This is a genomic window from Lysinibacillus sp. NPDC086135, assembly GCF_044746345.1.
In the GTDB taxonomy this organism is placed as follows: domain Bacteria; phylum Bacillota; class Bacilli; order Bacillales_A; family Planococcaceae; genus Lysinibacillus.
In genome coordinates this window covers 1-57,671 of the sequence record NZ_JBIVCA010000027.1, presented here as the reverse complement: position 1 = coordinate 57,671, position 57,671 = coordinate 1, and the positions used below count along the sequence as shown (strand labels likewise).

General features: G+C 35.4%; 57 protein-coding genes, 1 pseudogene and 2 riboswitches. Of the genes and pseudogenes, 14 read left to right on the top strand and 44 right to left on the bottom strand.

Annotated elements, in window-relative coordinates; translation table 11 throughout:
* Positions 1-22: 22 nt before the first annotated feature.
* The 4 genes from ACIPKN_RS24525 to ACIPKN_RS24510 form a co-directional block, all read right to left on the bottom strand.
* On the bottom strand, positions 23-193 hold the full coding sequence (locus ACIPKN_RS24525) for a hypothetical protein (RefSeq protein ID WP_400941258.1): 171 nt from the start codon (positions 191-193) through the stop codon (positions 23-25).
* Positions 194-499: 306 nt separating this feature from the next.
* A complete protein-coding gene (locus ACIPKN_RS24520; RefSeq protein WP_400941256.1) occupies positions 500-952 on the bottom strand; it encodes an SMI1/KNR4 family protein in 453 nt (150 codons plus the stop codon).
* A gap of 370 nt (positions 953-1,322) precedes the next feature.
* The gene (locus ACIPKN_RS24515; RefSeq protein WP_400941254.1) at positions 1,323-1,541 is read right to left on the bottom strand and encodes a helix-turn-helix domain-containing protein; all 219 of its coding nucleotides are present in this window, start codon (positions 1,539-1,541) and stop codon (positions 1,323-1,325) included.
* Between the two features lie 10 nt (positions 1,542-1,551).
* Positions 1,552-2,037, bottom strand: a complete 486-nt coding sequence (locus ACIPKN_RS24510) for a DUF2975 domain-containing protein (RefSeq protein ID WP_400941251.1) — start codon at positions 2,035-2,037, stop codon at positions 1,552-1,554.
* Positions 2,038-3,032: 995 nt separating this feature from the next.
* Here ACIPKN_RS24510 and ACIPKN_RS24505 point away from each other — a divergent pair.
* Positions 3,033-3,926 carry a DMT family transporter gene (locus ACIPKN_RS24505; protein WP_400941249.1) on the top strand — a complete coding sequence of 298 codons (894 nt, stop codon included), beginning with the start codon at positions 3,033-3,035 and terminating at the stop codon, positions 3,924-3,926.
* Positions 3,927-4,168: 242 nt separating this feature from the next.
* Here the strand turns inward: ACIPKN_RS24505 and ACIPKN_RS24500 are convergent, their stop codons facing one another.
* From ACIPKN_RS24500 to ACIPKN_RS24465, 8 genes are all read right to left on the bottom strand, one after another.
* Positions 4,169-4,621 (bottom strand): SMI1/KNR4 family protein, encoded by a 453-nt coding sequence (locus ACIPKN_RS24500; RefSeq protein ID WP_400941246.1) that lies wholly within the window; start codon positions 4,619-4,621, stop codon positions 4,169-4,171.
* A gap of 624 nt (positions 4,622-5,245) precedes the next feature.
* Positions 5,246-5,623, bottom strand: coding sequence for an SET domain-containing protein (locus tag ACIPKN_RS24495; RefSeq protein WP_400941244.1), 378 nt, complete (start codon positions 5,621-5,623; stop codon positions 5,246-5,248).
* Positions 5,624-5,726: 103 nt separating this feature from the next.
* Positions 5,727-5,936, bottom strand: coding sequence for a hypothetical protein (locus ACIPKN_RS24490; protein WP_400941242.1), 210 nt, complete (start codon positions 5,934-5,936; stop codon positions 5,727-5,729).
* Positions 5,937-6,230: 294 nt separating this feature from the next.
* On the bottom strand, positions 6,231-6,545 hold the full coding sequence (locus ACIPKN_RS24485) for a thioredoxin family protein (protein WP_400941239.1): 315 nt from the start codon (positions 6,543-6,545) through the stop codon (positions 6,231-6,233).
* Positions 6,546-6,989: 444 nt separating this feature from the next.
* Positions 6,990-7,823 (bottom strand): CPBP family intramembrane glutamic endopeptidase, encoded by an 834-nt coding sequence (locus ACIPKN_RS24480; protein ID WP_400941236.1) that lies wholly within the window; start codon positions 7,821-7,823, stop codon positions 6,990-6,992.
* A 160-nt stretch (positions 7,824-7,983) separates the two neighbouring features.
* Positions 7,984-8,616: an NDxxF motif lipoprotein gene (locus ACIPKN_RS24475; protein WP_400941233.1), complete on the bottom strand. Its 633-nt coding sequence runs from the start codon at positions 8,614-8,616 to the stop codon at positions 7,984-7,986.
* Positions 8,617-8,885: 269 nt separating this feature from the next.
* Complete coding sequence (locus tag ACIPKN_RS24470; RefSeq protein WP_400941230.1) at positions 8,886-9,680, bottom strand: MerR family transcriptional regulator; 795 nt, start codon at positions 9,678-9,680, stop codon at positions 8,886-8,888.
* Between the two features lie 201 nt (positions 9,681-9,881).
* Positions 9,882-10,757, bottom strand: a complete 876-nt coding sequence (locus ACIPKN_RS24465; RefSeq protein WP_400941227.1) for a helix-turn-helix transcriptional regulator — start codon at positions 10,755-10,757, stop codon at positions 9,882-9,884.
* A gap of 353 nt (positions 10,758-11,110) precedes the next feature.
* Here ACIPKN_RS24465 and ACIPKN_RS24460 point away from each other — a divergent pair, with 353 nt between their 5' ends.
* Positions 11,111-12,313 carry a macrolide family glycosyltransferase gene (locus ACIPKN_RS24460; RefSeq protein WP_400941225.1) on the top strand — a complete coding sequence of 401 codons (1,203 nt, stop codon included), beginning with the start codon at positions 11,111-11,113 and terminating at the stop codon, positions 12,311-12,313.
* A 112-nt stretch (positions 12,314-12,425) separates the two neighbouring features.
* Here ACIPKN_RS24460 and ACIPKN_RS24455 read toward each other — a convergent pair whose 3' ends face one another.
* The gene (locus ACIPKN_RS24455; RefSeq protein WP_400941222.1) at positions 12,426-12,875 is read right to left on the bottom strand and encodes a VOC family protein; all 450 of its coding nucleotides are present in this window, start codon (positions 12,873-12,875) and stop codon (positions 12,426-12,428) included.
* 299 nt (positions 12,876-13,174) lie between these two features.
* Here ACIPKN_RS24455 and ACIPKN_RS24450 point away from each other — a divergent pair, with 299 nt between their 5' ends.
* Together ACIPKN_RS24450 and ACIPKN_RS24445 are read left to right on the top strand one after the other, a co-directional pair.
* The gene (locus ACIPKN_RS24450) at positions 13,175-14,113 is read left to right on the top strand and encodes a helix-turn-helix transcriptional regulator (RefSeq protein ID WP_400941219.1); all 939 of its coding nucleotides are present in this window, start codon (positions 13,175-13,177) and stop codon (positions 14,111-14,113) included.
* A 247-nt stretch (positions 14,114-14,360) separates the two neighbouring features.
* Positions 14,361-14,804: pseudogene (locus tag ACIPKN_RS24445) on the top strand (CatA-like O-acetyltransferase); the annotation flags it as partial.
* Positions 14,805-14,905: 101 nt separating this feature from the next.
* On the opposite strand, the gene ACIPKN_RS24440 reads toward ACIPKN_RS24445, so the two are convergent.
* Positions 14,906-16,000, bottom strand: a complete 1,095-nt coding sequence (locus ACIPKN_RS24440; RefSeq protein ID WP_400941217.1) for a DUF418 domain-containing protein — start codon at positions 15,998-16,000, stop codon at positions 14,906-14,908.
* Between the two features lie 296 nt (positions 16,001-16,296).
* On the opposite strand from ACIPKN_RS24440, the gene ACIPKN_RS24435 reads away from it, so the two are divergent.
* Complete coding sequence (locus ACIPKN_RS24435; RefSeq protein ID WP_400941214.1) at positions 16,297-17,025, top strand: helix-turn-helix domain-containing protein; 729 nt, start codon at positions 16,297-16,299, stop codon at positions 17,023-17,025.
* 279 nt (positions 17,026-17,304) lie between these two features.
* Here the strand turns inward: ACIPKN_RS24435 and ACIPKN_RS24430 are convergent, their stop codons facing one another.
* From ACIPKN_RS24430 to ACIPKN_RS24420, 3 genes are all read right to left on the bottom strand, one after another.
* Positions 17,305-18,027 carry an SDR family NAD(P)-dependent oxidoreductase gene (locus ACIPKN_RS24430; protein ID WP_400941212.1) on the bottom strand — a complete coding sequence of 241 codons (723 nt, stop codon included), beginning with the start codon at positions 18,025-18,027 and terminating at the stop codon, positions 17,305-17,307.
* Between the two features lie 115 nt (positions 18,028-18,142).
* Positions 18,143-18,367 carry a DUF2087 domain-containing protein gene (locus tag ACIPKN_RS24425; protein WP_400941210.1) on the bottom strand — a complete coding sequence of 75 codons (225 nt, stop codon included), beginning with the start codon at positions 18,365-18,367 and terminating at the stop codon, positions 18,143-18,145.
* Positions 18,354-18,791: a helix-turn-helix transcriptional regulator gene (locus ACIPKN_RS24420; RefSeq protein WP_400941208.1), complete on the bottom strand. Its 438-nt coding sequence runs from the start codon at positions 18,789-18,791 to the stop codon at positions 18,354-18,356. Before ACIPKN_RS24420 ends, ACIPKN_RS24425 begins: the two co-directional genes overlap by 14 nt.
* Before the next feature lie 318 nt (positions 18,792-19,109).
* Between ACIPKN_RS24420 and ACIPKN_RS24415 the strand changes: the two genes are divergently transcribed.
* Positions 19,110-20,443, top strand: a protein-coding gene (locus ACIPKN_RS24415; protein WP_400941205.1) for an IS3 family transposase whose coding sequence is annotated in 2 segments (ribosomal slippage) — positions 19,110-19,491 and positions 19,491-20,443 — 1,335 coding nt in all. Because the reading frame shifts where the segments join, the coding sequence is not laid out codon by codon here.
* Positions 20,444-20,552: 109 nt separating this feature from the next.
* Here the strand turns inward: ACIPKN_RS24415 and ACIPKN_RS24410 are convergent.
* The 8 genes from ACIPKN_RS24410 to ACIPKN_RS24375 all read right to left on the bottom strand — a co-directional run bounded on the left by ACIPKN_RS24410 (position 20,553) and on the right by ACIPKN_RS24375 (position 28,810).
* Positions 20,553-21,110, bottom strand: coding sequence for a VOC family protein (locus tag ACIPKN_RS24410; RefSeq protein ID WP_400941203.1), 558 nt, complete (start codon positions 21,108-21,110; stop codon positions 20,553-20,555).
* A 95-nt stretch (positions 21,111-21,205) separates the two neighbouring features.
* A complete protein-coding gene (locus ACIPKN_RS24405; RefSeq protein ID WP_400941201.1) occupies positions 21,206-21,403 on the bottom strand; it encodes a hypothetical protein in 198 nt (65 codons plus the stop codon).
* A 193-nt stretch (positions 21,404-21,596) separates the two neighbouring features.
* On the bottom strand, positions 21,597-22,067 hold the full coding sequence (gene yiaA / locus ACIPKN_RS24400; RefSeq protein WP_400941198.1) for an inner membrane protein YiaA: 471 nt from the start codon (positions 22,065-22,067) through the stop codon (positions 21,597-21,599).
* A gap of 980 nt (positions 22,068-23,047) precedes the next feature.
* A complete protein-coding gene (locus ACIPKN_RS24395; protein ID WP_400941196.1) occupies positions 23,048-23,455 on the bottom strand; it encodes a GNAT family N-acetyltransferase in 408 nt (135 codons plus the stop codon).
* A 171-nt stretch (positions 23,456-23,626) separates the two neighbouring features.
* Positions 23,627-24,502, bottom strand: a complete 876-nt coding sequence (locus ACIPKN_RS24390; protein WP_400941193.1) for a phosphotransferase family protein — start codon at positions 24,500-24,502, stop codon at positions 23,627-23,629.
* A gap of 219 nt (positions 24,503-24,721) precedes the next feature.
* Positions 24,722-26,551, bottom strand: coding sequence for an ABC transporter ATP-binding protein (locus ACIPKN_RS24385; RefSeq protein ID WP_400941191.1), 1,830 nt, complete (start codon positions 26,549-26,551; stop codon positions 24,722-24,724).
* Positions 26,544-28,307, bottom strand: coding sequence for an ABC transporter ATP-binding protein (locus ACIPKN_RS24380; protein WP_400941189.1), 1,764 nt, complete (start codon positions 28,305-28,307; stop codon positions 26,544-26,546). The genes ACIPKN_RS24385 and ACIPKN_RS24380 overlap by 8 nt, the downstream gene beginning before the upstream one ends.
* A 71-nt stretch (positions 28,308-28,378) precedes the next feature.
* Complete coding sequence (locus ACIPKN_RS24375) at positions 28,379-28,810, bottom strand: MarR family winged helix-turn-helix transcriptional regulator (protein ID WP_142507667.1); 432 nt, start codon at positions 28,808-28,810, stop codon at positions 28,379-28,381.
* A gap of 456 nt (positions 28,811-29,266) precedes the next feature.
* On the opposite strand from ACIPKN_RS24375, the gene ACIPKN_RS24370 reads away from it, so the two are divergent.
* Positions 29,267-29,779 (top strand): peroxiredoxin family protein, encoded by a 513-nt coding sequence (locus tag ACIPKN_RS24370; RefSeq protein WP_400941185.1) that lies wholly within the window; start codon positions 29,267-29,269, stop codon positions 29,777-29,779.
* 234 nt (positions 29,780-30,013) lie between these two features.
* On the opposite strand, the gene ACIPKN_RS24365 is transcribed toward ACIPKN_RS24370, so the two are convergent.
* The 6 genes from ACIPKN_RS24365 to ACIPKN_RS24340 form a co-directional block, all read right to left on the bottom strand.
* Positions 30,014-30,856: a nucleotidyltransferase gene (locus ACIPKN_RS24365; RefSeq protein ID WP_400941184.1), complete on the bottom strand. Its 843-nt coding sequence runs from the start codon at positions 30,854-30,856 to the stop codon at positions 30,014-30,016.
* Positions 30,857-31,628: 772 nt separating this feature from the next.
* Positions 31,629-32,324: a precorrin-3B methylase gene (locus ACIPKN_RS24360; protein ID WP_400941181.1), complete on the bottom strand. Its 696-nt coding sequence runs from the start codon at positions 32,322-32,324 to the stop codon at positions 31,629-31,631.
* A 47-nt stretch (positions 32,325-32,371) separates the two neighbouring features.
* Positions 32,372-33,370, bottom strand: coding sequence for an ABC transporter substrate-binding protein (locus ACIPKN_RS24355; RefSeq protein WP_400941178.1), 999 nt, complete (start codon positions 33,368-33,370; stop codon positions 32,372-32,374).
* A 58-nt stretch (positions 33,371-33,428) separates the two neighbouring features.
* The gene (locus tag ACIPKN_RS24350) at positions 33,429-34,202 is read right to left on the bottom strand and encodes an ABC transporter ATP-binding protein (protein ID WP_400941176.1); all 774 of its coding nucleotides are present in this window, start codon (positions 34,200-34,202) and stop codon (positions 33,429-33,431) included.
* Positions 34,203-35,192: a FecCD family ABC transporter permease gene (locus ACIPKN_RS24345; RefSeq protein ID WP_400941270.1), complete on the bottom strand. Its 990-nt coding sequence runs from the start codon at positions 35,190-35,192 to the stop codon at positions 34,203-34,205.
* A gap of 189 nt (positions 35,193-35,381) precedes the next feature.
* Positions 35,382-35,565, bottom strand: a riboswitch (cobalamin riboswitch).
* 448 nt (positions 35,566-36,013) lie between these two features.
* Positions 36,014-36,298, bottom strand: coding sequence for a DNA topoisomerase (locus tag ACIPKN_RS24340; protein ID WP_400941267.1), 285 nt, complete (start codon positions 36,296-36,298; stop codon positions 36,014-36,016).
* A gap of 161 nt (positions 36,299-36,459) precedes the next feature.
* Between ACIPKN_RS24340 and ACIPKN_RS24335 the strand changes: the two genes are divergently transcribed.
* Positions 36,460-38,634 (top strand): DNA topoisomerase III, encoded by a 2,175-nt coding sequence (locus tag ACIPKN_RS24335; RefSeq protein WP_400941173.1) that lies wholly within the window; start codon positions 36,460-36,462, stop codon positions 38,632-38,634.
* Positions 38,635-38,965: 331 nt separating this feature from the next.
* On the opposite strand, the gene ACIPKN_RS24330 is transcribed toward ACIPKN_RS24335, so the two are convergent.
* Positions 38,966-39,262 (bottom strand): hypothetical protein, encoded by a 297-nt coding sequence (locus tag ACIPKN_RS24330; protein ID WP_400941171.1) that lies wholly within the window; start codon positions 39,260-39,262, stop codon positions 38,966-38,968.
* A 219-nt stretch (positions 39,263-39,481) separates the two neighbouring features.
* Positions 39,482-39,589: riboswitch (TPP riboswitch) on the top strand.
* On the opposite strand from ACIPKN_RS24330, the gene tenI reads away from it, so the two are divergent.
* The 5 genes from tenI to ACIPKN_RS24305 all read left to right on the top strand — a co-directional run bounded on the left by tenI (position 39,589) and on the right by ACIPKN_RS24305 (position 43,440).
* The gene (tenI, locus tag ACIPKN_RS24325) at positions 39,589-40,308 is read left to right on the top strand and encodes a thiazole tautomerase TenI (RefSeq protein ID WP_400941168.1); all 720 of its coding nucleotides are present in this window, start codon (positions 39,589-39,591) and stop codon (positions 40,306-40,308) included. (Overlaps the previous riboswitch by 1 nt.)
* Positions 40,309-41,439, top strand: coding sequence for a glycine oxidase ThiO (gene thiO, locus ACIPKN_RS24320; protein ID WP_400941166.1), 1,131 nt, complete (start codon positions 40,309-40,311; stop codon positions 41,437-41,439). It abuts the gene before it with no gap.
* Positions 41,440-41,450: 11 nt separating this feature from the next.
* Positions 41,451-41,654, top strand: a complete 204-nt coding sequence (thiS, locus tag ACIPKN_RS24315; RefSeq protein WP_400941164.1) for a sulfur carrier protein ThiS — start codon at positions 41,451-41,453, stop codon at positions 41,652-41,654.
* 2 nt (positions 41,655-41,656) lie between these two features.
* A complete protein-coding gene (locus ACIPKN_RS24310; protein ID WP_400941162.1) occupies positions 41,657-42,424 on the top strand; it encodes a thiazole synthase in 768 nt (255 codons plus the stop codon).
* The gene (locus ACIPKN_RS24305; protein WP_400941159.1) at positions 42,421-43,440 is read left to right on the top strand and encodes a thiazole biosynthesis adenylyltransferase ThiF; all 1,020 of its coding nucleotides are present in this window, start codon (positions 42,421-42,423) and stop codon (positions 43,438-43,440) included. Before ACIPKN_RS24310 ends, ACIPKN_RS24305 begins: the two co-directional genes overlap by 4 nt.
* A 265-nt stretch (positions 43,441-43,705) precedes the next feature.
* On the opposite strand, the gene ACIPKN_RS24300 is transcribed toward ACIPKN_RS24305, so the two are convergent.
* The 9 genes from ACIPKN_RS24300 to ACIPKN_RS24260 form a co-directional block, all read right to left on the bottom strand.
* Positions 43,706-44,203 carry a YfbM family protein gene (locus ACIPKN_RS24300; RefSeq protein ID WP_400941157.1) on the bottom strand — a complete coding sequence of 166 codons (498 nt, stop codon included), beginning with the start codon at positions 44,201-44,203 and terminating at the stop codon, positions 43,706-43,708.
* Positions 44,204-44,304: 101 nt separating this feature from the next.
* Positions 44,305-46,002, bottom strand: coding sequence for a hydrogenase maturation protein (locus ACIPKN_RS24295; protein WP_400941154.1), 1,698 nt, complete (start codon positions 46,000-46,002; stop codon positions 44,305-44,307).
* Between the two features lie 731 nt (positions 46,003-46,733).
* Positions 46,734-47,558 (bottom strand): sugar phosphate isomerase/epimerase family protein, encoded by an 825-nt coding sequence (locus tag ACIPKN_RS24290; protein ID WP_400941152.1) that lies wholly within the window; start codon positions 47,556-47,558, stop codon positions 46,734-46,736.
* Positions 47,555-48,529 (bottom strand): DUF6005 family protein, encoded by a 975-nt coding sequence (locus ACIPKN_RS24285; RefSeq protein ID WP_400941149.1) that lies wholly within the window; start codon positions 48,527-48,529, stop codon positions 47,555-47,557. Before ACIPKN_RS24285 ends, ACIPKN_RS24290 begins: the two co-directional genes overlap by 4 nt.
* Before the next feature lie 13 nt (positions 48,530-48,542).
* Positions 48,543-48,800: a petrobactin biosynthesis protein AsbD gene (gene asbD / locus ACIPKN_RS24280; RefSeq protein WP_400941147.1), complete on the bottom strand. Its 258-nt coding sequence runs from the start codon at positions 48,798-48,800 to the stop codon at positions 48,543-48,545.
* The gene (locus ACIPKN_RS24275) at positions 48,797-50,035 is read right to left on the bottom strand and encodes an AMP-binding protein (protein ID WP_400941145.1); all 1,239 of its coding nucleotides are present in this window, start codon (positions 50,033-50,035) and stop codon (positions 48,797-48,799) included. The genes asbD and ACIPKN_RS24275 overlap by 4 nt, the downstream gene beginning before the upstream one ends.
* Positions 50,032-51,786: an IucA/IucC family protein gene (locus tag ACIPKN_RS24270; protein ID WP_400941142.1), complete on the bottom strand. Its 1,755-nt coding sequence runs from the start codon at positions 51,784-51,786 to the stop codon at positions 50,032-50,034. Before ACIPKN_RS24270 ends, ACIPKN_RS24275 begins: the two co-directional genes overlap by 4 nt.
* A complete protein-coding gene (locus ACIPKN_RS24265; protein ID WP_400941139.1) occupies positions 51,758-53,581 on the bottom strand; it encodes an IucA/IucC family protein in 1,824 nt (607 codons plus the stop codon). The genes ACIPKN_RS24270 and ACIPKN_RS24265 overlap by 29 nt, the downstream gene beginning before the upstream one ends.
* Before the next feature lie 517 nt (positions 53,582-54,098).
* Positions 54,099-54,710, bottom strand: a complete 612-nt coding sequence (locus tag ACIPKN_RS24260) for an undecaprenyl-diphosphatase (protein ID WP_142507732.1) — start codon at positions 54,708-54,710, stop codon at positions 54,099-54,101.
* Between the two features lie 295 nt (positions 54,711-55,005).
* Here ACIPKN_RS24260 and ACIPKN_RS24255 point away from each other — a divergent pair, with 295 nt between their 5' ends.
* Positions 55,006-55,404: a glucosamine 6-phosphate synthetase gene (locus ACIPKN_RS24255; protein ID WP_400941136.1), complete on the top strand. Its 399-nt coding sequence runs from the start codon at positions 55,006-55,008 to the stop codon at positions 55,402-55,404.
* A 132-nt stretch (positions 55,405-55,536) separates the two neighbouring features.
* On the opposite strand, the gene ACIPKN_RS24250 is transcribed toward ACIPKN_RS24255, so the two are convergent.
* The 3 genes from ACIPKN_RS24250 to ACIPKN_RS24240 form a co-directional block, all read right to left on the bottom strand.
* Positions 55,537-56,313: a class I SAM-dependent methyltransferase gene (locus tag ACIPKN_RS24250; RefSeq protein ID WP_400941134.1), complete on the bottom strand. Its 777-nt coding sequence runs from the start codon at positions 56,311-56,313 to the stop codon at positions 55,537-55,539.
* Between the two features lie 248 nt (positions 56,314-56,561).
* Entirely contained in the window at positions 56,562-56,777 is a 216-nt protein-coding gene (locus ACIPKN_RS24245; protein WP_400941131.1) for a hypothetical protein, read from the bottom strand.
* Between the two features lie 189 nt (positions 56,778-56,966).
* Positions 56,967-57,497: a GNAT family N-acetyltransferase gene (locus ACIPKN_RS24240; protein WP_400941128.1), complete on the bottom strand. Its 531-nt coding sequence runs from the start codon at positions 57,495-57,497 to the stop codon at positions 56,967-56,969.
* Positions 57,498-57,671: the final 174 nt, after the last annotated feature.

Genomic DNA, 57,671 nt, shown 5'->3' with positions numbered 1-57,671 from the left:
TAGTTCAATAAAGTTAATACTCTTATTCACCAAAATCATCATAAGGATTAGCGTACAAATCTACATCAAATTCAGCTTCAATACTTGAAGCAAATTTTATGATGTCTTTATCCAGATATAAAGCAGGGGTATTTCCCTTTTCTATTTTAACACCTGTACACTTTATTGGAACTTCACCATAATCTCCACTCATATACTCACCTCGTAGTGTTTTTCTATAATCCTTAACTTTCCTTTTTTTATTAAATACAATTATTCATAATTTCAATATAGAGAACGAAAATGGGTGGTAAATGTTTCCTTAAAGTGAATGAAAACGTTCCACGAGAATATGGCCCGATTGTTGAACAACAAGTTAAACAACACTCTTCAACTAAACTGCACCGTTAGTACAATAAGAAAAAAAGAGCTGTCTAAAACAGCTCAATAATCTTCAAGTAAAGCACTCTTTAGTTTAATAGCATTACTTAAATCACGATCCTTAGTATTCTATAATCAATTAATCCTCATCATAAAAATTATCTACAGATTCTTGTAAATAATCTAATAGATAATCGCTGAAGTTTTCATAAGTAATGGCATACAGTTCCTTTGAAAAACGACTCCAAAAGACAACAGGGCACTCGCCATCTTTCATTTGATTGGTATCTAAGCATCTCACAGAACCATCGATATCTTCTAAAACAATATACTGTAATGGTAGGTCATACTTCTCCCTATACAATTTCGTATGGTAAACAACGGAAGAATCCGCGGCAGGTTCCTTACAACCATATGTATATATTCCAGCAAGTCCGCCGCTACCATACTGTTTTAAAAACCAATGATAACTCTTCGGGAATGTAATGTTTAGTATTTGTGCAGCTTCTCGAATCGTATCTTCACTTACCCCTCCCATAAAATCGCCATCTTTTTCATATGTGGAAATGATTGAAATAATCTTGTCATTCATCTTTTTATTTCCCTTCTAAATGTTCTTGCACTATCACTTTTCAATAGTTTTTCTAAAATTATTATACTGTTTTATTCCGATAAAACAATCTGGCCCGATTGTTGAACACAAGTTAAACAACGCTATTCAATTAACCTGCCCCGTTAGCCATCCATGTAGCGCAAAAACCAGCGCTACACCACAGAAAATGAAAGATGATTAAGTTCTTTCATGGGAGTTTAAGTGTAATTATTCACAAGCTAATATCTTTTAGTTGATTTTTAATTCCTAGAAAAGAAATCTATTGTTCCTCTTCATATTTTTTTAGAAAAGCAAAAATAACCTCTTAAGGGCAAGACCCAAAGAGGTTAAATAAATTTGTTGTCTGTTTTTATTGAGTGTCTTCGTCACCTTTGTACTCCAAAATATCACCTGGCTGACATTCCAAAGTCTTACATATCGCTTCTAATGTTGAAAAACGAACCGCTTTTGCTTTCCCATTTTTCAGAATAGAAAGATTCGCCATAGTAATTCCAACCCTTTCCGAAAGCTCCGTTACGCTCATTTTTCGTTTTGCTAACATCACATCAATATTAATAATAATTGTCATACCATCCACCTCAGACCGTCAAATCATTTTCTGATTTTATATTAATCGCTTCTTGTAGAAGCCGTTGGAGGATAGCAGCAAAAACGGCGATAATCAACGAAGCAAAAATGATGATGAGTCCCATTATTCCAATAGGAGGGTCAACTTTCTTTGCTATAAAATGGAAGAGTGGCAAACCTAATACATACAAACCACTGATTATAATCGCACAGCACTTTATGTTCTTTAACGCCTTTACAGATAATTCCGAGAACGCTGTGTTCTCGTCAATGTACCGTAAAAGATTAAAAGCCTGATAGAGAGCAAAGTAAAAAGACACAGCCGATCCATACATCACGATGAAAATGAGATATTTCATTGGAGAAATATTTGGATACAATTTTGATGCGAAATTCGCCATATGGGGTACTAAAAATATACATAAAGCAAGAACTGCAATTCCAGCCAGAAAAATAATTACCTTTAAGAAAGTTGTTGAACCTCGTTTAACATTCATATTAAGCACCTCACTTATTTAATAACATTATAAATTTAACACAAATTTTATCGTTTTGCGATAAATACATATTGTTTTTAATTATATTATTATTGTTATTTATATATCCTTTTAATTTTGACATTCATTAAAATATTCACAATAAAAAACTCGACCCATAACTAATGGATCGAGTTATAAATTTGTTTTTATTTATTCGACTTTCATTTATATAGTTGAATTTCAGTACAAAGGTTACAACGAATAAAATTACAATGGTTCCGATTAAAGTGATTTTACCCTTTTTCATTATAGACACTTCCTTTTTTACATTGAATATATGACTACGTAAAGGATTTAAACACTTAATCTATTCAACTATTCTGCCCCGTTAGCCATCCATGTAGCGCAAAAACCAGCGCTACACCACAGAAAATGAAAGATGATTAAGTTCTTTCATGGGAGTTGAATAACTTAATAATCAGTTGTTTGGAATAGCATACCATATTTCCAAATGTTAGAGTTGAAAGGTGTAAGCTTATAAAGCAAGGTATGTTGAGATTGTGGTAGCACATCATTAAGCTAATGTGCATTGTTAAGTACCTCAGAACAGCGCTCAGACAATTCGAATATCAGTTAGACATACACTTGGTTGCCTAGATTGCTCTCAGGTTGGTTCTCAGAGCTTTTTTCCAGCTTATGAACGTGGAATCAAGAGCAGAAGGCATAACAAAAGGACTTGGAACTCTTGCCCTAATTAGTACAATTTAAATTACTTTAGAAATATTTCTCGGCATTTATTTAGTATAATAAGTGAATAATAAAAAAAATATTGAAACTGGGGGAAATTACCATGCCATTATCAATTTCAAATCTCTACATCTGGAAGCCGTTTTCAATATCACCGCCACCACCGTTTACTCCAGCTGCCCAGTCAGCGCTGAATAAGCTTATATTAAAAACAGATTAAGAATCTGCGAAATATAAGCTGTTTCGTAGATTCGAAGGAGTAAACAATGAAATCTAAAATTCAGTTTATATTATCAATGATCATTTTCGGTACAATTGGTTTAGTTGTTCGATATATTGATCTTTCTTCGAGCGAAAGAGCTTTACTAAGCAGTTTCATAGGATGCTTATTTTTAACATTTATATTCTTGATCATGAAGAAAAAAATTTCATGGAATTCCGTGAAGTTGAATGCTTTAATTTTGTTTTTGTCTGGTATTGCATTAGGTGGGAATTGGGTTTTTCTTTACCAATCCTACGACTATACGACAATTGCTAACGCAACGCTAGGCTACTATTTTGCACCTGTGTTTGTGATGATTCTTTCTCCATTTGTCCTTAAGGAACAATTATCTATTAAAAAAATTGTATGCATTGGTGTAGCTATCATTGGTTTGGTTTTAATTGTTGGTGAAGGCGTAAGTGCATCTAATACAGATGATATTCTTGGACTTTCCTATGGATTAATCGCAGCTGCGTTTTACGCTGCATTATTGCTATTAAATAAATTTGTTAAAGATATGGGAAAGTTAGAGCTGACAATCATTCAGCTAGGAATAACTGCTTTACTGCTCATGCCATACGTTTTCCTTACTGAAGGCTTTGGTTTGTTTGAAGTATCCAGTTCCTCCATTCCGTTTATATTGATTTTAGGAATCGTTAATACAGGGATTGGATTTTGGTTATTCTTCTCTGGTATGGAAAAATTAAAAGGACAAAGTATTGCTATGCTAAGTTATGTAGATCCCTTTGTAGCGATACTGATTTCTGCAATGATACTGCATGAACAGATGACATCGGTTCAAATGCTTGGTGGTGCATTACTTTTAGCCTCTACATTTGTTAGTGAAATTAAATTACTCACATTTTCTAAACAAGAAATAAAAACACCAACTAAATAATGTAATAAACAGTGGGAAACGAACACTTCCCACTGTTTTTATTTTTTAATGGTTATTCAACTAAACTGCACCGTTAGTTCAATAAAAAAGAGCTGCATATGCAACTCAATGATCTTCAAGTAAAGCACCCAGTTAGCTTAGTAAATTTTCGTAGAGAAAAAACAATAAAATAATATTAAACTTTATGAACCTTATAAATATAATCATTACTTAAATCACAATTCTTAGTATTCTATAATCAATTAATCCTCATCATACAAATTATCTACAGATTCTTGTAAAGAATCTAATAGATAATCGCTGAAGTTTTCATAAGTAATGGCATACAGTTCCTCTGAAAAACGACTCCAAAAGACAACAGGGCACTCGCCATCGTTCATTTGATTGGTATCTAAGCATCTCACAGAGCCATCGATATCTTCTAAAACAATATATTGTACGGGTAGGTTATATTTTTCTCTATACAATTGTGTGTGGTAAACAACTGAAGAATCCGCGGCAGTTTTCTCACAACCATGTATATCGATTCCATCAAGTCCGCCGCTACCATACTGTTTTAAAAACCAATGATAACTCTTCGGGAATGTAATGTTTAGTATTTGTGCTGCTTCTCGAATCGTATCTTCACTTACCCCTCCCATAAAATCGCCATCTTTTTCATATGTGGAAATGATTGAAATAATCTTGTCATTCATCTTTTTATTTCCCTTCTAAATGTTCTTGCGCTTTCATTTTCCAATAGTTATTTCTAAAATTATTATACTGTGTTATTCCTCGATAAAATAATCTGGTCCGATTTTTGAACACAAGTTAAACAACGCTATTCAACTAACCTGCCCCGTTAACCCAATTAGAAAAAAGAGCTGCATATGCAACCAAAGGTGTTATTCAATTAAATGGCCCGATTGTTGAACAACAATTTCCAAAATAAAAATGGTGAAAGGTAGATATAAATCCTACTCTCATTCACCATTTTCTTACTACTAGATTATGTCTCAAAGATCCTTATACGTGTTAAACACTTTTCACTTAAGATAACATTGGCATCAACTCCTTTCTCTTCAAGGACTCGAAGAAAACAGGACCAATCGCCCATAAAACCTCTATCTAGTTACTCTCTCATTATACTAAATTTTTAAGAACAACTCCTTTTTCCCATAGAATTTCCGACACCCCATGGACAATAATGCCCGCACACCCTTTGAATCACAATGTCCTGTAGCAGCAAACATACATGATGGGTTAATAGATTCAATAACCTCAACAAAAAGAGCGTCAATCCTTGTTGGATTAACGCCCTGATTTATTTTAAATCCTTTTTATTCTTGATCAAACCATAGTAGCTCTTTATCATCAACATCGCCATTATAATTGATAAGAATTTCATCTCCAGCTTTTATATCTGTGTAAGCAAAGAAGTCAAATGTGCGATTTTTAAAATTAATCTCATAAGTTGCATTAGGTTCATAAGAATGGTTAAACAACATTCCATAACCAAGAAGGATAGCTGTTTGACCGATTCCATATTCAAAAGCATAATCACCGAGTAAAGTTTGCTCAATGTATTGGTGCTGTTCGTTTGGATAAGAAATAACAGGTGCTTCGTGTAAAAGCTCTCCTTTTTTGATATCACATGTTGCAAATACCCCTCTATTGAATTCTCCATCACTTAACGGAGATGTTTTTATTTCTATCATGGTTGTTCTCCTACTCACTTTTAATATTCTTTTTAGCTGTAACATTGGGCTCTTTTTTATCTGTAGTAATGCGTATAGCTAATATGTCGTATCATTTATACAATTAGCGTGACTCTTTTGGTGGTTGGCAAACATCACATTTACGTTGATTTTTATTTTTAAATTTTGTAAATGTTTTTTCAAAGTTGCTACCACATGCACATTTTAATAGTAATTTTTGAGAGAAACCGTGATATTCAGTCGTTAGTAACTTACTTTCCGAATTATTCTCAATAAATTCTTTAATTTTGTCAATCGTCCATTTTTTATTCAATCTTTTACACCTCTATATTTTATCTCATGCGGAGGCTTTCTAAGCATCCGTTCTGTTATAAGGAACTTCTTGATTACCTTAAGCTATTCATTATAACATGAACTGGTAAATAATTAAACAGATTCAAGATACCTTCAATCTAACATCTCACTACAAATATTGATACGTCATCGGTTTCTAATCCCAAAACGTTTTTATTGGCAGCCTTTCTTTGTTATAAGTTCCACCATCCCGAAATTCGGATAAACTCTAGAAAAATCTATTATGCCGATACTCCAATCAAAATTCCATACATCAAATACCAATCATCTGCTTTAGTTGTTCAAAAGGCACATAACCAATGATGGGTTCATATGATTTATTGTGAATAATCAAACGAGAATGAGGAATTCCCATTACCTTATATTCTGCTGCAATATCTGGGCTTTTTTCTACATTCACCTTTATAATTTTTATCTTACCACTGAATTCTTCACTGAGTTGATTAAGAGCCCCTGCAAGCATTTTACATGGGCCACACCACCCAGCCCAAAAATTTAATAACACAATTTTTTTAGTTTTTAATTGTTCTCTTAATTCTTTCTTTGTTGTTACATGAACAATCGACATAATTCTTTTCCTCCCTTGTGAAAATAAAAATCTTGAAGTTATAATATGCTTATAATTATGATTAGACCCTACTCTTTCCCTTTCACCACACATTAAAAACCTTTAATATCCACAATTGAGCAAAAATTTTAAAAATTATACTAAAAAACAACTGCCATTGTATATCCTTCAGCAGCAGCAATTATTAATGAAGACTGACCTAATTTAGCTGTCTCCCCCGCTGCATAAACATTTTCCTGTGATGTACGCCCTACCTCATCAACAAAATGCTATCATTTTTATGTAAATGACAACCAAGCTACTCTGCAAATCGGTTCGGACGCACAAAGTTTAATAACCATCCTCACCATGAAGATTCTGAATGGATTCAGTAATGACCGTTCTATCTTCAATGTCGAAGCGAAAGTTCATGATCATTTGTGGCGATTACTAAATTCTCTATCTCTAAACCATGTAATGCTTTCCATTAACAATATTTGTATCTTCTTTTCCATACAATACGTTTTTTGGATTGATCACGATGAGTAAAACCGCTACTACTGAATAAAGAATTGCGCTGTACATGATTAATTCCAGTAAATTACCATTTATTAAGCCAATAAAGAAATTAAATAATTGGTGGATGATGATTGGAATGATTAAATTCTGATTTAAGTTATAGAATGCTGTCATGACGATTTTAGTGGAAATGAGTGCAATCATAAAGAATAGTATATATTTTAGTAAATCCATGCCCATATACCCTGTAGTAAACCATATAGGAAGATGCCACATCCCCCACCAAAATCCAATGATAATCGAAGCTTTTAATGGCGAATGCTTCTTTTGAAGCTCCATTTGAGCGAATCCTCTCCACCCTAGTTCTTCACCTAGCGGCCCAGAAAGTAGGTTTTTAAAAAAGAAATAGATCAGCATTCCCCATGAAGAAACAGTAAAAACAGAGTCTACTTCACTGTTTTTCGATACGAGAAATACAATCATCAAAAATATAAATGTTTGAATCAACATCGCAGAAAGAATTACCGAAAACTTAAGCTTATTGTTGAATTTAACTTTAACAAATTGCATAAAACTTTGACCAGGATAGATTTTTTTAAACAATATGGCAAAAGCAAAGGTTGAGGACCAAGCTGATATACAGAGCATTACATCAAAAATCCATTTAGGAAATCCTAACACACTTGTGGCTCCTACAAGACAAAAAAGTGGCAAAAAAATGATATTGGTTAGTAAAATAAAACTTGCTACTGGTTTTTTTAGTTTCTTTTCTCTATTCATGCCTATTCCCCGTTTCAAACTAAGTTTTCGTAAAAAGTTTTAAGAATACCTTTAGCTTAAACCTAGGGGTTACTCACAGGTCAACACTCTTAACGCCTCAAAATTCGGCGAATAAAAAAAAACCCTTCATAGACTTGAAGGGTAATTACATATATTCTTTCTATTCATCGAAATATGAAGTTTTAATATTTTTCTCGTCCAGAAATTTTTCGATTTTTAATTGCTGCCTTCCGTTCGCTTTAGTAAAATGCTCTGAAGCAAAATCTGATATATCTGTAAGGTTACCATTTTCGACCATCCCAACAATTTCATCTTCAAATTGTATTAAAGTTTTTCTGATCGATGAAACAAATTCATAGATTGTCTTTGAAGGTTCTTTATAATCATCAGGGATATTATTATTACTAATAAAATCATTGAAATTCGCATCATTCTTTTCCCCTTCAGCTACTAAAGTATGTAATTTTTCCTGATCAGATTTAGAAGCATCCTCATATTTATAAACAATTATCTGCATTTCTTTGTCTAACACATGACTATAATCCATATACTTTTTTATACTGGCTTTCATTTCTTCTTCACTAATCGTTTCATTCTTTTTATTAGAAACAAAAATATCGTCAGGAATTTTTATAAGTACATTGTTACCGGGCTTTTCCATACTTTCTTTATGGTTTTCTTCGTTAGGCATTGTTTCGTGTGAACAAGCACACATCAATACAATCGTGAACGCCATGAATAGAAATAAAGTAAATCTTTTCATATCTATCTCCTTCTTAATCCATCTTGTCATTAATTGCACCCTTTCTTATAATTCGCTTTCATTCACGAATCGTCTCTACTTCCTCGTCTGCAATAATCGAACCATTTTACAATAAATGATTTGGTTTAAAACAGGCTATACACTTCGCGTCATAGTGCACTAGTTAAATAGTACACTATGACTTTTAAATTCGCAAGTATTTTATTCAAATAAAAGGAAGAACCCCTAAATAAAGGGCTCTCCCTTAATAAAATTGAACAAAGTATGCCTCTTCAGCAAAGCGAGGGAAATAATAAGTTTCACTTGATAGGTACATAAATCTCTAAAAATACCCGTTCAAGTCCATCTTCATAAGTGGTCAGTAATAGGTTTATATAAACTTGTCCCAAAAGTTCATACCCTTTTTCTACTGCTATTTTTCTTAAACTCGCTTCCACGTGTTGATCAATATTTTTTCCGCCAGTTGACCATCTTCCATCTTCAATTATTGTATAAATACATTTTGGATGGGATAGGATTTCACCGTCTATTTTTTCATCCGAGTCTTCCAATTTTCTTACAATGATAAACTTATCTTCTATAATACCTTCTTCATTAAAGTTGATGACTCTTCTTAAAGATGTGAGCGTAACTGCTTTTTTTAAAGTGTCCGCATTCTTTTTTAAAGTGTCATATTCATCATATGCAGTAAAATGTTCTATTTCCCCCTTTATTTCTAAAGGTTTCATTTCCTTAACTATGTATTGTCCTAAAAATTGTTTAATATTCTCACAATCTTCTTTTACTATTTGAAGCTTTTTTAATAGAAGTTTTTTATATTCTATTTCCCGTAAAACCTCTTGTTCTTTCTCTTCTAATAATAATTGTATCCCCTCAATACTCTTACTTTTTCTTAATTCCTGAATTTTTTTAATTTCAATATCAATTTCTCTATAGAAATTAACTGTTGTTATATCATAAATATCAAAATGATTATAAATTCTATATCCATTCTCCATATTTTGCTTTGGCTTTACTAATTCCTTTTCCTCATAAAATTTCAAGGTATCTCTAGATACACCTAAAAAATTAGCTACTTGCCCAATTGTGTACATTTTCCTCTCCTACCTTTGATGCAAAATCTTAATTGAATTACATAACCATATAATACCATTCGAGAATTAGAGATGCCAGATGATACTCTGACAAGCAATGGAGGTTTATTAGTCCATATTTACAGCTTTATTGAAGTAATTCTTTTTCTAATAATGACAAAAATAAGAGCCGTCGAAACAGCTCCAGGTTTCTAAAAAACTTTATTCTTCAAATGATAAATTTGTCGGTTCCTCTAAAAGATGGTTTTCAAAATGAATGTGGGTTGTAGGGATATCGTTATCAACTACCTCAAAACTAAGCCCATCCAGCCAAACTTCCCCTTTTCCTGTCAGTAAAATACCGAACGATATTATTGCACTATTTTCTGGTACATCCAGAACTATAGAATATCGATTCCAACTATTTGTACCAATGATTGGTCTATCACTCATATTATCAAATTGCAGGATATCCTCCGATGCATTATCTACTCGCATCCAAAGTCCCGCAAATTGTTTAACATTTTCAGTTTTAATAAACCCCGAGAGTTTAACTCTTTTATTTCTAAATTCATTTGCCTTAAATTGTTGCATCATTGTTGCAAATTCATCTGGATCCCGAACCGTTTTTGATTTTAAATATCCCGATGCTTTTCCTTGATGTACAGTTTCCTGATCTATTCCTATTTCATAATTATAAGGATGACTCCCACTCATAAACCAGCCTTTAATTTTCTCTTCCATTATTGATTCCTCCTTGTTTTTTCTCATAGCTCTCATTACTTTTCTGTATTGCCCTGGTGGCAAACCATATAGTTTTTTGAATGCTCGTGTAAAGGATTCTTGTGACTCAAATTGATAATAGATCGCGATATCAATAATTCTTTCATTCGTATGAAGAAGTATACTTGCAGCATTTGCAAGTCGCCTCATTCGAATATATTCCGTGACAGACTTGCCAACAGAGGTTTGAAAAACTCTGTGAAAATGATATCTTGAAAATCTGCTTACTGCATCAATATCATTGGCGGAAATTTGCTCATGTAAATGTGATTCAATCCAATTTATTGTTTTTTGAATTAGCCAATCATTTTTCAACGGTATTTCACCTCCTCTTCACTTATAATCATAACGAATAAAATTTAATAATTTTTGACTTTTTTTGCGATATTTTTTAAAACCAGAGATACTTTAACAAAACATCTTCAATAAAATTGATTTTTACTACACTTTAATCCAAGTGTAAAATTCGAATACGGGTATAAAAGCAAGTGACTATTTCACTCCTTTTACTATTTCGCCTTTCACGCTAAGCTGTCCACCTAAAAAAGATACATGCTTAAACTTGCTAAAAGATCTTATTCTGCTTTAACATAATTAAGCAATGATATGTGACAGTATCCATTCTCTTACACAATCTTAAAAATATCTTTACCGAAGGAGTGATAGAATTGGCACGTGTTTTATTTATTAACGGTGGATCAGAAGGACATATCAATCCAACTATTGGCGTTGTGCAGGAGTTAATTTCGCGTGGAGAAGAGGTCGTGTTCTTTACAATTGAAGCTTTTCGAGAGCGTATTGAGAAGACAGGAGCGACAGTGCGCACATTTGATGGTCAAAAATTTATCAAAGCTTTTATTTCTGGTGGAAGAAATCATTTACTTGAAAGGGTCAACGGTCTTTTACTTACTGCAGATGTCGTCATACCTAGCGTCCTTGAACAGATTAAAGGAGAACATTTTGATTACATGATCCACGATTCTATGTTTGGCTGTGGCTATTTACTTGCCAAAATCCTTAAACTTCCAGCAATCAGTTCATGTACATCTTTTGCCGAGACTAAACAATCATTTGATAAAACATTAGAACATCTTTCAAAAAATGTTCCAACCGAAGTTTTAAAAAAGTTAAATGATGATTTTCAACAACTAACAGCAAAAATTAAAGAAAAATATGGCGTTGAAATCCATTCACCTTATGAAGTTTTTTGTAATCCCGCACCACTTACAATCGTTTATACAACGAGGGAATTTCAACTTAACGGAGAAGCATTTGATCAATCCTATAAATTTGTAGGCCCATCCATTTCTTCACGATCGACACAAGAAGATTTCGACCTTACTGCAATCGAAGGAAAAAGCCCCATTTACATTTCACTCGGTACGGTCTTAAATCAAGCCATTGATTTCTATAAACTTTGTTTTAAGGCATTTGGAAAAACTGAGCATACCGTTGTTATGTCTATTGGAGGACAAACTCAACTTGATGAATTGGGAGAGATTCCTGACAACTTCATTGTAAAACCTTATGTTCCACAAACCGAATTGCTAAAATACACTAAATTATTTATCACACATGGCGGCATGAACAGTACGAATGAAGCTCTCTATAACGGGGTTCCGCTAATCGTTATCCCACTTAGTGCGGATCAGCCTTTAATCGCTCAGCAGGTAACCAATATCGGAGCAGGTATTCAATTACAAATGGAAAGTTTGACGGCAACTCAACTATATGAAGCTGCAAATCGTGTGTTTAACACCCCTTCCTTCCATATAGCTGCTGCAAATATTAAAGACTCCTTCCAAAAATCAGGTGGGTATCACAAAGCTGTCGATGAGATTTTCAAATTTACAAGTCAATATGATCTATAAATTTATTAGCTACCATCATTGGTGGCTTTTTTATGTAGCTTAAAAAAGCTAGGACAACATCCCAGCTTTTTGCACGTACTTTGAAAAAGGAGGAGCTACAAATCACCATTTTTTAATGTAATCGATCATCAAACATTAATTGTATTTGAATACCAAACGGGTCCTCAAGTATCCCATATGCTTTACTAAAAACATGACTTGATAACGGAACAATAATTCTTACTCTCTCATCTGTCGTCAAGCTCTTGTAAAAATGTTCGATTTCTTCTAAGTCTGCACTTTGTATACACAATGAGGTGTTGTTCCCTACTACATATTTTTCTGTGACATCCATTGTATTCTCTGCCATCATTATCTTTGTTTTCCCGATTGCTAAGATGGAATGAGTAATATAATGTTTATTCTCCTCAGTAATCTGCAGCGAGCTGTCACGTTTTGCCATGTCTTCATAGGTAACGAGTAACAATTCCTCCGCATTAAAATGCTTTTTGTAAAAATCAACCGCTTCTTTAGCTTTGCCATTCATGGATAAGAAAACGGCTACTTCTAGTGTTGTACTCATAGTATCAATCTCCCTCTAAATATTGATTTTAGGAAATATCTTATCAATTGATATTACCTTGACCTTATTTTAAGATATAAAGGTGTCAAAACATGATACCTTTATTCAGTAAAAGACTCCTACCTCTGAAGATTTGCGATGATTGCGGATATGATCGTTTTTCGGGTGTCCAAACATCTACTGAATGAAAATAAAGCCTCCGGCGAATGTCACGGAGGATTTTCAAGGGAATGAATTGTGCTCGCACAATTCAAAATCCAGACGCCATTACGCCAAGGCGAAATTATTAGGAGATTCACATGAAAAAATCAGAAAGATTAAATGACATGATTAGATACTTGAACAGTCATGAGTACTTTAATTTAAGTGACCTAATGGCTAAATACAATATTTCCAAAAGTACGGCTCTTCGTGATATTAGTTCATTAGAACAATTGGGTATGCCTATTTTTTCTGAGCATGGTAGGCATGGGCGTTATGGTATCTTAAAAAATAGACTGTTATCCCCTATTATTTTTACAATTGATGAAGTATATGCTCTGTACTTTGCCATGCTGACATTAGAATCTTATCAATCAACCCCATTCCATTTAAGCGTTTATAAACTTAATGAAAAGTTCGAAAACTGTCTATCTAACAATCAAATACAACAAATTCACAAAATGAAAAAAGTTCTACAATTTGAAGTAAATCAGCATACTAATATTAGCCGTTTTTTAGATAAAATTTTAAAGAGTATTCTTAATGAAAGTAGCTGTAAGATTCATTATTTGAAAAATAACGAGCAAAAAAGTTACCATGTTCAATTTTTCAAAATTTCCGCTAGGTTTGGTCAATGGTACGCTACTGGAATAGAGTTCAATACAACAAAATATAGAGTTTTCAGATGTGATAGAATCACTTTTATTGAAGAACAGGATATGAACTCTCGCTTTTCTATAGATGAACTTATTAATCGTTCATTAGAAATTTATCAATCCGAGGAGAGTATTGACTTTGAGGTAGAAATTTTAGCAGAAGCAAAGGATATTTTTTATAAAGAACATTATCCTTCCATGTCATTAGAAATTGATAATAAAACAGTCGTGAAGGGATTTTATAATCCTGGAGAAGAGGAATTTATCGCTAACTATTTTATAAGGTACGGTCAAACTGTTATTTCAGTGAAGCCTGTATCATTAAAACAAATTATGCAGGCTAAAGTAGAAAGCCTCTTAGATCACTTCAAAAAATTATAATTTCGGGGTAGCCCAGCTGAGTATAAATGATTTTAATCAGACAAAAAAAGAAGAAAAACGAAAAGCGCTTTTCTCCTCTTTTTTAAAACACAGCTATGCTTTACCATCATCTGTCTTTAACCAATTTACAATCGTTACTTTCGGGAATGTGATTAATGCTGTTAGAATTGCAACTATAGGTGCAACACTAATTCTTGATATTACATCTTTTCCACCTTATCGTTGAATTCAGTTCGGTACATTCAAAAACACAAATATTGCTTTTAGAACGTGTTTTAATAGCCAAGGAGAATTAGGTTACTGGGAAAAATTAAATCCAAGTTACACGATTTTTAATAAGGAATCAGAGACATTTTCAAGCATTTGGACAAAAACATCGGATAATTTTAAAAAGTTCTATCAGAATTACGACAGTGATTTAAAGAAATATAAAGGTAAGATAAGTTTATTGCCGAAATCCCCTGTTCCTGAAAATATTTTTCACCTATCAATGATTCCATGGAGTTCTAATGAAGGTAATTACCTTTTACCGATTATCACTGCAGGTAAATTTGCGCATAAGGAAAATGGTATTTATCTTCTTGTTTCTTTACAAATGCATCACGCTGTTTGTGATCGTTATCATGCAGGCTTATTCATGAATTACCTTCAGCGCTATGCCGCTGAATCCGATGACTGGTTATTAGATTGAATATTTTCCGCTAGAACCTGCTTCTTTTGTAGAAAGCGTTCCTGCTTATTACGGGAACGCTTTCGAATCGCCCCATATGTAACAAAAATTCACTTCCGCTACTAATTTGTCATTTTTCTCATCACCCACTCAATCGGTCCTCTTTTAAATTTTTTGCGCCATAAAACAGAAAATAAAATACTCGCTACGAAAAACAATAGTGTAAATACTAATGAAAATGCTAACGTTTGGTTTTCTAACCTATTTAACAATGCCAATATACCAACACCGATGAATACATGGCTTACATAATGGGTTAATGTTAATTGTCCTGTTTGAATAAGTGATTGTATCAACCATTGTCCAGCAAACTTTTCTACAATATAAATAGAAGCAACGATGACGATTATTGCAGAAGCAGAATTTGATAAGATATATAAAATGTTTGGTGGAATTGGCCCTGTTTGAAACAAGAATTCTGCACTGTTCACATCCAACACCGTTAGAGATAGGCGCATTAAAACTTGTGAAAGTACCTCTATAGTTATGAGAGAAAATATAGAAATAAACAACATTTTGTTTCTTATAGCTTTCTCCGATAAATTCAGTCTGCCTAGAATCATTCCAAGCAAAAAGAAACAGCTCCAAGGGAATACCGGATGATAGCCATTGTACAAAAGATTTCTTAGAAAACCTTCAATTGTCCAAAAATCAAGATACTCCATAAATGGTTGATTGGGATTCCATCCTTTAAAATAATTCATTGTCACTTGTAAGACTTGCGAGGTGAATAAAATAATACTAGATAGGATGATCATGCGCTTTATAGAAGCTACGATAAGAAAGGATGCAATCAGTATATAAATACCATAATAATGGAGGATATCTCCAGTCCATTCTGCAACATATAAAAGTAAACCTAGAATAAAAAGAAAAGCGGATCGTTTCCATAATTTCGTCCTATTTTCTTTAAAAGAAGAAAGCTCACTGCCATTTCTAGCTTTTCTTGTCATTAAGGCAACCCCGATACCTGCCAGTATAACAAAAGTGGCAGACGCTCTTCCTTCGAAAAGTCCAGTAAACCCTACAAGCCAACCCGACCCTCTCCCTGTTGCTCCCATAATAATTTTAAAGTTGACTATAAGCATCCCAAACATAGCCAAGGCTCGAGCAAAATCTAACCCTTCAATCCGTTTAGATTGTAACTGTTCGGTCATAAATGTTCCTCCTTATGTTATGCTCTGCTTAATACATCATTCAATATAAACTATAGGGTTGACCTAATGTCAAACCGACTTTTTTTGCCCGCCTCTCATTTCATTTGCCCAATTATTCATTAGTAGAATGATGCTATAACCCACACAGCGCAAATCCTTTAGCTTTATCACATGGAATTTATGCCTACAAATTCTTCCATTCCTCTTATTATCAATGATTACTGTTTTATCCTAGGTTTATTGTTTGACATTAGGCTAGCCCTAAAGTTTATATTTATCTAGAGAAGAGGGATATTATGGATGAAACAATTACAATAAATCAATTGGCTAAAATTTTTGATATTAGTCATCATCAAATACGATATTACGAAGAAAAAGGGCTCTTATTTCCATCCTTCACGGATAATAATAGATATCGAAAATATTCTCTTAAGGAAATTTATCAACTTGCTCAAATATTAATGTTGAGAAACTTAAATCTTTCAATCGCACAAATTAAAGACATTTTAACTTCGTATAAAAAAAATGATTATTTGAGTTTATTAAGAGAAAAATCAAAAGAACTTTCAGACGAAATAAATAAACTACAAAAGATTAAAAAGGCAATTGATCACCATTATGTAAATATTACAAACAAAAAAGTAAATTCAACAAAATACTTAAAAGAAAGTCACTTACAAAAAATAATCACTTTAAAAACGAATGAAACTTTATCAGCCAAGGATTTTTTAAAATTACAATTATCAACGCAATTTTTTTATAATGATATTATTTATGTTTTTGAAGAAGATGAATATCATATGTGTATAAAAACAGAACATAAAGCTGATTTCAGCATGAATGAAGGTAAATATACTTCTATATTTATTATTGGTGAAACTGATGATGAATTTGAGGAACAAATATTATCCATTATCGACAAAAAAAATGCCCCTATCTATGTAATGGAGCTGTCAAGCGGCATTTTTACTAATAGTAATATTCTTGAATTAGAAGTTCTAATTCCCGAAAAAAATGATATCTAACCGGGTTAATTTTATTAGAATATTCACCACACGCTAGAATGTTATAGTACAAACATTTCTGCTCATCTAGAATATAGACAAAGGAGTTAGAAAGCTGTTATTGCAGTAGGCAAGGAAATTTGCTCCAACTCATTTACAATCAAATGTCGTACCTATCATTCAGGACTCAATCAGAACAGAAGAACTCCGAATGAATCGAAATGGGATAATAAAATAAAATGATAACGGCTCACATGTTGAACAGAATCGTTCAAGATGTGAGCCTTTTTTTATATTGAATTATACATTCATATCTGTAATAGCAGGAATATTTATTTCCTTCACACATGAAACTGGTGATAAATTAATCACACATTGGACAATGGCTACAATATCTTGTACAGGAATACGTGTACCTTCATACAACTTAATGGCTTTTTCAACCCCTTCTTCATAAGGTACTTCAGCAGCCAGTTCTCCTGGATTAATACACGTTACAGTGATCGTATCTTCTCTCACATGCTCGCGTAAAGCATTTGTAATGCCTCGTAAGCCAAATTTAGATGTCACAAAGGAAACTTGCCTATTATTCGTATGATCTAAACCTGCTGTCGATCCTATTAAAATTATTTTTCCATTTTCCGCCTGTCTTACATTAGGTAATAGCGCCTGAATATATGTAATTGTGGAAGTTAAATTAATATTAATTAAGTTTGCAATATCCCCAATCTCATCTTTATCAAACGTATAGTCATCTTCAAAACCACGCTTTTCCCATACTCCAACATTGTAAATTAATACATCAATAGCAACGCCTTGTAAAGCTTCTTTTAAAGAAGGAATATGTTGTTGACTAGATAAATCAATAGTCAGCCATTTACGAATGACGCCATCATTTATATCTAAACTACTTGGTCGTGTTCGAGACACCACCCAGACTGTATCCCCTTTTGTTGGTAGCCCCTTTACAAATGCATCACCTAATCCTTGGCTTGCTCCAAATATAATAAAGTTCTTACTCATCCAATCACCCTTTCTATATGACTACAACGTAAGTATAGTTAAAATAAAAATTAGTAACAACTAATGTGATTTGTGGAAATATTAAGGTGATAAAAAGTATCGACGCCCATCCATTTTAAACTTCTTTCACCCAATACATTATGCAATCATCACTTCGATCTAAGAAACCATATTGAATTAAGTATCTTCTTATTGATACGTAATCACTATAAATAGGCTTTAAAAATGAAACTATTTCTTTTTCGTTATATTTACGCCCTACCTCAAACTTCGTTACAATGTATTGCCGTAAAATAATTTTTCGTTTTTCTTTACTTGGAAAACTTTCAATCGAAGCCATTTTTAAAATACGTCGCTAGTACTTTTTCTTTATCGTCTTCTGTAATCGCATAACGCTCATTCACCTGTGTTGCCCCCTTATGAATTGATTCATATACTTTTGTTGTTTCTAAAGCCTGCATAATTGCCAGAAAAACTTTTGCTTGTTTTTCTTTTTCTTTCAATTTAAATCGATGCTGTCGAATTGTTGAAATGCTATTTGCAGAAGTGCTATTAACAATTTCCTTATCTGGTGCCCCTGTTGCAAATAGCTTAAGCAATTCGGTTTGGATATCTGATAGCCCTGTATCCTCCTTATTTAATTGAAGTAACGCTTCAAATACAGAGATGTGTTCATTCTCGATATGGCGTTGTATAGCTTTTTTAGCCGTAAAAAAACGATCATCTATTTTGATCAAATATTTCTTTACAAAATATACACTCATATGCATCACCTGTGTCTACATATCCCCTCGATAATTCCACTATCGTCAAATCAGCTAAATCGATAAACAAACCCTCTCTTTGTTCATTATTTAATAAACAGTTTATTTATTTGCAAACAACAATAGCATTTGTTTATCTAAAAGAGAAGAAATCATTTGGACAATATAATCAAAACAATTCCTGATTTCACTGGATAAAAAAGCCAACGTTTTGAATAATGTTTTAAACTGTACCCTATAAGATAGACACTTTGAAAAAAGTCTATCCTATAGGGTACTTTTGTTTATAATTAGAAAAAAGATGTCGGAGCGGAATAAATGACGAAAAGATTATTTACTAAAAAAGAGCAAGAACAACTTAACTGTAATCCTAATGTCCAATCTATTAGTGATAAAGCGATTACTTATACTGAGGAATTTAAACGCCATTTTATTACAGAAAATGAAAAAGGAAAACTCCCAAGAATGATTTTTGAAGAGGCCGGTTTAGATGTTGAACTGATTGGTTTGAAGCGCATTAGTTCAGCGGGAAAGCGGTGGCGTGCAGCTTATCGTACAACTGGAGTAGCGGGTCTACAAGATACACGGAAAACGAATTCAGGTCGTCCAATAGAACGAGAATTAAGTTTAGAAGAAAAAATTGCACGATTAGAAGCGAAAAATCGATTATTACAAGCGGAGAATGAACTTTTAAAAAAGCTCGATCTACTCGAAAGGCAGATGTTAAAGAAGAAATAACAATCGCAACAGAACTAAAATTTGATTTAATCCGTAAAACGATTCAAAAATATAAACTAAAACGTTTAGTTAGCTATCTATGTGAAATCATGGGCGTATCTCGTTCAGGTTACTATAATTATTTCACAGAAAAATCAACACAAAAGCGTGCAGCCCATGAGTTAGCAGATGAAGCTATCAAAAAAATTATTTTAAAAGCGTATCATTTCCGAGGACGTAGGAAAGGTGCTCGTCAAATTAAAATGACGTTAGAAAATCAATATGGGATTACGTATAACTTAAAACGAATTCGCCGTATTATGAAGAAATTCAAGATTGTATGCCCAATTCGAAAAGCGAATCCGGCACGTAGAATGGCCAAAGCGACAAAAGAACATCGTACATGTCCAAATGAATTACAGCGTAACTTTAAACAAGGAGTGGCAGGAAAAGTATTATTAACAGATATCACGTATTTGCCGTATGGAAAAGGCAAACGTGCTTATTTATCAACGATTAAGGACGCTGAGACAAACGAAATTTTAGCGTATGAAGTATCAGCTTCGTTAAGTATGGATATCGCGCTCAATACTCTTCGTAAATTGAAGCGAAATCACCACCATTTAACGAACGATGCATTTATTCATTCAGATCAAGGATTCCATTATACGAATCCAAAATTCCAGAAACTTGTGAAGGATATGGGACTAGGGCAATCTATGTCACGTCGAGGAAACTGTTGGGATAACGCCCCTCAAGAATCTTTCTTCGGCCATTTTAAAGATGAAACCAATCTGAAAGCGTGCGAAACATTAGAAGAAGTAAAACGAGAAGTGAAAAGTTATATGATGTATTACAACCATTATCGAGGGCAATGGAACTTGAAAAAGCTGCCGCCTGCAAAATACAGACAGCAGCTTCAAAAGGTTGCCTAGCTTTTTTTCAAAATGTCCTTTACAAAGGGTACACTTTATTTCTTCAAAACGTTGGCTTTTCTTTTTTTAATTTCCCCCACATATTCGCAAGCATTTGTCACTGTAAGTGCTAAGGAAGATACTTCCTCCATTCCTCCCAGGCTTCCAAATAACCATAAAGATCGTGAGGATGAACTTTTATACACACGCCAATACGTGTATATAATTGAAAAACAACTTCATTCAACAGTCGTTCCTTCGTCAAGGATGTATTGCCGTTCCACAAGGAAAACGATGATAAAAGTGTATGTAAATCAAGACTATCTGGTGAAGAACAAAACGCATAGGTAAAATCGTAAATTTTGGGACCGATTAAAGGTGATGGGTCAATAACTCCTTTTAACTGATTACAAGAATAAACAAAATTATGAACACCAGTATCTCCGTGTAGGTAATACTTCTTCTCTTGATGATAGGTTTTTAATTTATTTACCAATAACTCTACTCTTTTATGGTCCTCACTCGGCAAGAGCTTACCTATATTCATTTTAGAAGACTCGAAACTACTCTGATTAAAGTCTGACCAGGAGCTTCGATGAATCCCATTTACTCTTCCCCAAGGAATGTCATTGTCCACCTTTTCATAATGATTAAATAACTCTTTCGTTAAAATTTTCATCCATTCCAATTTCGATCCTCGATTATAGTGTGTTTCTCCGGGTATATAAGCGTACACAATAAATTCTTTTTTATGATCCGTGTAAAGTACATCCGGCAACAAATTTACCTTTTTATAGGCAAGCAGGAATTCCTCAGTGGCAGATGGTCTATCTTTATCACAAAGGTTGGCATATTTTTATATAGGATCGTATAGATAATGCCATCCGTCGTGCCGCTTTTTAACCTCTTCACTTCTAAACAATCATTTTTGATCAAACCTTTATTCATGAGTAAATCCATGATTTCATTTATTTTTTCCATTTCTCAATCCTCTTTAGACGATTTAGTTAACTAACTTAATAAGTTCGCTTGCCTTTTTCAACAATCCTGCTTTTCAATAAGAAAAGCTGCCTATGTCTTTGGCAGCTTGATCTAAAATTGTTTATTTTAGTCGCTATTAGACCGTCAGAGAGCCACGGAAATCCCATACAGCATAGTAGGGTTTGAACTTAACTCAAGCTTTTTCTCTTGCCCTTTGTGTATCTCTTATATTCTTTTGAACCGTTATAGCTGCAAATAAACTAAGAACAAATGCCATACTAAAAAATCCTTTTTCGCTTAAAATAATACTTCCTGCATTGTATAAACCGATGGCCATTAATGCTATAGATACAATAAGTGCGAACCAACTAAGACCATAATAAATATTAGTAACTGGTATTCCCTCATCTTTATCTCTAACTGCTTTTTGTAAAGATATCGCCGAATAAAGTCCGAATACTAAAACCGCAAAGTAAAATCCTTTTTCGTTCAATTGCATAGTTGCGTTAAACAAACCTATAAGATAAGACGCAACACCTACTAATAACGCTGCCCATGAAGCCCCTTTAAAGGCTGGAGTTGGTTCCCCTTCTTTCCTTTCTTCTTTCACTTTTAAATCATTTCGTTTTTCTTTATCTACTAAAACTTCGTTATCATTGGACATTCAATTTTTCGCCTCCATCTTTTAATCTACTAAAAATGGAGCACCAGAGACATTACAGGCGCCTTCGATCTTCATTATTAAAGTATATGCTCATTAGCATGATAACTTCACAACCTTTAGCTTGTCGCTCGGCAATTATGCCTCGGTATAATTGTGTCCGGAATCTGCTTTGTGCTTAGGCCTGCATAAGGTATAAGTGTAAATCTTAAATAAGTTGTACTAGCTCTGGGTTTAATACAACTTTATGAAACCGCCAACAATCAGAGTATTCTGTACCTATTTCATGATCATGCAAGCAAACCCTGTTCATTCCATCACAGCCGTCAAGTCCACAACAACCATTTAATCTACTACTGTCTGAATGGTGGTTTGAATTGATTAAATCCTTGATGTTGATAATGATAGATCCTGTTAATATTTCATAAGCTGTTTCCTCTTGATTAAATAAAAGCCTCTAGGAATATAATCCTGACCATCGTTTTCATTAAGCAAATTCAGGTCTTTTAATTCCGATAATGGCTCAGAAATTTCTAAATTACATGCTTTACAGAGTAGTTTCAACTTATCGTTTCCTCCTTTTATATGAATATGTGATCCAGTCAATGCTAGAAATCGGTTACCCGTTAGCCATCCGTAGTGCAGAACAATATTCTTTGCTAATGAACCCATTCCTAAATAGAGTATTGTAAAGAAATGACTGAATGTTCATGTTGAATGCATTCGTTTGAAACCATAATATTTCTCATTGGAGTATTATCAACTTCAGTCATTCCTAAATAAGACGTTGCTTTAAATTCAAAATAATTACACTATCACTTTTTAGATTATGTACGCCAACTCTTTGTAAATGTTGAAGCAGTTGCTTCACGAATTTCCACCTCTTTTTATGTGTAATACTCTTCAATTTTCATCAATTTCCTTTTTCCACTTTCCTGCACTGTTAGTGAAAAATCGATTGCTCTAGTTGTGACCAATTAAATTTAACGATTTATACTTTTTGTCATTCCAATGGAAAACTTCTTAAACCCAAAAGTTTCATAGTAGGTTTCTAAACTTTCAACACACATTAATTGAGGAATTACTCGATTTCGCTTACAATGTTGAATGATTCGATTCACCATTTCTTTACCGATTCCCTCAGACTGATAGCTTGGTAGAACACATAATCCACATATTATTCCAGTAATTATACCATCTGAAATAACACGTCCCATACCCACCAATTGTTTTTCATCATAAGCATAAATTGCATACCAACTTTGACTGCACATTTGTTCCAAATCATTAGTTGTTAATTTAAGTGAATTCCATCCTAAACATTCATATAAGGTTAGTAATTGCTCAAAATCATTCGGGGGTTCTATCGTATAATGTATAGATTTTCCCATATAATCACCTCAGAATTTTTGTTTATCCCAGTTTAACATCAACACTTTCATTTATATATTTATTAACACAGATTTTTCCATCAATCTGCTCCGTTAGTTCAATAAGAAAAAATTGCCTTTGATTTCGCAGGTTAATTATAAACTCTTGCACCCTTTCGTTGAACAAGTAATCTATCTATAATCTTTTATTCCACTTTCAAAAGCCTGTCTATCGTCATTCTCAATCCCGTGCAAGGCTTCCTGTAGAGCAAATGTACTTTTATAAAATTTAACTCTATCAGCTATTTCAATACCGTTAGGATATTGGTGAATACACATATCAAAAAATTCCTCACCATAGCTAGAGAGTATTCCAGCAAAGTCATACGCTGGATCACCTATACCAGAACCACCAAAATCTATTATCCCTGAAATCATACTTGTTTCGGGATTCCACAAGATGTTAGACGCTCCGAAATCTCCGTGTATAAGTGTTATATCTAAATTTGAGAATGCTTCCCCTTTTAGGAACGTTTCAAAAGATTGTGATATTTCCTTTTGAGCGTCTTGTCTGATAAAAGGAAATAATGTATTTTGAATTTTATCGTACAGGTTATACATCTCTTCACTAGGATTACGAACCTTTAGTTTCAAATCTCGACTTGCTTTTTCTCCTGAAATAGAATGGAGTTCTACAAGAAAAGAAACAAGTTGTTTTGCCAACCCTTTCACCAATTCAACACTCTCTACCCCTGTTAAACTTTCATTCCACAAAGGAACACCATTTATTAGTTTATAGCCAGTAAAGACTTTACCTGGTTCTATCTCTTCTAAAGACTGATAAATGGGATACGGAATAGGAGTAGCAACGATCCCTTTAATATATTTCAAAATATCCGTCTCTCTCCTTAATTGAATGATGCCATTTTTATATTTTGGAAATCTAAAAACCAAAGATTTGTTGACAATTAACACATCATTATTCTGTCCAATTTCATTAGGATAAAAGTCTTCAATGGAAAGGTCAGAATAAATGGATTGAATGTTTTCAATAAAGTTATTATTCATTATAAATTCCCCCTTGTGGTCACTTTCTATTGTTTTGATCCCCATGCACAGTAGTTTACCTACAGTTCTTCACAAACTTAAAATAGATTTTAACATAAATATCCAACAAAAAAATCACCTCTAAAAAACGAGGTGATTTTCATCAATCTTTATTATAAACAATCCACCTTTTTAAGCTACAATGCCCTAGTAGCCAAAAGCGAAAATATGCATTCATTTTTACGAAGCATCTTCAAACTGACTATTGTATAGATCCGCATAGAATCCTTTTTCTGCAAGCAGTTCTTCATGATTACCACTTTCAATAATATCTCCATCTTTCATCACTAAGATCAAATCGGCGTTTTTAATAGTAGAAAGTCTATGTGCAATGACAAATGATGTTCTTCCTACCATCAATTTATCCATCGCTTCTTGAATAAGTGCTTCCGTACGCGTGTCAACGGAGCTAGTAGCTTCATCTAAGATAAGCAAAGGTGCTTTTTTAACCATTGCCCTTGCAATCGTAATAAGCTGTTTCTGTCCTACAGATAAACTTGTATGATCATTTAAAACTGTATCGTAACCTTTTGGCAGCGTTCTAATAAAGTGATGCAAACCTACTGCCTTACATGCTGCAACTACTTCTTCATCGGTTACATGATCTTTGTTATAAATGATATTTTCCTTAATGGTACCTTCGAATAACCAAGTATCTTGCAGCACCATGCAGAATAAGTCGTGAACATTTTTACGTGAAATCGACTTAGTCGGTACGTCTCCAATCATGATTTCCCCGCTATCTACTTCATAGAAACGCATGAGAAGATTAACAAGCGTTGTTTTCCCAGCCCCAGTAGGTCCGACAATGGCAACTTTTTGACCTGCTTTTATCTGGGCAGAGAAATCTTTAATAATCAGTTTCTCTTTCGTATAGCCAAATTTAACGTTTTTAAATTGCACATTGCCTGTAACATCTTCGGCATCTAAAGTGGCTTTTTTCTCACTTTCGTCTTCAAGTTCCGCTTCATTTAAGAACTCAAATACACGTTCACTTGCTGCTGCAGTTGACTGCAAGCTTGTAGCTACCTGTGCTAACTGAGACAATGGCTGTGTAAATAGGCGGATATACACCATAAACGAAACGATCACACCAAATGTAATGGAACCTTTCACTGTAAGTGCAGCCCCTACTACACAAACAACAACATATCCTAAATTTCCGATAAAGATCATGAGAGGCATCATCATGCCCGACATAAACTGTGCACGCCAAGCGCTATTAAAAAGACTTTCATTGATTTCATTAAATTCTTTCTTCGCTACTTTTTCACCGTTATACACCTTCATGACATCATGCCCTGAGTAGATTTCTTCAATATGGCCATTTATTCTACCAAGATCTTGCTGCTGGTGTATGAAGTATTTTCGAGATTTGGAAATGATAAAAGTCATTAATACAAATCCAACGAAAGTTGCACCAATGGCAGAAAGTGCCATCGTAACATTAATAGAGAACATCATAATTAATGATCCGAAGAACATAACGACCGCTGTCACTAGCGAACCAATACTTTGATTTAGAGACTGACCAATCATATCTACATCATTCGTAACACGACTTAATACATCACCATAAGTTGTAGAATCAAAGTATTTCAACGGTAATCTATCGATTTTGTTCGAAATATCTTTACGTAACCTTTTGGAAACTCTCTGCGTAATCGTAGCCATAATAAACGCCTGAATATAATTGAAGATAAAACTCAATCCATACAAAATAGCAAGGAACAAACCAATATTCCCTATAGCCGTAATATCAATCTCACCAGTAATGCCATCCATTATCGTATCAGTTATCTCACTAAGCTTATTAGGTCCAATGATCGTGAAAATGGTTCCTACAACTGCCAAGACAAGTGCCAAGATAATCGCTGGTAAATAAGGTTTACAATAGGCAATCAACTTTCCCCAAGGCTTTTTAAAATTCTTGGGCTTTTCTCCAGGAGCCTTCATATGACCTGGACCACCGGGACCTTTTCGAGGCTTATTTGTTTGTGTATTACTCATTTTCCAACTCCTCCTTCGATAGCTGCGAATAGGCGATTTCCTGATAAGTCTGACAAGTTTCCAATAATTCACTATGTTTCCCCATACCAACGATTTTACCTTCATCAAGAACAATGATTTTATCAGCATCTTTAATCGTACCAATTCGCTGCGCCACAATTAAAGTGGTAACACCTTTCGTTTCCTTTTTCAAAGTAGAACGAAGTTGACGGTCTGTTTTATAATCTAAAGCAGAGAACGAATCATCGAAAATAAAGATTTCTGGATTTCGATTCACTGCTCTGGCAATAGAAAGACGTTGTTTTTGGCCCCCTGAAAGATTTGTACCACCTTGGGCAATAGCTGCATCATATTCATCATCCATTTTCTCCACAAATTCTTCCCCTTGGGCAATTTCCACTGCTTTCTTGATCTCTTCATCTGTTGATGGAGTCTGACCGTTACCTCCGTAGGCAACATTAGATTTTACTGTACCTGAAAATAGAACGACTTTTTGAGAAACGTAACCAATTTTATTATGAAGAGTTTCTTGTGCATATTCTTTCACATTAATGCCGTCGACTAATACTTCACCCTCAGTAGCATCATAAAATCTTGGGAGTAAATTAATCAGCGTACTCTTACCACTACCCGTTGAACCGATTAAAGCGACAGTCTCGCCTTTATGTGCTGTAAAGCTAATATTTTCTAAAACATAGTCCTCTGCATTAGGATATTTAAAGCTAACATTACGCAGTTCAATTTCACCTTCGATACCCTTAGGCGACGATTGCAATTTCCCATCCATAATTGTTTGAGGTGTATCAAGTACTTCATTAATACGTACTGCAGATACAGCTGCTCTCGGTAGCAAAATAAAGGTCATTGATAACAGCATAAATGCCATAACTACCTGCATTGCATAGGAAGAAAATACAACCATATCACTGAACAAACCGATTCGATCCATACCCCCTGCATTATTAATCAAATGAGCACCGATCCAGTAGATAGATAGCGTTAATCCTGACATAATCAGACCCATACCCGGCTGCATAAGAGCCATAAGTCGGTTCACAAAAAGATTTGTATCCGTTAAATCCTTATTTACTTTTTCAAATTTCTCTTCCTGATATTGTTGTGCGTTATAAGCATGAACAACACGAATACCAGTCAAACTTTCCCTTGTTACTCGGTTTAGATTATCTGTCATTTTTTGAACGATTTTAAATTTCGGTAGCACAAAAATGATCAGGTTGCCTATCAAAATAAGTAAAACAATGACAGCTACTCCCGTTGCCACTGACCACTCCCAGCTCTTCCCGGTAATTTTCAAAATAGCCCATATTGCAAGGATAGGAGCCTTAATCATTACTTGAAGACCCATTGCAACAGTTTGCTGTATTTGCGTTATATCATTAGTCGAACGAGTAATTAAACTTGCGATTGAAAAACCATTAATCTCTTCCATAGAGAAAGATAAAGTTTTATCAAATACGCCTTTTCGCAATTCCTTTGACAGCGACGTTGCTACCTTTGCCGCAAAATAGCCCACAATGACTGCCAATATCATACTGCCAAGGGCACATAACAGCATTTTTCCTCCAGCTGTCCATATCTCGCTCGTTTTACTGCCCTCTGTTTGTACAAGAGTCGTAATTTTAGCCATATAATCCGGCAATTTCAAATCCAAATAAACTTGCCCTACAATGAACACAATACTAGCAACAATTAGCGTCCATTCTTTCGGTTTTAAGTATTTAAATATTTTCAACATATTTGCAGTCCTCCTCATTTTAGTTAGCATGCTAACTATATAGTCATAAAAACATCAAAATAGCATCTTCTTCAAGATTCTATATTTTCTTTCATAGCATCCATTACTTCAAAAAACACATCAAGTTTCTCTTCCGGGATACCTGTTAGTAATTTTTGTTCAAGAAGCGCTCTACGAGTCATGATACTGTCATGTATTTTCAGCGCATCTTCTGTTAAGACAATTTTTTTGAGTCTTGAATCGTAGGGCACAGATTGCCTTGTAATCAAACCGTTATTTTCCATAGCCTTTAGTATTCTAGATGCTGTTGATTTACGAATAGAAAAATCTCTTTCAAAATCTTTTTGAAAGACATCTTTATCTTGGTTTTTGTAAAGATAACTAATCGTCCAACCGTGCATGGCAGTAAGGTTTTCTTTTTCCATTAGTGTTTGATCCAATTGTCTTCTCATTAAGAGCGACAATGTACGCAACTCTAACCCAACTGATCTCTTTTTGCTCAATTTTCTACCTCCTATATGTTAGCGTGCAAACTTTAGTATTTAAAATGTGTACTGGTGGGGTATGTCGTATGTAACTCAATACATAATTTTATTCGTAAGACGCTTATGCCCTTAGGTAAAAGATGGATCATGTTCAGATTTATCTTCTATTCAGTTTGCCATATGGCCTGCAAAAAGTTCAACAAAAAAGTAAAACCACTTTTTGTTATGTAAATAAGTGATTTTGCTTTGAAATAAAGTATGCTAAGAAATGACAAAATAACAATGTTCATTTTTACTCTTCTAAGCCTGAATATAAAAAAATTTACAGCTTGGAATGCGTTGGAAGGAACGTTTTTTTTCAGTTTAGTTAGGGATTAAATTTTACATATCTAATTTAGAAAAGGAAAGAATATAAATGAGTTCCAAATCTCTACCAGAACTCAATAAGAATTCACAATTTTTAGGAGGATAAGTATGTCTACATTTAATTTAGGTGAGAAAGTCCCCGATTTTACTCTTCCAGCAGTTAATGGCGAAGAATTCTCTTTTGTATCTCATCAAGACCTGCATAAAAGTTGGCATCTCATTATCTTTTTCAGAGGATCATGGTGCCCTGTTTGTCTTCATGACTTAAAAGAGCTTGAAGAAAGCAAAAGTTATTTTGAAGGCAAGAATGTACACCTAATTACAATCTCAACGGACCAGTTAGAAAATTTAAAGAAAATGGTTGATGAACATAACATTACTTTTACTGTCTTAACTGATAAAGAGTTAAAAACAGTAAAAGCATATGATGTTTTTTATCATGGAGAAAATGCTCCATATGAGGATCATGGTACGCATGGAGAACCAGCTTATTTCCTAGTTGATGAAAATGGACAACTGCTATATCAACAAAAACAAACAAGTCCATTTGGACGCCCATCATCTACTGAACTTCGCAAAATTATCCAATATATCGGAAAGAATTTAAAGACAAATCAATAAATAAAAATATTTGATTGAGCGCGCAATTGTAGAGCAACAAAAGTAGAAAAACTATCAATCTCGAATGATTTGCATTATACGATTGCTCTAAAATTAAAATGCTTAAAAATAAAAGGTAATCTCATTTTAAACATGACTAAGATGTGATTACCTTTTTCTGTATATGGAATCAACAAAGCTAATTTCATTTGTAGCTACTAACGTGAATTCGAACTTCGTAAGTTATTCATTAGATTATATTTTCATGTTTAATTCTCTATTGGGATTATAGAATTGTAACCATTTATCAGCTTCACTAATCATCCACGTTCCAAAGTCATTTAAAAACGATAACAATAGGTTTGCATCTATTATGGGTGTTATGGCATATTCTAGCGCTTTTTTCATGTCGTTTTCCTTTTCAGGGAAATATTCCGAAAACAATTTATAAGCAGGATATAAATCCCTTGTATATGTGTTTGCTTTAGTAATGACAAGCGCAAGTCCTGCTCTTACTAAAATTTTCATAATCCACTTGCAACAATCTTTCATATCCTCCATATCAGAATTATCTTGAAGATCATTACAGGCATTTTTAATTTGACCTTGTAAATGAATAAGGTGGTCATTTGCTAAAGCTTCGTCAGCTCTATATCTTGGTAATTGGGGTATCAAGTCTTCTCCAAACACACATATTCCATGGGTTTTGAGTATGAAACTAATGATTGAAAAAGATGACGCATTTAAAATATCTTCTACACAGTATAAACTTAGTTCAATACCATCTACACAAGTATGTTTTTGATTTAATTCTTGTTCTACTTCTTTTAACCGCTTTAACTGTGGTTTATTAGGGTTTTGCTTTGTAACCGCTATTGTGTCTAAGTCAGCTACGCCTTCAATACCTATCCCTTTTGGAATGGATCCTCTTATGTATACACTATGTAAGTCATCTTGAAGGTGAGTGGAATACGTATTAACCACATCGTAGATCACAGGATGAAAAATTGGGTTGATTTTATCCCAGTCTGAATGGTTAATAATGTGGCCATCGCTATCAGTAATACATAAGCTTCCAATTTCTTTAATAGTAGTCATCACATATCTCCTTTTATTAATTTATAGTCACTTCGTCTACCTACTATGCTACGCCTCTCGCTATGGGTTTTATCTTCTAACGATCAATAATGACTTTACATAGTCATTTTCTTTAATATCTATTTCGCATAAAAATAGGATAGCACGTTCTCTATCGAACACGCTATCCTACTTTCATTTTAGAAGTACACATTGGGCTAAAATAACCTTCATATTGTTTAATTCGTAATTTTTATCCTTATTATTAGTAAACTCCGTCTTCTAGCTAAAATACTCTTTATTTGAATTTTTCACATTTAATTGGATCATCAGCAAAACATGTGGTTGATTTCCGTTCCGACTGGGCGCTTTGTTGCTGCCGCTTCGCTTTCGCACAGAGCAAAGCTTCCTGGGGGCGTCCGATGTGCCGCTTTTGGTGTTGCTGTCGCTACGCTTTCGCACAGAAAACATCCGCTGCGCTGCAGGGTCTCGGGCCAACACGATGTTGGTCACGAAGGCGTTATCACAGGATGTGATGCTTTTAGCCTTCGTTCCTCTATCGCTGACCCCCGAGGAGTCGCCCAGTCTCCACTCCAATCAACTATTTACATAGTAGAAGTTTTAACAAAAGTCATCCACCACTTTTGGTGATGAACCATTTAAATTGAACACCGAATTTAGACCATTTTTTAATCATTCCCCAATACCGTTCCGTCGGCTAGCCATTCTCAATCAACTTACGAATTGTTTGTATGTAGCTCATCATATCCTACTAGAATCCGCGGAACTATTTTCATAGTAGTTGATTACCTGGGTGATTTTTTATCGTTTGCCAATAGTCTGCATCTTTTGTTCTCTTGTAAAATTTATAAAAGGGTTCTGTTTGGCGAGCAAGTTCTTTATAGACCCTAATTATTTCCTGTAAAAGACTTTCAATATGCTGTACAGGCACTTTTTTCACAAATAGCTCCCCTGCCTGTGCATTTTTCCCCATTGGAACTGCCCCTAAATACACATCGAAACTATCTTTCTGATATACAAGCCCAATATCATCATAAACGGCATTATAGCAAGCTGATGCACAGCCATTCATATTAATGCGAATCCTGCTTGGTACTTCCAAGCCTTCAAGCTGCTGATACAGCTCCTCTGTAATCTGTGCTGCCTCCATTTTATCGCCATCACAAAAATCACAAGCCTTCATAGCTACAATCTGACCTTGCTTTGCAATATATAAGCCCACCTTTTCCAACTTCCTTTTGGCCGCCGTAAATTCTATTGTCGGTACAGATAGTAGTATACTGTAGGACGCAGAATATTTAATAGCACCACTCACTCCGACTACCTCTGCGATTGTTTGAAATTGTGCTGGTGTATAATGTTTGTTGATAATGCCAGGACTCACAGCAAGACGCGTAAATTCACCCTCTCTGTTTAACTTAGCAAATGTTTTTTCAGGAATATTATGGCTAAAAGCATTTATAGTCATTTTTACCCTCCTATGAAAAAAGCTAGCACATGGCTAGCTCCTCTTCTTTATTGAAAGCTTTCTGGATAAAATCCTTGTGCCAAAATTCGAATTGCTTCAGCCGCACGAACACCTTCAGACGCTGCTGATAGTGGTAAAATAACGAAACGTCCGTTTACTACCGCTTCCGTTTCTTTTAGTGCCGGATCATTTTTTAGGAAATTAATTTTTTCTTCAGCAGTAGTTGAACCATAGTCAATTACAACGATAACTTCAGGGTTGCGCTCAACTACATCTTCTTTTGAAACGGTTGTCCAGCCAGACTCAACATCGCCGAATATATTTTTTCCACCTGCTACTGTCACAAGTTCATTCATGAAGTTTTGTGCAGCAGTGAAAACATCTTTCTCACCACTATCAAATACAAGAATACGTAAATTACCCTCCTCTTGCGGAAGCTTCGTACGAATGTCCTCTACATCTTTTGTCATTTGCTCAATTAATTTTTCTCCACGGTCTTCCACATGGAATATCTTAGAAATATTGCGGATATCCCCGAAAATATCCTCTAACTTAGGATTTTTAATGCTTGAAGATGTATGTAAATAAGTGTGGATGCCAAGTGCTTCTAGTTCTTCTGATGTTCCGACACCCTTCTCACTAAACCCGCTTTTCCAGCCTGCATATAAAAAATCTGCTCCTGCATCAATCACTTGTTCCTTTGTTGGGTATTGCTCAGCTAATACTGGAACTTTTTCATATGCTGCTTGTAACGGTGGATAAATTGCATCATCTAAATACGCTGTTCCGACCATTGAATCCTCTAAGCCTAACGCTAGCATAATCTCTGTCACATGCTGATTTAAGCTAATTGCCTTTTTTGGTGCTTCCGAATAGACTTGTGTCGTATCGTTATTGTCAATCGTTACTTCCGTTGCTCCTGCTTTTGCTGGTTCTACTTGTTCGCTTTGCGATGATGACTCCTGTTTTTCCTCGTTAACACAAGCTGTTAACATACTTAGCATTGCGATTGCAAGAACAAGCCATACGCTTTTTAATGTCTTCATGTCTACTTCTCCTTTTTTCTAAATACTATATAGAAAGAAATGTAAAACCCTTAACTAACTATAAAAATTGCTCAGATATATAATAAATATGCGGCTTTTTCGTGACAGGATGTACACTAACTTCCGCATGTACACCAAACACCTTTTGTAGCAATGAGGGTGTTAATACATCAACCGGAGTTCCATATGCCGCAATTTCTCCGTCCTTTAAAACATAAATTTTATCGCAATAAGTTGCTGCTATATTTAAATCATGTAAGGCTGCAATGACCGTGATCGGCAAGCCCCGTATTAAATCCATGAGCTGGAGTTGATGTTGAATATCTAAATGATTCGTTGGCTCATCTAATACCATGACCTTAGCCTGTTGCGCCAATGCCCTTGCAACAACGACCCGTTTTTTCTCACCACCAGATAAGGAACTAAAAGTACGTTCACTTAAATGCAGTACCCCTGCTTGCTGCATCGATTCCTCAACAATAGCTAGGTCTTCTTTTGTATCTACTTCCATAAGCCTTTTATGCGGTGTACGTCCCATTGCCACAAGATCCTTAACAGTGAACTCAAATAGCACTGGTGTTTCCTGCCCTACGACGGCTAGTTGCTTTGCTATCACCTTTGAAGATTGCTTGTAAATATTTTCATTAAATAAAAATACTTCTCCCTCTTGAGGTTGTAGCATACGGTACATATTTTTTAATAGGGTCGATTTCCCACTGCCATTAGGGCCAATTATGCCCACAAACTCGCGTTCTTGAATATGTACAGAAACATTGTTTAATATTTTCACCTGCTGCACGGCAAAAGTAACGTTTTTTGCAACGTATACCATTTAATTCTCCTCCCCGAAAGAATACATTTGCCTCCGCAACATCCATATAAAGAATGGGCATCCGCATAAAGCCGTAATAATTCCAATCGGCATTTCCTCAGGTGCAATCACAATGCGCGCAACTGCATCAGCCCATATTAAAAATATCGCACCAATTAATGCACTGACTGGCAGTACAAACTTATAATTTGAGCCGACAATCATGCGTACGATATGTGGAATAATCAGGCCAATAAAGCCAATTGCACCACTTACAGCAACAAGGACACCTGTTAATAGGGAAATTACTAAAATTAGTAGCAATCGAAATTTCTCTAAATTAACCCCCAGCGTAACAGCAGATTCTTCGCCAAGTAAAAGTAAATTCAAATGGCGTGAATGTAGACGTAAAATTATGTAGACGATCGTTAAAACTACGAACGGAATCATTATATTCACCCATTTCGCTCCAGCCAAACTTCCCATCATCCAATATATCACTGCCTTTATGCCCCCCTCTTCCTTCGTCATCATGAGCATAAAATTCGTCATTGCTGACAAAACTAGTGACACGGCAATTCCGGCTAATAATAATCGAACAACTGAAATTCGCCCCCCAACTCGTGCTAAGAAAAACACAATCAGTACTGCAATTGTCGCACCTATAAAAGCAGCAAATGATAGCGCATACATACCTAAAAATGAAAATGTGCCAAGTAAAATAACAGATGTAGCCCCGACAGATGCACCGGAAGATACCCCCAAAATATAGGGGTCCGCGATTGAATTGCGCACTAAAGCTTGAATAGCAGCACCCGAAATGGCAAGACCCGCTCCGACTATTATGGCAAGTACTACGCGGGGAGTACGAATTTGCCATATGATGATTTCCTGTGAACGGCTCCAATCCAATGTAATGCCAAGTGGATTGAACGGGATGTGCGATAAAATAATGCGCCATACAATACTAGGTGTAATAGACACAGAGCCTACCATTATCGCTGATGTCATGGATATTAGAACGACACCAGTTAATACGACTAAAAGTAGGTTGATTTTTCTTGTTGTTGGATTCTTCAAAACGCTCTCCTCTCTTAAAGCAAAGGGCATAAAAAAATCCCCTTATCTACAAGAGGATGTCATAGTTAAATAAAAGGCGTCGATTCCCAGTCACTACAACCATCCTCGTGGTTCTATGTAAGTTTGTTGCTTTTATTGGCAGGTCTCCTGGCTTAGGTTCATTATCTATACGCCTTCCCATAGCTCGCTACAGTGACATATTGTATAGACTCTCCATTACAGTTGCGGGACAGCATCGGATTTGCACCGATTTCCCTTTTAAGCAAACGAACAAGTCATTCGCACCAACAAAATAATATTTTATTAAGTTATAAGAGGAACAATATCAGAATATTTTCCAGATAGCAATTATATTATATATTACATTAAAGTAAAAATATTAATTAACGAGCGTTTAATAGCCGTAAAATAGCAGCATTGAACATTAATTATTATTAGAAAAATAAATAAATTTAGATAGTTGATTTATCTTACTTACTATACAAATTCCTCACAGTACACTATTAGTAATCTCTTTCTTCTCTATATTTAATATCAGTGAGGACAATCTTAATTTAACAAAATAAAATATATTGGTTATCTTTTTATAAATATGTTAAAAAAAGTTAGTTGGCACATATTTACTTTACTGAGTGTTACATCTTCACTATTTTTAATCGTTTCAACGGCATTGACAGAAAATTAACAACTAAATGTAGGAACTGTTCCTTCGTAAACTTTCTCTTTTCAATTTCCGATAATGTTTTTTCTAATCAACTAGTTAACGCTATATCAAATAAATCTTTTACAAGAAAAGTTTCTACCAAGTTTTTACCAAGCTCCGTACACACTAAATTTTTATTTTCCATAGCTATATAGCCGACTGTAATAAGTTTCTTTATCGTCTCTGCCCGAGTAGCCGGGGTACCAATGCTATAACCGCTTAAAATAGCCTCCATGATTTCATTACTATCTTCATTTACAATCCCTTTACCACACGTCTCCATTACTCGTAATAATGTTTTTTCTTTAGGCGGTGTTGTTACATGGTTTGTTATTTTGACTGAATTAAAATGTCTAAAAGCCTAGATTATTAGTCAACATAATTGGATTTCCTAATAAAAGATAGGACACAATTATTAATATAACCGTTATACTTAAAATTCATTTATAATTATTAAACATAAAGTTGTAATTATTATTAATAGGAGAAGAGCATATGAAAATAGTAATTGCAGAAAAACCAGACCAGGCTGCAAAATTAGCTGCCCCCTTTTCTTTTACAAAAAAACCTGGTTTTTTTGAAGTTAAGCCAAACACATACTTTCCAGGTGGAGCACTTATCACATGGGCGATTGGACATCTATGTGAACTGAAAGCCCCTGAAGAATATAATCCTACATGGAAAAAATGGACATTAGAAACTTTACCTATTATTCCAGATCGATTTGAATATAAAGTGACTAAGTCAAAGTATAAACAATTTAATGTGATTAAAAGTTTAGTAAAAAGACCAGACATTCAAGAAATCATTATTGGTGGTGATGCTGGACGTGAAGGTGAATTGATTATCCGTACCATTTTAAGAGTATGCGGTGTTAATAAACCGATGAAACGTCTCTGGATATCATCTTTAACAGAAAACGCTGTAAAAAATGGGTTTGAAAATTTACTACCAGAAGAGAAGACACGCGACATTTATTTTGAAGCACTAAGTCGTTCATGTGCAGACTGGCTAATTGGCATTAATACATCTAGATTATACACGGTACTCCTCAAAAGAAATGGCGTGAAAGATGTATTTTCAATTGGTCGTGTACAAACACCTACACTTGCACTAATAGTAAAGAGGGAGCATGAAATTGCGAATTTTAAATCAGAACCATTTTGGGAAGTGGAAACAGAGTTTAATTTTGATGGAAAATTGTTAAAAGCGAAATGGCATAAAGATAACAATTCAAGAGTTCAAGAAGAACGACAAGCTAATGCTATTGCTAATTTCTGTATCAATAAAAAAGTAGAAATTAATAGTATTAAAAGAGAAACAAAGGAATATGCTCCTCCATTGTTATTCAACTTATCTGCATTACAAGCTACAGCAAACAAAGCTTATAAATTCTCACCACAAAATACGCTGGATATTTTGCAAAGACTTTATTTAAAGGGCGTTGTTTCCTATCCAAGATCTGATTCACAATTTTTAACGAATGAAGAAGCAAAAACACTACCAAAGATACTAGAGCATTTAAGTAAAATTGATAAATACAAAAGTCTTCTTCCGCCACCGACAAGTTCAATTATGAATAATAAAAGATATGTGAATGAAAAAAAAGTAACCGATCACCATGCAATTATTGTTACCGAGCAAATACCAGACGTAGCAAAGCTAAGTACAGAAGAAGAAAAAATTTATGATTTAATTGCAAGACAAGTCATTGCAGCACATTACAACAATGCCATATTTTCTTACACAACGATTCATTCACTTGTTGATAAACGTGCAGAATTCATCTCTAAGGGTAAAGTGCTAATGGAAGAAGGTTGGCGTAAGGTTATTTATCATTCTAAAGATAACTCACCTACAGACAAAGATGAACTGCTCCCCCTATTACATGAAAATGAGCAAGGTATCGTTGCGAAAGCGAACGTAAAAAAAGGTGAAACCCAGCCACCAAATCGTTTTTCTGAAGGAAATTTGATTACCGTAATGAAAACAGCGGGTAAACATTTAGAAGATGCGGAATTAGAAAAGGTCCTATCGAAAACGGAAGGATTAGGTACTGAAGCTACACGCGCTGGAATTATTGGTACATTAAAAGATCGAAACTATATTGAAGTTAAGAAAAACCAAGTCTTCGCAACGGCTAAAGGAATGTTACTCATTGAGGCACTAGGTGAAAGTATCTTAACGTCCCCTTCCATGACAGCCAAATGGGAGCAACGACTATCTGAAATAGGTGAAGGCAACGCTTCTCCTACAGCATTTATGGAACAAGTAAAAAAGCTTGCTGACAAATTGATTTCAGATGCTAACAAGCGTGAAAAGGAATGGGCATTTAATCAAAATGCAGTCGATAAAATCACTGCAAATAATCCGTATAATAAAAAATATAATAAAAGAAAAACAGTTGTTGGGAAATGTATCCTTTGCGAAGGGTCAATCATAGATCATGGCATTTTTTACGGCTGTTCAAATTATAAAACAGCTAATTGTAAATTCTCGGTTTCAAAGAAACTTTTAAGAAAAACTATTTCACAATCGAATATAAAAAAACTCTTGGCAGCTGGTGAAACAGACTTGATAAAAGGATTTCAAAAAGGCGAGAAATCTTTTAATGCCCACCTTATTTGGGATGAAAAAGAACGTAAGATTACTTTTAAATTTCCACAATAACTAACAATTCTACTTTCGACATATCGTTGAATGACCCGACCTTTCTTATAAAATCACTGATTCTCAAAAGCTTTATATATCAGTATCTTGCTGTTTGCTAACTATCTTTAAAAATCATTAAAGGTAAAAGAAAATCTTTAATAATCTTTCTTCGGTCGGTTTTTAGTCGGTTAAGTCGGTCTCCTTTTAAACAATATGACCACCCATCACGGAGTGGTCTTTTTCTATTAAACAACCTTATCAATCGCTCTAAGTATCTCTAAAAATAATGGTGACATCTGAATTAATACATACCCTAATCCAGCGAGAGTCTCTCGGTATTAGCTATCTTTTAAAATAGATCAAGATTATGTTCGCGATAAATGATAAATGCTAATCCATTTCCTCTAAATACAATATTCTTCTCAAGTATAAAGAAGAATACATCAAGATGATCCGAATCAGCTAATTTAATGAGAGCAATTAACATAGAATACTCATCAACGTTGATTAAATTAAGTTCTTCACGATTTTCCGGTATTATTTCATTCCATTCTCTTTCGTAAAATTTATTATACATTGTATCTTTATACAAAGTTTCTGGTACATCATAAGAAGGATAAAATTCAGTTGATCCTAACCATATCATTTCAAAAATTTCTCGAATTTTTCTAATCCTTTAAAATAAAAATAATAATTTCGAGTTTCTTGTTGGAAATCTATACTTTCTAATTTATCAAAGAAAACTTCAACATGACTAAACTTCCCATTAAATGGAACCCCTAGTAATCTATTCACTTTAGTTCTTAATGATTGACATCTTTATGAATAGTGCTAATATTGAAAATAAATCGAATAAAATATATAACTTATCCGCTAGGGGTGCCTTTGTAAAGGCTGAGATTGAAGTGTGACTTCGGGACTCTATGAACCTGACCTGGTTAATGCCAGCGTAGGGAAGTGGTGTACGGAAATTTGTCCTTTTCATCTCCAGCCACTTTCTTTACCAAAAAGAAAGTGGCTTTTTTGCATCCTACATTTGGAAGGCGGATAAGTCTTAAAGAGGTGACCCCCATTACCCTATTATCAAAAGCGATTCATCTCATTTCTAATGGAAAAATGCCAATGGAACAACTAAGTGAAATCTTAGCAGACATCCATCCATATGCCGACGCTATCCATTTGCGTGAAAAACAAATGACGGCAAAAGAATTATATGAAGCAGTCAACCTGCTTTCCCGAGTTGGCGTTCCGTTATCCAAAATAATCATCAATGACCGGGTGGATGTTGCCGTTATTACAGGTGCGAAAGGAGTCCAACTAGCCTATCATAGTTTGGATGCATCTATGATTAAAACCAACTTTCCTCAATTGACGGTTGGTTGCTCCATTCACTCGGTCGAAGAAGGAAAAAAGGTTCAACGCTTGGGAGCCGACTATGTGATATATGGTCATATTTTTTCTACCCAATCAAAACCAGGATTGGAACCAAGGGGTTTAGAGGAATTAAAAAAGCTTACTGGTTCACTAGATATTCCTGTTATTGCAATCGGCGGTATTGCTCCTGAAAATACTAAACAGGTGATAAACAGCGGGGCCGACGGTATTGCTATGATGTCGGGCGTTTTAAACGCCGATGATCCATTAGCTGCAATAAAAGGCTACCAAAAAGAAGTTAAAATGGAGATGTGTTGAGTGAAAAATACATTTGATGTTGCCATTATCGGGGGAGGAATTAATGGCTCTTCCATTGCCTATCAACTTTCTAAACTAGGAAAAAAAGTCGTCATTCTTGAAAAAGGAACTTTGGCCTGCGAAGCCTCCAGTGCAGCAGCAGGTATGCTGGCAGCACAAGCGGAAATTGAACACGACGGTCCATTTTTCCAATTGGCATTAAAAAGCCAGGCGATGTTCCCCTCCATCACCAACGAATTACTAGAATATACGGGGATCGATATCGAATTTGTGAATAAAGGCATGTTAAAAATTGCAGAAACGGATGAATTAGCTTCAGCGTTAAAAAGTCAGGTATTGTTCCAGCAGAACTGGAATTCCGGCATCCAATGGCTCGATGCAACACAAGTAAGAGAAATGGAGCCTGCATTAGCACCAACTGTTGTCGGTGCTATGTTCCTTCCAAATGACGGCCATGTTCAGCCTGCAAAATTATCACTTGCCTTCGCAAAAGCAGCAGAGCATTTTGGTACAGCAATCCGCGAAAATACAGAGGTCCTTTCTTTTATCTATGAAAACGGTGTTGTCAAAGGAGTATACACATCAGCGGGAGCCGTCTATTGTGAACAGGTCGTTGTCGCTACCGGCGCCTGGGCTGCCGATTTAATGAAAAATACGGGGATCAACATGACCGTTTATCCTGTGAAAGGAGAATGTTTTTCTGTAAAGCCGAATAAGCCAATCGTTCACAGGTCGATTTTTTCAGATAAACGCTGTTATTTTGTTCCTAAGCGGAATGGCGAAATTTACATTGGGGCCACAGTCGTGGAAAATACGTTTGATAAACAAGTAACGGCTGGAGGAATTTCTACCTTGATTGAACAAGCCGTTAAGCTGATTCCCCAGCTGAAAGATGCCCCGTGGGAACGGGTGTGGGCAGGATTAAGGCCGCAGACAGATGATGGGATTCCCTATATTGGCGAGCATCCTGATATTAAGGGGCTATTTGTAGCTACCGGACACTATCGAAACGGAATTCTATTAAGCCCACTTACTGGCAAACTCACAGCCCAGTTGCTTACAGGTCAAGTGGAAGATGAGCAGTTTCTTTCTGCGTTTCGCATTGATCGATCTCAAATATTGCTTAGTTAGGAGGACAGATCTTGGAAGTAATACTAAATGGAGAAAATTTGAAGTTGTCAGAGGAAATTGTGTACGTTTCGGATCTGCTCGAATATTACAAACTGCTAGATAAAGTAGTTGTAATTGAAGTAAATGGAGAGATCCTGAACAAAGTTGATCATCAGGAAACCCGGCTCTCTGACCGGGATCGCATTGAAATTGTACATTTTGTTGGAGGCGGATAATTATGTTAAAAATAGGTCCTTATTCATTTCAATCCCGTTTGCTGCTTGGAACAGGAAAATACCCTAATTTTGATATCCAAAAGCAGGCTGTTGCTGAATCGGAAGCAGAAGTCCTGACATTTGCCGTTCGGAGAATGAATATCTTTGAAGCGAACCAGCCAAATTTTTTAGAAAAGCTTGATACTAAAAAATATACTTTATTGCCAAATACAGCAGGAGCCAAAAACGCAGTCGAGGCCGTCCGCATTGCAAAGCTTGCGAAAGCATCCGGCCTTTGCGATATGATTAAAGTAGAGATTATTGGATGTGACAAAACATTGCTTCCTGACCCTATCGAAACGTTAAAAGCAACAGAAGAATTAATAAAGGAAGGGTTTATTGTTCTTCCGTACACATCAGATGATGTTGTTTTAGCCAGAAAGCTACAGGAATTAGGCTGCCATGCCGTAATGCCAGGAGCCTCACCGATTGGTTCCGGACGGGGAATCATTAACCCGCTTAACTTGAGTTTTATCATTGAACAAGCAACGGTGCCCGTTATTGTCGATGCTGGTATCGGCTCTCCTGCTGATGCAGCAATGGCAATGGAACTGGGTGCTGATGGAATTTTATTAAACACAGCTGTATCTGCCGCAAAAGACCCTATCAAGATGGCAAAAGCTATGAAACTTGCTATTGAGGCCGGACGCCTTGGCTTTGAAGCTGGTAGAATTCCGAAGAAACGCTATGCCACAGCGAGCAGTCCTTTGGAAGGGATGAGTATTGGATGAATGATCGCTATTCACGACAGCAATTATTTGCACCGATTGGGGAATCCGGACAGCAAAAAATTTCAGCTAAACATGCATTGATTGTTGGAGCTGGAGCGCTGGGAACAACAAATGCCGAAGCACTAGTCCGCGCGGGAATAGGTAAACTGACGATTGTGGACCGAGATTATGTGGAATGGTCAAACCTGCAGCGTCAACAGCTATACGCTGAAGATGATGCAAAAAACAGGATGCCTAAAGCGATTGCAGCAAAAAAACGCCTGGAGGCCATCAATTCAACTGTAACGGTCGAAGCAATAGTAGCGGATGCGTCAGTGTTTGAGCTAGAAGAATGGGCAAAACAGGCCGATCTCATGATTGATGCGACCGATAACTTTGAAACAAGAATGATGATGAATGATGTCTCGCAAAAATACTCAGTACCCTGGATCTATGGCGCATGTGTGGGGAGCTATGGTATTACATATACGATCATTCCTGAAAAAAACCCTTGTCTTTCATGTTTATTGGAAACAGTTCCTATCGGAGGTTTAACGTGCGATACCGCGGGAATCATCGGTCCTACCGTGCAAATGGTTACTGCCCATCAGATAAGTGAAGCTTTAAAAATATTAGTGGATGATACAGCAGCATTGCGGAATAAATTACTATCTTTTGATCTTTGGAAAAACCAATATAGTGCAATAAAAGTGGATAAGATGAAAAAAGATGATTGCCCATCATGCGGGAACAATCGGACATATCCCTACCTATCCTTTGAAAATCAAACAAAAACAGCTATACTATGCGGAAGAGATTCTGTTCAAATCCGGCCTTCCGCGCAAGAAGAACAGGATTTAGCCAAACTGGAAAAAGTTTTTTTGCAGCAAGGCGGAAATGTTCAGCGCAACCCTTATCTGTTATCTTATACTGTCGATGATCACCGTTTGGTTATTTTTAAAGACGGGCGAGTTTTAATCCACGGAACAAAAGATATTGCAGAAGCGAAAACACTGTATCATCGCTATTTAGGATAAAAATTTGAATGAGGCTGGACAAAAAGTTTTTAGCTGTTGAAAAACCCGAACTACATGACGAAATGCATTTAATGTTTCCTAATAGTTCGGGTTTTCTTTTTATATACTGCTTTTGAAATTTACCTTCATAAGCACCGCGTAGCAACTCCATTTTCCCCCTATCTTGTACCGCTTTGGTAGGATATATAATAAACCCTTTCGTATCTCCAACTGTACCCTATCGAGTAGATCTCTCGATAGGGTACAGTTTAAGATTGATGCGGTTTTAATAAATGCTGATTAATATGTCATGCCCCCGGGCAAGGCTTTGTTCATAAAAATGGATTAATTGATCGAGTTCCGCTATAAGTTCTGCGAAAAGCTCCACGGCTTCATCGTCCGCCCAAATATCCGGATAAATCTGTTTGGCTCTAAAAATTGCTGGCTTGAATTGTTGCTGCAAGACAGTCCTATCCATAGAATGAAGAGCTTCTAAAATCCGGGGAAGCTCTTCAGAACCAATGACGCTGACAAATTCTTCAGTATCCAGCACGTGAACGCCGACAATGGCCTCGCTTAATGGGTGGTTCTCGATTGGCTGTGAGGCAGAGATCCCTGTTAGCAAACAATGCAATCCGTCCCATAATTTATCCATTTCATTTACGGGACAGCTATGATTTTCCATAAGCTCCTCAAGTCGCTTGACGATATGGAAATTATTTAAGTCGGCAATTTCATCCGCTAAAGCATTGTTTAATGATAAGTAACTGGCCATAATTCCCATCGTGTATCTTCCCCTTTATTTTCTATCAATTATATCTCATCATTCAAAACGGGGCGTTTGGTCCGCCCCATTCTGATGAAAGGGAATTAGCACTAATTATTTCAAATCGTTATTTTATCATTTAGAAGAACGCTTGGCTGATCGCAAGCTATTTTATAGACAAATTTTTTCCGTGCAAGATGATAACTTTTATCTTCTCCATAAAAATTAATCTTCATTTGTTCTAATTCTTCATGGCGATATTCTGCTAATGGCTTTTCTTTTTCATCTCTTTCTCGTTCTGCTTGTTTATTTGCAATAATTTCATCATAAAGAGACGAAGATGCCCAATATTCAGCAACTTTTTGTATTTTTGCATCAAATTCTTGGACATTGCCTTTAAAATAATCATCAATTAATCCGATTTCTTTTGCTTTTAATGTACTTATGGCAGGACATGTTTCAGTAATTTCAAAAGCTAACTCTTTCCCCAAACGTTTTGGTAATAAATACGTCCAATATTCTGAACCATATAGGTTCCCCATTTTTTTATAATGAGGATTTAAAACAACACCTTCTCTTGCAAAAATAAAATCACCTGTAAGACCTAGTATGACCCCTCCTGCACCAGCATTTCCTTGCATAGCAGTCATAACAATTTTGTCTGGTGTATTTAGAATTTCAAGAATCATGTCATCAATCGCATTAATATTTTCCCACGATTCATCCCCTTGATTTTCAGCATATTCAATAGTATTTAAGTGAATACCATTAGACCAAAAATCATGCCCACCCATTAAAACTAATACTTTACTATTTTTTGTTTTAGCTTCTATAATGGCTTGTTGAAGTTTCTTACAGTGTGAGGTGTGCATAGCGCCATTATAAAAATCAAAATGCAAGTATCCTACTTGATTTTTTTCATTATAGTAGATTTCTCTGTATGTTCTCCCTTCAATATCGTCAAAAGGATTAATAGGTAATTCAGGAACATTCCTTAATAAATGTGATAGAGCAAGGGATGCTGGTAATTTTATCCCTCCTTTTTTCTTTACGTGACTAATCCAAACACTCCCATCAATCGTTCCTACACATACTGCATCATCACGATAGCCAAGAATTTCCCCACTATTCCCAACTATTCTGTCATCTACATGACAACCGAATAAATAGTACTCTCCACCGAATATAGTATCGAGAACTCCAGGGTTACTATCAGCAGCACGAATTTTTCTTGCAATAGTTTCAGAATTATCACTAAGCCAATGAATTCTACGGTCAGATTGTTTCATTGTTGGTAAAAGTGTACCTTTCACATTTGAATTATTATAATCTAATGGTTCAGGAAAATACTCTCCCTTTTGATACGCCTTAAACTTCTCCAATAAATCAAGTAATCCTTTTACAGCTGCATGTGTTGCTTCATGTCTGTATAGCGTGCTTTTACTAACTTCACGCATCGAATAATTGTTTGTAGACCAAATATCTCCTGCATCCATTTCCTGCTCTGCTTGAAGTAGTGTAACTCCCCATTCTCTCTCCTGCCCCATGATCGCCCAATCAATAGAAGAAGGTCCTCTATCCCCTTTAATACCAGGGTGTACAATAATACATACATACTTCTTCCAAATTTCTTCTGGGATGGCGGTCTTCAAGAACGGACAGATAATCAAATCTGGCTTTGAAACTTCTATTGCTTGAATCATTGCATCTATTGTTGTGGTGATATGAATATCCACTTCATATTTTCTATCTGTCAATTCAACGTAAAAGCGTTGGCTCATGCTGTTATGTGCGGATGTTATAAATAAAATTTTCATTTTAATCCTCCAATATCTTTCTATTAGGTAGTGATAAACAAAATATAACAGAGCTTGTTATTGTTTTTAGATACACAATGTATACCCCATTGAACCAATGGCGTGCGTTTTTTCTGATACTTGATTGGTCTTTTGGTTCGTATTAATGGAGTCCTCCTTATGTGATGATGAGTCATTTTCTAGTTGACAATCATGCATCATACAAGTGGGCATTTTCTATTTCAAGCCCTGAAAATCCTTTTGCAGAAGCGCCCTTTAATTAGGAAATTTTCCCAATGTTCTCATTTTATTTTTTCGAAGGATGTGAGTCAATGCAAGACACAAAATAAATAAAATTAAAAAACTTCAAAATCACAAAATTGACATATAATAGACAAATTATCAATAATAACCAATTTATAAACGTTGGAAATGGTGATATATCAATAGTTTGACCCACTTTTCAGAAAAAGACTTTTTGCATTTTTAGTTTTTCAATTATTCGTCATTTGATGAGTACGCTTTGGTAAAGTAAATTGGTTATAATTAAGTCCACTAAGCTGAAGGCGTTTCAGTAAAAGTATCTATTGCTGATGAGGTGGAATGGACAAAACTAGTCAAAACTTTAAAAAGTGCGAGAAATCAATTCCTGATTTCCCGCACTTTTTCTGATTTTTCGGATTTCCCTTTAAAAATTTACTGATTTCTCTGCCTCTCTCTATTTACGAAAACGGTTAGTTAGCTTTTACATATTATACTTGTACCAACTGCAACGCCTTCTTAACCTCCTGTACATCTTTTGCTAATACGCTCTTCACATTCGATCCGAACCATTCCAATGACGCATCTACCTCCACGATTGAAAGTACTTCTGCTAGAAATTCTTTATAATCAATTGCACCTTCAAACAATGGAACTATCCCTTCTCTAGACCCTGCTGCAGCATAAACATTGTTTGGAGAAAAAACATCAAGTTGTGCACGTGAGGCAATATTTTTAAAGTGAAAATGTGAGATATAAGGACGAAGTTGCTTTGTGGCGACAATAGGATTTATCCCTGATTCCCATATATGCAAAACGTCAAAGTTCACTCGTAGGCTTGAGTGATTCGTTTCTTCGAGTAACTGCATCGTTGAAGGTAGATTATCTGTCAATGTATTCGGATGAGTTTCAACAAGCAAATATTGTCCTTTTGACTCAAGATAATCACAGAGCATTCTAAGCCTGGAAATAAGTTCTTTCCTTTCTTTTTTACTTGTGTCTGAACTGCCATGTTTTCCTACAAATGTACGAATCTTATTCGTTCCCCAGCGCTTTGCAAGTGATGATAACTTCTCTGTTTCAGCCATCATCTCGGAAATTGGTGCTTCTAATGGCAAATAATCACTAAGCATACTCGTTTCTAAACCGTAGGAGTTTAACCAATCTGCTCCATAATGAAGTTCATCTGCCAAGTTTTTTGCATGAACACCCCAGAGCTCGATTCCTTGAAAACCTTGAGTTTTTGCAAAGTGAGCTAATTGATCAATCGAATGTAGATGGTGTCGAAACGAAATCGTACAGATAGATAGTTTCATAATATGACCTCTTTCTTGTGCTGTAATGTTAACCATGCTTGAAAACATTCTTGTAACCCTTGCTTAATCTTGAACTCAAGGAGATTTTGTTCTTCTAACTTCACGAAAATATCTTCAGCTAATAATAAATCTTGCGTCATCGCAAGTTTCATCACTCGATACTGAATCGTTGTATAGCCATTCACTAAACGCTCAATATCATCACACCATGTGTCAAAGCTTTCCTCATCGCGGCCAAGTGCTTCCCAAAAAAATGCAAACGCATGTTCATACGCATATTTTCTGATCGCTATAACCGGCAATTGTTTTAATGCAGTCGGAAGTTTTGACATATTTTCTTGTTCTTTTCCTGCAATATACCCTTTAATAATCTCGGTAATTGCATCTGTCAACGGATTACAATGCAGCTTTATACATGTATTAAAATAGGCTTCAACCGTCTCTGTAGTTGGCGCAATAATCGTCTCAGAATTAAAGTAATAACCACCTTCGACAGTTGGCTCTTGGATTGCAGCTAAAATTCTCTCCTTCGGTAAAATCCCTTCCCAGCGAAAATCAGGGTCATACATAAACCATTCTTCTTCATTTTCTGTCGATTCTAGCATCACATAATGAGGGAATGGACGTTGATGAAATTTATTCTCTCGCTCTGGAAGCATCGATAAATCCAGCATCACCATCACATGTTGATGTGGAGATTTATTCTCTAATAACTTTAGCAGTTTGTTTATATTTTCTTGTTTTGATTGCTTGTCGTCATACCATTTGTATAGCTTGATTCCATAGAGCATTTCATACCATGTTTGAAAGAAATGATGATCAATTTGATCAGAGTGGTATGTTAGCACTCCATTATCGAGCACATCAAAATCTGCGTCCCATACCCCAAAATAGTAAGGCCTATGATCGACGCCTTCCGATCTCTTAATAACCTCACAAACACAGCTTACAAAACAATGAACTTTTATCATTTTTAGCCTCCGATTATTCTACCTTTTGCTGTTTTTCTAAAAAGCTTGCTAGTGTTCCTACTGTTTTGAAATCTTTAGGAACAAGAACCTCATCAGGAATGGAAATGCCAAGATCCAACTCTATATGAAGAATCAGTTGAAGGACCATAATGGAGTCCATATACAAATCCTCATTTAATCGGGCATCTTCATTAAAAGAAGACAGTGTCTGCAACTCTAACGAATTATCCAAAATATCATAGATGCTCTTGATCATTTGTTGTCGCGTCATACTGGTATGCCTCCAAGTTTTTTTCTACTTACTTTTCCATTAGGTAGCTTTTCAATTTCATGAACAAACACAAACTCCATCGGAATTTGATGTGGAGCGAGATATTTCCGGCACCATTCTCTAAGCTCCATATTATCTATCGGTTCGGTAGACACGTATAGTGCGCATACTCGCTCTCCTGATAAGTTGTCTTGTTTCTTATATACGACTGCTTCGACTATTCTTGGGTCATCCATTAACACGGTTTCAACTTCTTGCGGATACACATTTAAGCCTGCTACATTAATCGTGTCATCCATTCTTGCAAGAAAAGAAAGAACATTATCTTCTATATAGCCAAGATCTTTTGTATAAATTGTTTGTGTAGACAATTCAATGATAATTTCGCTCGGTGTTTGTTTTTCACCAGCTGTCACCTTCACATGAGGAAGGGGGTAGCCCATTTGTTTCGGATCTTTCACATTAGGATGAATCGCAACACACCCGGATTCAGAGCATCCATACTGCTGTAATACTTGGTGAGATTTCTCTCTTAATGATGTCAACCAGCTATGCGGCATCATAGTTCCTGACGTCATCACACGATCAAATTGTTGATCAATAGGTAATAATCGACTTAATGTATAAAGTAACGCTGGAGCCGCATAGAGTATGTGCTTAGGATATTCTTTTAGCTTTTTCAAAATATATTTAGGATTACTGTTCGTAATAATAACTGGCATTGCTCCCCTTCTTATGCAAGCCAAAACACCACAAATGAATCCATAAGAATGAGTAACTGGACAAGCGACAACAGAATTTGTCAAGGAATCGACAGGTAAAGTCTCCACATAACTTTCAATTTCTTCTTCCACTGCACTCCACGTTCGTTCAATACATTTCGGAGTTCCTGTTGTACCTGAGCTCATTTGAACTAATACGCCTTCTTGGTTATTGGAATGATTTGATAGTTCGATGAAAGTATCAATCGATTGGAACATCAAAAGATGACTACCTGCTAAAGAAGCAAGCCGTACAGATCCCTCTTTTGGCGTCGCTGGATGGATTGGGACAACTGATCCACCTTTTTCGCGAATGTATAAACAAAGGGCCATATATTGGAAAGTGTCATCCGTACAAATAGCAAGTCTGCGATTGTTACACTCCCTTAGATGCGGTAAGCTTTCAAATAGTTCAAATTGCTTCTCGATATCTTCTACTGTATAAAATTGATCATTGACATAAAACATCATCATTTCCCCTTTTTATCCGCTTGCGCCAACGCATTGTTGACGATATGTCGAAAATTACCTTCTTCTTGATTTTGAAGTTTCTTTGTTAGCAAAGATTCAACATAAATTTGTGTGCTAGTATGTTGAAGCTGTTCATTTCTTGAGCATAATGATGGAAAGCGTTCAAAATGCTTCTGTATTCCGTCCTTAACTTGACTCCAAAAATGTGTTTCTGCAAATCCATACTGCTCTTCTAGCAAATAAGATAGTTCACTTAAATGAAACACGAATAGTGTATCCATAGCTAACTCTCGTAAAGCCTCTACAGAAGACATCCAATAATAATGATCGACAGGTGCATCTTTAAAACGATCGTGTATCGTTTCAAAGTCTGGAACAAGGCTTCTGTCTGCAATGAATTCTTCCATATATTCGATACTGTCATGGAAATCCCTCAGTACAACCCGAGTCGGCCACCCATTTTGATGTAATAAAATCATATTTTGCGCATGGGCCTCCACAGCAATACCGTGGGCGACAAGCAAGTGCCACACAGGAATAACACTCACTTCGATCAAGCGTTTTACCCATTCCTCCGTTCCATATCGGCAAAGCCAATCATCAATAAATGGACGCCCATCTATCTCCATCATCATTAGTATCGTAAACGGTACCGCTTCCTCTTCATCCTTCATATACGAGCGCACACTTTCTCGCCATATTGAGCCAAGCTGACCTTCTAGTTTGCTACTATGTTTGTTTGCATTCGGTTCAAAAATAATCCCTGCATATTCTTCCAGCACAACAAGAGACGCTTCCTCTTGTAAATAGGCGTCTAATTGAATCACCTGTTTAAGCCATGCTGAAATATGAGGAGCGGCACAAACAGCATGAGCATGTAACTTTCGTAATGAAGAGGTATTCACCATATTCATCGAGCATTTTAATTGCGCCTTTTTTGGATTTGAAAAATTCCATAATGTTCGCACTGATTGGGTTGTCCTATAGTAATCTCCTTGCACATTTAGAGGTATTAGATCTTTTTGCTCCATTAATCTAGCTAGTTCTTGCTTCATGTTATGCCATTGCCAAGGATGAACAGGTAAAAACGTATATTCTTCAAATGTTCCATCGAATACCGCTAGCGTTGCAAGAAGGTCTTCCCACAGCAAATGCCCTAGCTCTCTTTTCCAAAAGTTCTCTTCCTCTTCAAGAACAGAAATTCGGACGTAGCTTCTTCTCACTGCAACCCATTCAAGAGAAAAAGATTGCTTTGCTTCAGGGCCATAGTCTTTATGGTCGTTGATCGTAAAACCAGTTCTGGATTTAAAACAAGGATGATATGGATGTCCTTCAATGATTTCTGATTCTAATTCTTCATAGCTCGAATTTCTTCTCGACATCGGCATTTGGAGATGGCGATCATTCCATTCACATAGCTTACTCGTTAAATGAAGTTCTTTCAGTAATCGTACTTTATCTTTACGAGCCGAAAGTAATTCATCTACTAGATCCTCAAGCGTTGCTTCTAGTAATGTTTCATCTTTTCCTACTAGAAAAATACTCTCTCCCTGTATTCGGATGCGATCAAATGCCATTCTTCTTCCTTCACAACGATAGGTGCACTTCTGACCAACAAGCGTAAAAATTGAAGTCCATTTATCTAAACGTGTTTCTTCATATTTAATTAGTCCTTCAAAAATCATTGCTTCTACAAGTTGCCGCCTTACACGTAGCTCTCCTTGTTTAGAAGCTAAAGGCTGTAGCTGCTGCATACTCTGCCTCCTCATACTGAAGAACGAACGGATTTGGAATTTTCGTGTATACCGCTTGTTCAAGTTCGGCTTCTAGTTCATCTACATCATGAAACCTTGTTAATAGATTTGCTTTAAACGCAAGCTCTTCTTGTTTTAGAATGTTACGAACGAATGCCTTCCCGAAACCTGTGAATTCTTTTTCTAATAAGTAGAGTTGATCGGTAGACCACTTCAAAAGAATTTTTTCATCGATTAGCTGATCTGCTCCAAAACGGGAAATAACGGGAAACAATTGATTCATAAACAAATAATATGTAAATCTATCATGAATAAGGGCATCTTCGTAAAATAGCTCAGCTGTTTCATGTAAAGAAGGCTCTATTGAAAGAAGTACTTCTTTATATGCTTTTGATAAGTAATAACCTTGGTTATCACGATAATAATAAGTAGTTGGATAACCTGAAGAAATGTTTAACAGACTATTTTGCTGGTGTGCTTCGAGAGCTATCCCATGCTCATCGTATAATCTTAATAATGATTCAATTGCACATTTCCAATAGACTTTAAACCAATCTAAACTTACACTCTCTAAAGAGCGGAATTCTGATTGTGAGATTTTCATAATGAGCTGACACAATTTTGATTTTTCATTTGGTAAGGGCTCTTGCACAAGAGTAGCGATCATGCAGATTCCTTCATCATGTCCTTTAGGAAATACGTTAGAGCGAAAAATAACCTCAAACCCTGATTCCGTCTGATTTGGGAACTCTACAGTCATATAGGCTGGGTCATCAATCATCCGGAAATATGGATAATTTTGCGAGAAATTAATCTTATTCATTAACCGAGCCATAACTATTCCAGCTTTTAGTTCATGCGTTCTATTTACCCTCAATGAATTCGTTATTTTTACAGGAATTGAAAACTTATACATCATCTCTTCATTTGGGCTATATACTGTTCTTATCGAAGAGGTTGCTGTATACAATGCCCCAAGCGCACCTTCGTATTTTATCAATCCTTTAGCAAGCGCTTGTTTTACATACTGTTGCTGTAAAAGCCACTGTGCTTGAAGCGGATGCATCGGAATGAGGTAATCTTTCTCTGACATAACAAAATCAGGTTGTGATTTTGTTAAAGACTGATAAATGAGTTCACTCGCACTTTTTTCTAATACAGAGGACTCTTTCACAATTTTGGGGTCCACACGAAAATAGTGAAGTTGGAAAGATCCTTGTAGCTCTGGAGCAAAACTCATTTGTTGCCAATTTGCCATACCTTGTCTGCTTTTAGGTGTCGGATGAAGCCAATGTCCAAATAAGAGAGACTGCTCAGCTTCAATAAATGTAACGTTTGCTCCATGTTGTTTCTTATCTTCCAAACTGTTTTCAATATAATTTGCCATTGTTTGATAGCTTTCAATTATGCGCAGCATGAGTTCATCAAAATGGGGAGAAAATCCAGGACATCCATCCGCCTTAGTCATTAAATGTAGCTCTTGAATGAGCATGATGAGTATCGTTAATTTATCTTCGACAAGCCATTGTTTTTTATTCGTACAATACTTCAACGAAACACCAAATTTATGTCTTCCAACAAGTGATTTGTATTCCACACCAAATGCAATACGGATGTTTTGTATCGGCAACTCAAGCTCTAACATATGTCCCTCTGTAATCAGGATAGTTAGTCGCTGTTCTGTTATCCACTCCTCCTTTGTGATCCAATGTCCGCTTTTCACTTCTCGTATATAACAATTCATAAACGCCTGAAACGTTGCATTTTCTGCAATCTGTTTAGCAATCTGTTGCATGTAATTAGCCATCCTTTCACAGAATCTTCCACCTAGTAAATGATAATAGTTCTCATCAATTGTTAAAAAAATTTGTCTTCCTAATTAGCAAGACTGATAATAAGAAGTAAATGGAAACAAATGTGTTGCTGACAAATGATACATGATCCTAGTAATTAAAAGAACATTAAAAATTTATAGGATGATAGTAAATTTATAACTACGCGACACTACTGATAATGATTATCATTTTCAACCATATTTACATAATACAGGAAATACATAAATGGTCAAATGTCTAAAGACCTATATAGCAATACAAGCCATCGAAATATGTAAAACTGTAGCAGCAGAGATCGTTTCTTATATCAGTTATCCGATTTTATTGATTTGTGATCTATTGTGACGACAAAATATTACAAGGAGAAAACGCTATCTCTGAGTGAATTAACTGTTGTTTTTGAATACACATTATTTTTATTCTTTTGTTGACAAAATAAAGAGCCGCATTAATATGCGACTCTTCATCTATACTTTATTAATTCCCCTGACTTAGATCTTTATGACCGAACTTTGCTAAAAAAGGGATATGTTTCGTTAGTTTGTTATAAATATTGAATAGAACTTGTACGACCGGCTCCAATACTTTGGAGAACTTGATAATGACTAAACTTGCCCCAAATGACAGAAGGGCTCCACCAATCACGTCGGCTGGATAATGTACGCCGACGAAGATACGTGAAATACCTACTAAGATGGCCCATACTAATACCGGATACTTCCACGAGTCTTTTCGTAAAAGTAACGTCCACGCTAGAGCGAATACTAATACTGAATGATCACTTACAAACGAAGAATCATCAGCATGTGGTACTAACTGATGAACATCATATGTAATGAATGGTCGTGCATGATAGTAGAATAGGTGAATGAGTGCGTTTAGACCCAATCCAAGTAAACATGTAAAGACAATGTAAAAAGCTGTATATTGTTTTTCTGTCCTTTTTTCTTTGTTTGCTGTAAACCATAAAAATAACATGAATACGATAACGATATAAGGAACGCTATCAGTGATGAAAATCATCCCTTTATCCAGCAAAGGATAGCGACCAGCTAGATCATTAATCCATTGAAATATTCCATAATTCATTTTTAAATCTCCTTGCTTTTAATTTCTCAGTAAATTAACGTTTTTCAAATATGCACTGCTTCCAGTTAAATACTTGCTTACCCTTTCATACATGACGTCATCATAAGCCTTATAGTTTCTTTTATTTACAAAAAAATCCCCTTTCTTCAATAAACCGCAGATGAATCTGAAAAAAATCAATTTCTCTACCAAATCCGTTTTTACAACATTGCATCATAAACTAGAAAATATTATAGTAAGCTAGCAAAAATAAGTATAAAGATGATAAAATATTTTAATAAAGGGGGCATCAAATATGGGGAAATTAAGCAAAAGGAATATACTGTGGATTGTGCCAATCGGAATTTTAGGGGTGTTCTGGTATTTTTACGGTCCACAAAAGGACATTACGGATAATGACTATATTACATATGTAAAAAACTATTCTTTCGAAAATAGTAGTAAAACAATAGAATCGGGATTTGCTAGCGCTTGTCAAAATCCATACTGGGTGTATTTTGAAACTCAAAAAGGACAGGATGTTGTAGAATTTAAAGGAGACTGTCCAGTCAATAATAAAGCCTCAAAAGTGAATGTTCAATTTTTAGTTGATCGTGATATGACAAATGTGAGGTACGGTGCAATGTTAGTCGATAATAAAATGCAAGAGGAAGCAGATCGAGATCAATACCTTCTCGCATTAGTAGGGAAATAAATAGTTAAAAGCTCTCGGTTGAAAGCGAACGAGAGCTTCTTTTAATCGAATCGACGGATAGCAGAGCCCTACTGACGGATTGAACCACTCAACCAGCGGATAACTCCTCACAACACACTTTAAAAAAATAAATTATTTTACAGCTTTCCAAATGGTCCATCTGTCCTTTTCAACTATAAAACTCTCAGTTGAAATCGACTTATCCATATAATTCACTAATTCATTTAATTCTTCATTGTCTAACTCGTGCAAAATACTTCTGCCTGTTCTTTCCCGTAAATCTTTTAACAATTGCTCTTTTTGTTCATACACATTTCTTGTTTCCCATAGCTTTACTTCTTGCACCTCGCTAAACCCAATTGCCTTAAGTATCTCAATTACTAGCTCACTTCTATGTCTGCGTTTTATTTCTTGCTCTCTTAATTTTGGAAAACGCTCAAAGAAATAGCCTCTAATATGGTGGTCATCACCTTTTAATAAACAATCTTCAGGTGTCCGGTCTTGGATAATGTATATCCCTTTATCCACCAAAATTCTATATGCCTCTTGAAAACAAGCTTTTAAATCTTGGATATGATGAATTAAAGCTCTTTCTAGTATTAACTGGTAGCTGTCATTGTCTAAACCTGTAGCCAATGCATTTCCTTGCTTGAAAGTAATATTATCATAGTCTTTACAATTTTCTTTTGCCCCAACGAGCATAGCCTGTGAAAAATCCACACCTATTACAGCAGGTACATCCATATCTGCTAATGCTTTAGCATAAATGCCTCCGCCACAACCAATATCTGCAGCCTTCGAAGTATTCATGTTAGGGACAAGTTCTTTCATTGCTTCGATCCACGAGTGGTCAGCCTGTCGAGTTGTATAAGTAGTTTGATTGTCTTTGTTGTGAAAATCAATGCCCATCTTCATCACTCTTTTCTGTTTTTTTACCAATCAATATGGATTTCCTCGCTAACATTATTTTACAATCATTCGTAATATAAGTAAAACCAATGTTAATTATCGATTTCCATAAGTTATCCTTATTATCAAAGTATCCGTTCTGATTTTTGAAAGTTTTAACTTTATGAAGGAGGGAGAAGTTTAAGATCGTTTGAAGCAACAAAAAAACTCACGCATTTTATTTATTGCATGAGTTTTTTTACTTTTAACTATTCTATATCTAAAGACTGGATGATGTTTAGCTCAAGGATTCGAATTTCCTTATTTAGCTTAGCAATGGCTGCTTCTATTTGTTCAAAGCGTTCTAAATAATTTTTACTGGCATTGTGCGTAGGTAGCGTTTCTTTTAATGCTGCCTGCCCCGCATATAGAATTTCAAGTAAATCTAACTTTTCAAAATAAGCTGTGCTATATTGTATTCCCATTTCACAAAGCCCCTTACTGTTACTTTTTCACCACTAATAAAAATCCTAGCCTTTACTAGCACTATAACCGAAAAAAGCAAATGCAAAACTATATCTTAGTTATCATTTATTAACCAATAAAAGGTATATAACAATGCCTTAACTATATTTCCTATGGTTAATAGAATTTTCTGTCGAGAAAAAACATACTTATCTATTTTTTAATATGGAATAGACAAATGTATCATGCGCCTGACCATTTTGATACATATAATCTCGAAGAATTCCTTCCTGTTGAAAGCCCACTTTAGTTAGCAGCTTATTCGAGGCTTCATTTTCTATAAATACAACAGCACCTATACGAGTAAGACCCATATGCTCAAAGCCATACGACACAATTTCGGTAACCGCTTCTTGAGTATATCCTTTTCTCCAATAATCAGGATGAATTTCATAACCGATCTCTGCCCGTCTATGGGTAGGCGACCAAGCGTTATAACCAATTGTCCCGATTATACCTTTTGTTTCCTTTCTTTCAATCCCCCACCTTATCCCTCTTTTTTCAGCAAAGTTCTTTGAAAATAATTTCACTAAACTTTCTGCTTGCTGTAAATCAATAAATGGCTCTTGTCCATAATAGCGAGTGACTTCTTCATGAGAAAAGCAATTAAATACACTTTCCGCATCATCCTGCGTTAATTCTCTTAAAATAAGTCTTTCTGTCTCTAAATTAGGAAACATTCATTCTCCCCCTTTAATCATCTATTCTCCACACTTCTAGTAAAATCCTTTAAAAACAAAAAAGCACACCCAATAGAAAGGAGGGCACTGAAAAACTTACGTTTTCATAAAAGCGAACCTTTCTCAGATAAAAATAAGGCACTTCTTGTTCGATTTTGAACAGGGAGCGCCTTA

What these genes read in the sequence shown, in the direction of transcription:
- ACIPKN_RS24275 (WP_400941145.1), bottom strand. Translation starts at nt 50,035, where the DNA reads ATGATGATGTTTTATGTCAATGATCAATTTTATACAGTAGAAGATATC.
- ACIPKN_RS24330 (WP_400941171.1), bottom strand. Translation starts at nt 39,262, where the DNA reads ATGATATGGTTAGGATCAACTGAATTTTATCCTTCTTATGATGTACCA.
- ACIPKN_RS24295 (WP_400941154.1), bottom strand. Translation starts at nt 46,002, where the DNA reads ATGAAAATTTTATTTATAACATCCGCACATAACAGCATGAGCCAACGC.
- ACIPKN_RS24435 (WP_400941214.1), top strand. Translation starts at nt 16,297, where the DNA reads ATGGATGAAACAATTACAATAAATCAATTGGCTAAAATTTTTGATATT.
- ACIPKN_RS24525 (WP_400941258.1), bottom strand. Translation starts at nt 193, where the DNA reads ATGAGTGGAGATTATGGTGAAGTTCCAATAAAGTGTACAGGTGTTAAA.
- ACIPKN_RS24450 (WP_400941219.1), top strand. Translation starts at nt 13,175, where the DNA reads ATGAAAAAATCAGAAAGATTAAATGACATGATTAGATACTTGAACAGT.
- ACIPKN_RS24290 (WP_400941152.1), bottom strand. Translation starts at nt 47,558, where the DNA reads ATGAAACTATCTATCTGTACGATTTCGTTTCGACACCATCTACATTCG.
- ACIPKN_RS24260 (WP_142507732.1), bottom strand. Translation starts at nt 54,710, where the DNA reads ATGAATTATGGAATATTTCAATGGATTAATGATCTAGCTGGTCGCTAT.
- ACIPKN_RS24380 (WP_400941189.1), bottom strand. Translation starts at nt 28,307, where the DNA reads ATGTTGAAAATATTTAAATACTTAAAACCGAAAGAATGGACGCTAATT.
- ACIPKN_RS24520 (WP_400941256.1), bottom strand. Translation starts at nt 952, where the DNA reads ATGAATGACAAGATTATTTCAATCATTTCCACATATGAAAAAGATGGC.
- ACIPKN_RS24310 (WP_400941162.1), top strand. Translation starts at nt 41,657, where the DNA reads ATGTTAAAAATAGGTCCTTATTCATTTCAATCCCGTTTGCTGCTTGGA.
- ACIPKN_RS24495 (WP_400941244.1), bottom strand. Translation starts at nt 5,623, where the DNA reads ATGATAGAAATAAAAACATCTCCGTTAAGTGATGGAGAATTCAATAGA.
- ACIPKN_RS24425 (WP_400941210.1), bottom strand. Translation starts at nt 18,367, where the DNA reads ATGGCTTCGATTGAAAGTTTTCCAAGTAAAGAAAAACGAAAAATTATT.
- ACIPKN_RS24455 (WP_400941222.1), bottom strand. Translation starts at nt 12,875, where the DNA reads ATGAGTACAACACTAGAAGTAGCCGTTTTCTTATCCATGAATGGCAAA.
- ACIPKN_RS24355 (WP_400941178.1), bottom strand. Translation starts at nt 33,370, where the DNA reads ATGAAGACATTAAAAAGCGTATGGCTTGTTCTTGCAATCGCAATGCTA.
- ACIPKN_RS24430 (WP_400941212.1), bottom strand. Translation starts at nt 18,027, where the DNA reads ATGAGTAAGAACTTTATTATATTTGGAGCAAGCCAAGGATTAGGTGAT.
- ACIPKN_RS24485 (WP_400941239.1), bottom strand. Translation starts at nt 6,545, where the DNA reads ATGTCGATTGTTCATGTAACAACAAAGAAAGAATTAAGAGAACAATTA.
- ACIPKN_RS24345 (WP_400941270.1), bottom strand. Translation starts at nt 35,192, where the DNA reads ATGACATCAGCGATAATGGTAGGCTCTGTGTCTATTACACCTAGTATT.
- ACIPKN_RS24350 (WP_400941176.1), bottom strand. Translation starts at nt 34,202, where the DNA reads ATGGTATACGTTGCAAAAAACGTTACTTTTGCCGTGCAGCAGGTGAAA.
- asbD (WP_400941147.1), bottom strand. Translation starts at nt 48,800, where the DNA reads ATGACGCGACAACAAATGATCAAGAGCATCTATGATATTTTGGATAAT.
- ACIPKN_RS24265 (WP_400941139.1), bottom strand. Translation starts at nt 53,581, where the DNA reads ATGCAACAGATTGCTAAACAGATTGCAGAAAATGCAACGTTTCAGGCG.
- ACIPKN_RS24270 (WP_400941142.1), bottom strand. Translation starts at nt 51,786, where the DNA reads ATGCAGCAGCTACAGCCTTTAGCTTCTAAACAAGGAGAGCTACGTGTA.
- ACIPKN_RS24385 (WP_400941191.1), bottom strand. Translation starts at nt 26,551, where the DNA reads ATGAGTAATACACAAACAAATAAGCCTCGAAAAGGTCCCGGTGGTCCA.
- ACIPKN_RS24245 (WP_400941131.1), bottom strand. Translation starts at nt 56,777, where the DNA reads ATGGGAATACAATATAGCACAGCTTATTTTGAAAAGTTAGATTTACTT.
- ACIPKN_RS24240 (WP_400941128.1), bottom strand. Translation starts at nt 57,497, where the DNA reads ATGTTTCCTAATTTAGAGACAGAAAGACTTATTTTAAGAGAATTAACG.
- ACIPKN_RS24515 (WP_400941254.1), bottom strand. Translation starts at nt 1,541, where the DNA reads ATGACAATTATTATTAATATTGATGTGATGTTAGCAAAACGAAAAATG.
- ACIPKN_RS24440 (WP_400941217.1), bottom strand. Translation starts at nt 16,000, where the DNA reads ATGACCGAACAGTTACAATCTAAACGGATTGAAGGGTTAGATTTTGCT.
- ACIPKN_RS24505 (WP_400941249.1), top strand. Translation starts at nt 3,033, where the DNA reads ATGAAATCTAAAATTCAGTTTATATTATCAATGATCATTTTCGGTACA.
- ACIPKN_RS24470 (WP_400941230.1), bottom strand. Translation starts at nt 9,680, where the DNA reads ATGTACACAATTGGGCAAGTAGCTAATTTTTTAGGTGTATCTAGAGAT.
- ACIPKN_RS24390 (WP_400941193.1), bottom strand. Translation starts at nt 24,502, where the DNA reads ATGAATAATAACTTTATTGAAAACATTCAATCCATTTATTCTGACCTT.
- ACIPKN_RS24360 (WP_400941181.1), bottom strand. Translation starts at nt 32,324, where the DNA reads ATGACTATAAATGCTTTTAGCCATAATATTCCTGAAAAAACATTTGCT.
- ACIPKN_RS24285 (WP_400941149.1), bottom strand. Translation starts at nt 48,529, where the DNA reads ATGATAAAAGTTCATTGTTTTGTAAGCTGTGTTTGTGAGGTTATTAAG.
- ACIPKN_RS24250 (WP_400941134.1), bottom strand. Translation starts at nt 56,313, where the DNA reads ATGGGCATTGATTTTCACAACAAAGACAATCAAACTACTTATACAACT.
- ACIPKN_RS24335 (WP_400941173.1), top strand. Translation starts at nt 36,460, where the DNA reads ATGAAAATAGTAATTGCAGAAAAACCAGACCAGGCTGCAAAATTAGCT.
- ACIPKN_RS24420 (WP_400941208.1), bottom strand. Translation starts at nt 18,791, where the DNA reads ATGAGTGTATATTTTGTAAAGAAATATTTGATCAAAATAGATGATCGT.
- ACIPKN_RS24500 (WP_400941246.1), bottom strand. Translation starts at nt 4,621, where the DNA reads ATGAATGACAAGATTATTTCAATCATTTCCACATATGAAAAAGATGGC.
- ACIPKN_RS24510 (WP_400941251.1), bottom strand. Translation starts at nt 2,037, where the DNA reads ATGAATGTTAAACGAGGTTCAACAACTTTCTTAAAGGTAATTATTTTT.
- ACIPKN_RS24300 (WP_400941157.1), bottom strand. Translation starts at nt 44,203, where the DNA reads ATGGGAATTATGGCCAGTTACTTATCATTAAACAATGCTTTAGCGGAT.
- ACIPKN_RS24305 (WP_400941159.1), top strand. Translation starts at nt 42,421, where the DNA reads ATGAATGATCGCTATTCACGACAGCAATTATTTGCACCGATTGGGGAA.
- ACIPKN_RS24370 (WP_400941185.1), top strand. Translation starts at nt 29,267, where the DNA reads ATGTCTACATTTAATTTAGGTGAGAAAGTCCCCGATTTTACTCTTCCA.
- ACIPKN_RS24475 (WP_400941233.1), bottom strand. Translation starts at nt 8,616, where the DNA reads ATGACAAGATGGATTAAGAAGGAGATAGATATGAAAAGATTTACTTTA.
- ACIPKN_RS24405 (WP_400941201.1), bottom strand. Translation starts at nt 21,403, where the DNA reads ATGGAAAAAATAAATGAAATCATGGATTTACTCATGAATAAAGGTTTG.
- ACIPKN_RS24365 (WP_400941184.1), bottom strand. Translation starts at nt 30,856, where the DNA reads ATGACTACTATTAAAGAAATTGGAAGCTTATGTATTACTGATAGCGAT.
- ACIPKN_RS24480 (WP_400941236.1), bottom strand. Translation starts at nt 7,823, where the DNA reads ATGAATAGAGAAAAGAAACTAAAAAAACCAGTAGCAAGTTTTATTTTA.
- ACIPKN_RS24395 (WP_400941196.1), bottom strand. Translation starts at nt 23,455, where the DNA reads ATGGGAAAATCTATACATTATACGATAGAACCCCCGAATGATTTTGAG.
- yiaA (WP_400941198.1), bottom strand. Translation starts at nt 22,067, where the DNA reads ATGTCCAATGATAACGAAGTTTTAGTAGATAAAGAAAAACGAAATGAT.
- ACIPKN_RS24255 (WP_400941136.1), top strand. Translation starts at nt 55,006, where the DNA reads ATGGGGAAATTAAGCAAAAGGAATATACTGTGGATTGTGCCAATCGGA.